Here is a 57,671-nt window from a genome sequence, read left to right as displayed (position 1 = left end):
AGGTACCTACTTGACCGAAAGTGAATCAGGAGATAATGACATGACAGCCATGATACCGATATTGACCAGACCCGAAGGGTCGATGAAAGATAGCATTCCACATGCGAATATAGCAAGTACATTTACAAGCATTGATCTTGTCCCAGATCAGGACAGCGATGCTTTTTATTTTCGTTCATTAGAGAAGCGCAACATTAAACTCAATGAGCTTCAGATTGCGGCCGTGCGCCATGTCGGAGGAGCAGCCTTGATTGTTGCAGGTGCAGGTAGTGGGAAGACTTCTGTACTCACTTCAAGGGCAGGTTATCTCATCGCCATGGGGCATGTTCAGCCGCACAATCTATTACTGGTCACCTTTACGAGTAAAGCAGCCGAAGAGATGAAGCAGCGTATCTCGTTATTACCCGGGCTAACTGTACGAATGGCGCGAGAAGTGGTGACAGGAACGTTTCATTCAATTTTCTATCGGATACTGCGTAGCGAAGGATTCGATCAGAAGATCATGAGTAGTGAGAATCACAGACAGACGATTATTAAGATTATTTTACGCAAAATGAACCTCCATGACGCCTATGAACCGGAGACGCTATTATCCTTACTTTCTTCCTATAAGAGCAATATGATGTCGATTGATGACTTGCCGAATAAATCACCAGCTGAGAAAGAGCAGCGAGAAGTGTTCCGACAATATGAAGCTTGGAAGCGAGATAACCACTACATGGATTTCGATGATATGTTGCTGGAAGCGTATATGCTACTCCAGCGATCCCCGAACATGCTGTGGAAGCTTCAAGAACGTTTTCAATATGTGATGGTCGATGAATGGCAAGACACGAACCCGATCCAGTATGAACTCATTAAGATGCTCACAGGAAATCGGCAGAACTTGTTCGTCGTTGGGGATGATGACCAGACGATCTTTACCTTTAACGGAGCGGACAGTTCCATCATTCTGAACTTCGATCAAGTATTTCCGAAGGCGAAAGTGATCTTGCTTGATGTGAACTATCGTTCGACGAATAGCATTGTGGGTTTAGGGAATGAAGTGATTCGCTTTAATCAGATGCGTAGATTGAAGACGCTGCAAGCGACTAGATCAGGGGAACATCATCCCTATTTCCTGAGACCGAGTACAACTGATGATGAGGCGATGATGGTCGTAAGCAAGATTAAGCATGAAGTGCAGGCGGGGAGAAGAAACTATCGGGACTTTGCGATCTTGCACCGAACGATCAGCAGCTCTCGTGCGATGTTCGAGCAACTGGTGATGGATGGGGTTCCATTTATGTCCTTCTCTATGGGGGTTAGTTTCTATGAACAGTCCATTGTGAGGCCAGTCATTGATTACTTGCGATTATCATTGAATCCAAAGCTTCAATCCGCTATGGAGGGCATCATTCCATCTTTATACTTAAATAGAGAGAAATCACTTACTTTTATTTATACACATGAATTGAAAGAGCCTCTAGAGAAGCCGCTCCAACATTTACTCAAGCTTCCAGACTTAAAGTCATTCCAATTGCAACAGCTTGGTGAGCGCTTGCGGATGGTGGACAAGCTTAAAGATATGAAGCCGCAGCTTGCGATTCAAGAGATAAGGCGTACGTACGATGCGTTCTTGGATGCGAACGAGCGTCAACAGTTAACGCTTCATAAGGAAATGGTGAAAGAAACCTTATCTGAGATCGAAGCCTCAGCAAAGCGTTTTGATAAAGTAGCCGAATACGTGGACTTTATTGATCATGTCATCCAGAAAAATTCCGAGATGGAGCAGTTGCGCAAAGATCCGACTTCGGATGCACTGTCTCTACTTACCATTCATAAGGCTAAAGGCTTGGAGTTCCCTGTCGTCTATGTGATCGGAGCGTCAGAGTCGATCTTACCGCATAGCTCAGCGCTGGATGCAGATGGGCGTAAAGATATGATCTCAGATAAAAAGGGACCTGAGAAAGTGGCAGCTGCGATTGAAGAAGAGCGCCGCCTTGCGTACGTTGCGGTTACAAGAGCGATGCAGGAAGTGTACATTAGCTCTCCGTCGTATTATCGAGGGGATCAAGTGGAAGTGTCGCGCTTCTTCATGGAGCCGTACGGGAATAAGAAGAAGGACCCTGCTGCTAAGCAGCAAAGTGCGCAGAAGGAAGAGACATTCCCAACGTGGGAATGCACGAAGACTGGTTGTCGTGGCTGGATGCGAATTACTTCGGTTAAGCATGCACCGAAGGAGAAGGTCTGTCCGCTCTGCAATGAGAAGATGAAGCGTTCGAAGCGGACGGTAGTGGTATAAGAGTAACCCCCTATATAGAAGACATTGGGTAAGCAACTGTAATCGTGTATATTTTATGGGTTCAAGCAAAACAAAAAACGCCTAAATTCCTTAATCGTAAGGGATTTCAGGCGTTTTTCTATTCGGTCAATACTATGCTTTGATGTCAATGTTACCACCAAGATTAGGCTGGACGCTTTGCTCTAACATTTTGACAAAATCCTGACTAACCTGTGTAGCTTGATCATTAGTCATCTTTAATAGTCTGACATTAACAGCTTGAGATAAACTGCTTTGTTTCATTGCAATTGACAGTGCGGCAATGTCCATGATGATAAGCCTCCTAGTAATTGATACTTATTTATCGGCAAGATGCTATTTATTTATAAATCAGAACAGCGTGTGAAAAATTTGTGCAAAATGTATCGTTTCTATTGTATTTTTACCAGTTGAATTGAAAAATAAAAAATGGCTGAAACCTTAACAATAAAGGGTTCAGCCATTTTTCTATGTAGATCAATTTGATCTATTAACGTCCCAGGAGGGATTCGAACCCCCGACCGTACGCTTAGAAGGCGTATGCTCTATCCAACTGAGCTACTGAGACATGTAATCTTCACGTTTAAGCTTGTGCGGCGTTCCTGTGAAGCGAGATTAATAATAGCATGTAAAACGAATAGAAGTCAACACTATTATCGTGGTAAAATAATACAGTCCGTTTTGCTTTCCTAGCTATGATCCGTTACACTTGTCAGCAAGTAGGTTGGATAGTGGGGTGTAAAGGATGACAAAGCAAGATGAGCTGGTGCATGACAATGTCGTAATGCTGCCTCAGACGGTGAAGTATTATGAAGACCAGCTAGCCTCTTATTTTAAAGTGGAGAGGTATGAACAAGCGGCAGGACTGCTTGCACACCTGCTTCAGTTCTCTAATGTTGACCCGGCGAAGCGGGATGAATGGGAAATGCTGCTCGTATGGCTGCAGACGATGTTTCCGGAAGTGATGTTCGCTCCGCTGGATTCTAGTAATCTGGAGCGAAATGGAGAGTTTGAAGAGATGGAAGAAGATGAACCATCGGAAGAAGAATTGCGCCGACAGGCAATCGATACCCGCGTTCAGCAAGAACAGGGATATATCGACAATTTACTCCAGGTGTTTAAAGAAGAATCCTACTCACCGCAGGAACAGCTCATTGCATTAGAGAAGCTTGCGTTTGTGCATCATTCCGATGCACCGAATATATTGATGCACTGGCTAACTGCTGAAGTGCGACATCCATTGCTGCAATTTAGAGCGCTGCAGGCGCTTAAGATATGGGAACTGCAAGGTGAGATACGTGTTCCTAAGCTTGGTGGCGATGTTCACCTTCGTATAGAAGATACACCACTTGGTTCAGAGGAGATGCCAGCGTCTATCCGCGATATTTTTCAGCAATTGCGTGTTTCTAGTGAAGAGAAGTATCCGGATCTTGCGCAATTCTCGACACAGATCGAGCGTGAATTCGCGGCTTTCGCATATGGAACAGAATTGTATGAAGAGATGGCACAAGTTTCAGCAGATCGTACTCAGCTATGGGCGAGTGCATTGCAAGATGTGCTGCAGGAGTTGATCTTCAAAATGCCAGTCGTATCGATGGATATTTATGATCAAGGGCTTCACGAACAGGATGAAAAGGAATGGGAGCGGATTAGAAGCTTGCTCGGACAATTTTTCACCGAACAATTTCCACCTCACTCCTAATCGTTTGCCTTGAAAAGAAGATGTTTTATGTTATAATAAGGTGGTTATAATGGCGGATAAAAGATATATTTAGTGTTTTTTGCCTGCCTGAACGTGAAAATACAAGTCTAACTGTACATTTTTGGAGGGGAAAGCATAAAATGAAAGCAAGCTGGGAAAAAATAGAGAAGAACGTTGGCGTTCTTGAAGTTGAAGTTAACGAGGATCGCGTATCCGAAGCATTGGACAAAGCATTTAAGAAAGTAGTAGCTAAAGTAAACGTACCTGGTTTCCGTAAAGGAAAAGTGCCTCGTGCAATGTTCGAAAAGAAATTCGGAATCGAGAGCCTATACCAAGACGCTTTAGACTTCATCTTGCCTGAAGCTTATGTACAAGCTGTTCAAGAAGCAGGAATTACGCCTGTTGATCGTCCAGAAGTTGACGTTGAGCAATTCGGTAAAGGTCAAACATTGAAATTCAAAGCTACTGTAACGGTTAAGCCAGAAGTTGCTTTGGGTGAATACAAAGGTCTTGAAATCGAAGCTGCAGACGTAAACGTAACTGACGAAGAAATTCAAGATGAGCTTGATCGTCAACAACAACGTCATGCTGAGCTAGCTGTAGTAGAAGAAGGCGCTGCTGAGAACGGTGACATCACAGTTATCGATTTCGAAGGTTTCGTTAATGGCGAAGCATTCGAAGGCGGAAAAGCTGAGAAGTACTCCCTAGAGCTTGGTTCCAATTCCTTCATTCCAGGATTCGAAGATCAAGTAGTAGGTATGGCTATCGGTGAAACAAAAGACGTTAACGTGACGTTCCCTGAAGAATACCAAGCAGAAGAACTTAAAGGACAAGCTGCTGTATTCAAAGTAACTCTTCATGAGCTTAAGCGTAAAAACTTACCTGCTCTTGATGATGAGTTCGCGAAAGACGTAAGTGAGTTCGATACTCTTGATGAGTACAAAGCTGACATCAAAACTCGTCTTGAAGAGAAAAAAGCTAAAGACGCAGAAGTGAAAAAAGAAGTAGACGTAGTAGCGAAAGCATCTGCTAACGCAGAAGTTGAAATTCCAGCTGCAATGGTCGAAACTGAGCTTGCTCAAATGATTAAAGAATTCGAAAGACGCCTTAGCGGACAAGGTTTGAACTTGGAGCTTTACTACCAATTCTCCGGTCAAAACGAAGCGGCTTTGAAAGAGCAAATGAAAGACGACGCTAATACTCGCGTTCGTAACAACTTGGTTCTTGAAGCAATCGCTGCTGCTGAGAAAATCGAAGCATCCGACGCTGATGTTGATGCAGAGATCGCTAAAGTAGCTGAGCAATTCAAGAAAACGACTGAAGAAGTTCGTGAAATCTTCGAAGCTAACGGTTCTTTAGAAGGTATGAAAGAAGATCTAGCACTACGCAAAACTGTTGAGTTCTTACTAAGCAACAGCAAGTAATGCTTAAATAGGTATCAGAGGCACGTAGATTTATGAAGCGTGCCTTTGTTTTACCCAAAAAAGCATGATTTAGCTTAAAAATGCGGACATCCGTTCGTTTTATGACGAATATGACTTTAGTTCGCAAACGTGTTAAAATAAACTTGCATGTTGATTAAAGAACAAAAATTTGTAAGCTGAGGAGTTGATACCATGAATCTTATCCCAATGGTTGTTGAGCAAGAAGCGCGTGGAGAAAGGTCGTATGACATTTATTCGCGTCTGCTGAAAGACCGAATTGTTTTCATCGGAAGTGAAATTGATGATGATGTAGCGAACCTGGTCATCGCCCAGCTTCTCTTTTTGCAAGCACAGGATTCAGAGAAGGATATTCATTTATATATCAACTCTCCGGGTGGTTCTGTTACGGCGGGACTCGGCATATACGATACAATGCAGTTCATCAAACCCGATGTATCCACGATTTGTGTAGGAATGGCAGCAAGTATGGGTTCACTGTTACTTACGGCAGGGGCAAAAGGTAAGCGTTTTGCACTACCGAATGCAGAAGTGATGATTCATCAGCCGCTAGGCGGTGTTCGCGGGCAAGCGACAGATATCAAGATCCACGCAGATTGGATTTTGTATACGAAGAAGAAATTGAACGAAATCTATGTTCACCATACTGGTCAAACCTACGATAAAATCGAGCGCGATACGGATCGAGATAATTTTATGAGTGCTGAAGAGGCTAAGGCTTATGGCTTAATCGATGAAGTTATCACTCGAGGCGACCTTAGATAAAAAGGAGTGATAGAATGTTTAAATTTAACGATGAAAAAGGACAACTCAAATGTTCCTTTTGCGGTAAATCACAAGAACAAGTGCGCAAACTTGTAGCAGGTCCAGGCGTCTACATATGTGACGAGTGTATTGAATTGTGCACGGAAATTGTAGAAGAAGAACTCGGACATGAAGAAGAACTTGATCTGAAGGATATTCCGAAGCCGAAAGAAATTTGCGATATTCTTGGTCAATACGTTATTGGTCAAGATCAAGCGAAGAAATCGCTTTCTGTTGCGGTCTATAACCATTACAAACGGATCAATTCCCATCAGAATAAGTCAGAAGAAGTGGAACTTCAGAAGAGTAATATTATGCTCGTAGGTCCTACGGGTAGTGGTAAGACACTTCTTGCGCAAACACTTGCGAAAATTTTGAACGTTCCGTTTGCGATTGCAGACGCTACTTCCTTAACTGAAGCAGGTTACGTAGGGGAAGATGTGGAGAACATCTTGCTAAAATTGATCCAAGCAGCGGATTACGATGTGGAGAAGGCGGAGCGCGGTATTATTTATATCGATGAGATCGATAAAGTAGCTCGTAAATCCGAGAACCCATCCATTACACGTGACGTGTCTGGTGAAGGCGTACAGCAAGCATTGCTTAAAATTCTTGAAGGTACAGTTGCTTCTGTTCCGCCACAAGGTGGACGTAAGCACCCGCATCAAGAGTTTATTCAAATCGATACAACGAACATCTTATTCATTTGCGGTGGGGCATTTGATGGCCTAGAGCAAATTATTAAGCGTCGTATTGGTAAAAAAGTGATTGGTTTCTCAACAGATGGTATGAAAGTTGACTTGAAACCAGGCGAATACTTATCCATGGTATTGCCAGAGGATCTACTTAAATTCGGTCTAATTCCGGAATTCGTAGGTCGTCTACCGGTAATTTCCTCCCTTGAGCCGCTTGATGAAGCTGCACTTGTTCGTATTCTTTCGGAACCGAAGAATGCGCTAGTGAAGCAATATCAGAAGCTGCTTGAGATGGATAATGTGAAGCTTGATTTCAATCAAGAAGCACTTGAAGCCATCGCGAAGGAAGCGATCAAGCGTAATACGGGAGCAAGGGGTCTTCGTGCGATTATTGAGAGCATTATGCTCGATGTGATGTTCGATGTGCCGTCACGTACTGACGTATCCACGTGTACCGTTACACAAGACGCTGTTCAGAACAAGCTTGCACCTGTACTGACGACAAAAGAAGGTAAAACTTCGAAGAAAAAAGAAGAAAGCGCATAAACGCGAGTTGATGTGCATCTAATAAATTCACACAAACAGCCTCCAATCTGGATCTAACCGGAGCGGAGGATGTTTGACGTATGGGAGAGAGCTGCGCTATGTTCCATAGAAAAGATACCCGTCCTGTCAAAGTGGGGAACTTGACGATCGGCGGGAGCAACGAAGTGATAATGCAAAGTATGTGTACGACGAAGACAGCTGATGTGAAAGCGACTGTAGCGGAAATTCACCGCTTGGAAGAAGCAGGTTGTCAAATTGTTCGTGTCACTGTAAATAATAAAGAAGCGGCTGAAGCAATCAAGGAAATCAAGAAACAGATTTCCATTCCGCTTGTTGCCGATATTCACTTTGACTATCGTCTAGCACTTGCTGCGATTGAGAACGGGATTGATAAAGTTCGTATCAATCCGGGGAATATCGGTCGCCGCGAGAAGGTAGAAGCCGTAGTTAAAGCGTGTAAAGAGCGCGGCATTCCGATTCGTATCGGTGTAAACGCAGGCTCCTTAGAGAATCACTTGCTTGAGAAGTATGGGTACCCAACTGCTGACGCGATGGTGGAGAGTGCTTTATTCCACATTGGAATCCTAGAAGAGCTTGATTTCCATGATATTATCGTGTCGCTTAAAGCGTCCGATGTACCTATGGCGATTGAAGCTTATTCCAAGGCTGCTAAAGCTTTTAATTATCCACTACACTTAGGCATTACAGAGGCAGGAACGCTGTTTACAGGCGCTGTGAAGAGTGCGGCAGGTATTGGCGCATTGCTTAACATGGGCATCGGAAATACACTTCGTATTTCGCTTAGTGCGGACCCCGTTGAAGAGATTAAAGTTGCGCGTGAGCTTCTCAAAACATTCGGTTTGATTACGAACGCAGCGACGTTAGTATCTTGTCCAACTTGCGGACGCCTTGATATTGACCTGTTCTCGATTGCCAATGAAGTCGAAGAGTATATCTCTAAGATTAAGGTGCCAATCAAAGTTTCCGTTCTTGGCTGTGCCGTTAACGGTCCTGGTGAAGCGCGTGAAGCGGATATTGGAATCGCGGGTGCGCGTGGCGAAGGCATGTTATTCCGTTATGGGGAAATGATCCGTAAAGTGCCTGAAGCGGAACTTCTGCAAGAGCTGAAGAAAGAAATTGATATTATCGTGAAAGTTTACGAAGAAACTGGACAAATCCCAGGTCGTAAACATTAAGCGAGCGTGTTTAAAAAGTTAAACGAGAGAGAAAAAAGCAACTGGAGGAGCGTAGCGTTCGCCTTTGAAATCGTGAAAATACAATCAAATCAATTCAAAATTCACGATTGAGACTCACAGGCTTTCCGAAGGAAGGCCACATCGTAAGCATAAAGTGCTTTTTTCTCTGTAGTGGCCCTACTTTTTGAACACGTTCTAATGGTATATGTAAAAAAATAAAGCCGGCGAGCTAATTAGCTTCGTCGGCTTTTTGGTATGTTTCGAGCATGGCGAGAAACTCCATGATACCCTCTGATATTGACTTCGTAATGGCATCTTGCCCTTTCGTTGTGGTAAGGCGATTTCGATCCTCGATGTTTGAAATATACCCCATTTCCACGATTACTGTTGGACAAGTAGTGTGGTTTAGCAAGTAAAATGGTTTACCGTGAATCGCAAGCTTACGCGTATTAAACAGTCGGTTCATCGAGTTCTGAATCATTTCCGCTAAGAAAACACTTAGCTCCGTGTTCTGGTGCATAACAAGTGGTCCGCGGTGGATTGGACGCTTGGACCAGTTCACATGCAGCGATACCATAAGCTTAGGGTGTAATTCATTAGCAAGCTGTTTGCGCTGAGCAAGGTCACGCCTGTGGCGGGATGGATTCTTGAGCCACTGATTATGATCACTTAGCGCATGATCGCCTGTCCGATCCACAATAACCGCAAGCCCCTGACGGGTCAGCTCTTTATACAGCTTATTTGCGATAATAAGGTTAATATCTTTTTCGTATAAAGTGCCGAATGTTGTACCTCCATCAATCCCGCCATGCCCGACATCAATGATGACATCCGTGTCCGTCGCTAGTGGGACTGCAAGCGCAGGTCGTATTGGAATACAGAGATGGGTAAGCAAGAGGCATAGTACAGCTACCCGAACCCAATGTATTTTCTTTATCCATGAATGCACAATCCATATGTTCAAAATGAGCTTCCGTCCTCCCATTGAGTAGTTGGTAAATCAGCGGCCATTCGCTATTCACATTCCCTCTTATCCTCACACAATCTTGCCCATAACATGCATTTGTCGAACTAGAATATGTTTGCCTGATTATTCATTCGTTTCCAGGGCAATACTACCGAGTATTAGATTTTTTTCAAAAAGCATCCTTGGGAGGTAAGTTATGAGTAACGGATTAAGTGTATTGGTTATGCTGGTGCAGTTCTTTTTTGCGATCATCATAGGTCTTTATTTTTGGAATATGCTGCGCAATCAACAGACGAATCGAACAGCAGTCGATCGAGAATCGAAGAAAGAGATGGATAAGCTGCGCAAGATGCGTTCCATTACCCTCACTAAGCCATTAGCAGAGAAGACAAGACCCCAAACGATGAATGATATTGTTGGGCAAAAAGAAGGCTTACGTGCGCTTAAAGCAGCATTATGCGGAGCGAATCCACAGCATGTCATTATTTATGGACCTCCGGGAGTCGGTAAAACAGCAGCAGCAAGGGTTGTGCTGGAGGAAGCGAAGAAAAATGCACTGTCACCTTTTGGGGCAGAAGCGAAGTTTACAGAGATTGATGCGACAACAGCACGATTTGATGAGCGCGGTATTGCGGACCCATTAATTGGCTCTGTCCATGACCCGATTTATCAAGGAGCAGGCGCGATGGGCGCCGCTGGAATCCCGCAACCAAAGCCAGGTGCAGTTACTAAAGCACATGGTGGCATCTTGTTCATCGATGAAATAGGCGAATTACATCCGATCCAGATGAATAAGTTATTAAAAGTGCTGGAAGACCGCAAAGTATTTTTGGAAAGTGCTTATTACAATTCGGAGGATATGAATATCCCGAATTACATACATGATATTTTCCAAAATGGATTACCTGCCGATTTCCGTCTAGTGGGTGCGACAACAAGAATGTCTACAGAAATTCCACCTGCGATTCGCTCGCGTTGTATGGAAATTTTCTTCCGTCCACTGCTACCAGAGGAAATTGGAGAAATTGCGGAGAATGCGCTTCGTAAAATCGGTCTACCCGAAACCCCTGCAGCTATTGAAGTCATTAAGAAATATGCAACAAACGGCCGTGAAGCCGTTAATATTGTGCAGCTTGCTGCAGGTATCGCACTCACAGAAGGTCAAGCCAGCATCTCAGCAGCCGATGTAGAGTGGGTTGTAAACTCTTCACAAATTCCACCAAGACCAGAGAAGAAAGTACCGCTTGTCCCTCAAATTGGCTTTGTAAATGGTCTGGCTGTATATGGGCCGAATCAAGGCACATTGCTTGAAATTGAAGTTACCGCAGTTCCTGTCCCTGTGGGTCATGTAGGAAAGTTCACCACTACAGGTGTTGTGGATGAAGAAGAAATGGGTGGTGGCTCTAGAACGATTCGTCGTAAGAGTATGGCGCGGGGTTCTGTTGAGAATGTATTAACCGTATTGAGACGATTTGGATATGATGCAAGCGGGTATGACTTGCACATTAATTTTCCAGGTGGAGTTCCTATTGATGGTCCATCAGCTGGTATCTCGATGGCAACAGCAATCGTATCTGCGATGCTAAAAATTCCTGTCGATAACCATCTTGCAATGACCGGTGAGGTCAGTATTCACGGTAAAGTAAAGCCGATTGGCGGCGTTGTGGCTAAAGTAGAAGCAGCCTTACAAGCTGGTGTGACGAAAGTGCTTATCCCGCGTGAAAATTGGCAGGAGATGTTTACAGATTTACCAGGTGCGAAAGTCATTCCTGTTGATTCTGTAGAGGATGTTCTTAAAGAAGCACTCGGGATCGAGAATGTTGAACTCGCGGGCAATCTCGCACTTACGGATACACAAGATAGTCAAATGCCGCTACCAAACTTGCTGCAAACAGATTTTCCACTTCAATTTGAGTCTTAATGCACCTGTAAATTGGAGTTTTGTGGTTGATTTTGATACAATGTTAGCTACAGTAGGTGGGAAAGACAGTGGAGGTGCGTCAATGATGGGGGCTAACAAAAGTAAGCTACGTCGGTTGCCCTTGTTGCCTTTGCGGGGACTGTTAGTATATCCCAGCATGGTGCTGCATTTGGATGTCGGCCGTGAGAAATCGATCAAAGCATTAGAGCAAGCAATGATTGAGGATGGCATGATCTTGCTATGTTCACAATCGGAACTAAGTATTGAGGAGCCGACGAGGGAAGATATTTATCGAATTGGTACCATTTCCAAGATCAGACAGATGCTTAAGCTTCCAAACGGAACGATTCGCGTTCTAGTGGAAGGTGTGCTTCGTGCTGAAATTTTGGAATATGTAGGCAATGAAGAGTTTTATGAAGTATCTGCCAAGGAGCTACCAGAGCAGGAGATTAACGACCCTGAGATGGATGCACTCATGCGCACGATTCTGACTCAGTTTGAGCATTACATTAATTTATCGAAAAAGGTTACGCCAGAGACGCTTGCAGCTGTGTCAGACATTCATGAACCAGGTCGTCTCGCGGACGTAATCTGCTCTCATTTATCGTTAAAAATAAAAGATAAGCAAGACATTCTTGAAACGATCGATGTGCGTCTGCGTCTGGAAAAGCTGCTTGAAATCCTGAATAACGAGCGCGAAGTGCTGGAGTTAGAGCGGAAAATCAATCAGCGTGTCAAGAAGCAGATGGAGAAAACGCAGAAGGAATACTATCTTCGTGAGCAGATGAAGGCGATTCAGAAGGAGCTTGGCGAGAAAGAAGGTCGAGCTGGTGAAGTTGAAGAGCTGCGCTCTCAACTTGCGGAGAAAGATGTTCCGGATAACGTTCAAGAAAAGATTGAGAAAGAAATCGATCGTCTAGAGAAGATGCCTATTACGTCTGCGGAAGGCAGCGTTATTCGTAATTATATTGATTGGCTCTTGTCTGTTCCTTGGAGCGATAAGACGGAAGATGATCTCGATATCGTCAAAGCTGAACAGATCTTAAACGATGAGCACTATGGTCTGGAGAAGCCGAAGGAGCGCGTACTCGAATACTTGGCGGTTCAGAAATTAGTGAACAAGCTTAAAGGACCGATTCTATGTCTTGTTGGGCCACCGGGGGTAGGTAAAACATCGATTGCTAAATCCATTGCCAAATCAATGGGGCGCGAATTCGTTCGCATGTCTCTTGGAGGCGTACGTGATGAAGCAGAGATTCGTGGTCATAGACGTACTTACGTGGGAGCTATGCCAGGACGTGTCATTCAGGGAATGAAAACCGCTGGTGTTAGCAATCCTGTGTTCTTACTTGATGAAATCGACAAGATGGCTATGGACTTCCGCGGTGATCCGGGTGCTGCATTACTTGAAGTTCTAGATCCGGAGCAGAATAACACGTTCAGTGATCACTATCTTGAATTGCCATTTGATCTATCGAACGTCATGTTCATTACGACAGCAAACGTTGTGCACAACATTCCACGTCCACTTCTTGATCGGATGGAAATGCTGCATATCCCAGGCTATACGGAGCTTGAGAAGGAGCAAATTGCACGTAAATATTTGCTGCCGAAGCAGATGAGAGACCATGGTTTGCAAGAGCATCAATTAATCGTTGATGATGAGGCTTTATTCAAAGTCATTCGTGAATATACGCGTGAAGCGGGTGTTCGTAACTTGGAGCAACAGCTAGCAGCGTTATGCCGCAAAGCAGCCAAGCAGATCGTAACCGATCCAGCGCAAATTGTACATGTACAGACAAGCAACCTCAAAGACTTGCTTGGTCCACTTAGATATCGTTACCGTCAAGCAGATGAGGAAGATCAAGTCGGCGCTGTGACAGGCCTTGCTTGGACAGAAGTCGGCGGTGACACACTAGTGATTGAAGTGTCTGTAATGCCAGGTAACGGTAAGTTAACCCTTACAGGTCAACTGGGCGATGTGATGAAAGAATCCGCACAAGCGGCATTCTCATACGCTAGATCGCGTGCCGAACACTTTGGCATTCCGACTGATTTCCATGAGAAGAATGATATTCATATTCATATCCCAGAAGGTGCGATTCCGAAGGATGGTCCTTCGGCGGGCATTACGATGGCAACTGCACTAATCTCAGCGCTTGCTGATATTCCGGCATCAAGTACAGTTGCAATGACAGGTGAGATTACGCTTCGCGGAAGAGTGCTTCCAATTGGCGGTCTGAAGGAGAAGTCACTTGCTGCACATCGTGCAGGATTTACGAAAGTGATTATCCCAAAAGACAACGAGAAAGATTTAGAGGACGTTCCAGAGAGTGTGCGTCAAGCCTTGACGTTCGTTCCTGTTGCTCATGTGGATGAAGTGCTTAAGCATGCACTGACCAAATCCTTTGTCATTCCAAATGAAGCGGCGTCTCATACAGATAACGAATCCTCGCACATCCATCACTAGGGGTACAAGGGTTCAAACAAAAGGAAGCGAGTAAATTATGAAAGTTAATACATCAGAATTTGTTATTTCAGCTGTTCAACCTAGCCAATATCCAGAGGACGCTTTGCCAGAGATTGCTCTGGCAGGGCGTTCAAATGTCGGAAAATCGTCACTTATTAATAAGATGATTAACCGTAAAAATTTGGCTCGGACAAGTTCCCAACCGGGAAAGACACAGACGCTCAACTACTATCGCATTAATCAAGATTTATATTTTGTTGACCTTCCGGGCTATGGTTATGCCAAAGTATCGAAGACAGAGCGTGAGCGCTGGGGTCGATTCATTGAGCAATATTTAGCACAGCGTGAAGAGTTGAAACTTGTGCTGCAACTTGTGGATTTACGTCATCCGCCATCTAAAGAGGATCAAGCAATGTTCCAGTGGCTGCAGCATTTTGACAAGCCGATGCTTGTTGTTGCGACGAAAGCGGATAAGATTCCGAAGAGTCAGTGGCAGAAGCACGCGAAGATCGTTCGAGAGACACTTGGGATGACGCCAAGTCAAGGTCCTCTTCTCTTCTCTTCAGAGCTTGGACTAGGTAAAGATGAATTATGGAGCATTATCGAGCCATTCCTTGTCAAACCAGAACTGGAAGAGCAGTTGGAAGAGTCAGTTGAGGAGCCGCTTGAAGGGTCTTCAGAACAATAATTATAGTCACTTCACACGTCGCTTAAAGAGGCCTATTACAGCCAATTTGAGCGACGTGTTTTTGCTTTCAGCAGGGATTCCCATAACATTGAGTCAGAAACCGTGTTTTTGTAGGGAAAAAGCGTAAATTAACCGTCTTAGAGCGATTTTTCCTTATTTTAGCCTGATTTTACTAGCGGATGACACAGGAATATTACCTTTTGTTGTAGTATAATAATAATCAAGGTTACAAACATTGCTTGAACAAAAAGAATTGAGGGATTTTCCATGGCGATAAGGTTAGCGACTGAATATGTCAAAGCCTGCCTGCATGTAACGGAAGTCGAACTGTCAAAGTTAGTAAGTGCGTTTGCGGAGCAAGGTGTGAAGTTTCATGTGCATGTGCTCGATAACGGTAATCAAGAAGTTGGATTTGAAGACGGTAACGGGCAAGAAATCCTGCTTTCATTTGAGAAAAAAGCGGGAGTTTACGAGTGCCAAGGTACACCGATCATTTATGATGTGCGGCTTGCCAATGTCATGCGTAAAGTCATTTGCCAGTTCAAAGGAGATGCAATTGTAAATCGAATCTACACAGGATATACGATGGTATATCACTATGAACGTGGTTCGGTTGTTAAAATTGAGGAAGTAAAAAATGGAATTCACAAATTAATTTACGAGCACAAAGACACGCTTGGTCAATTGGAACAGCTGTTTAATCAGCAGTCGATTGAGGAAGAAATTACGATGATTCACAGCCAAATTAATCACTTGCTTGAAATGCGATTTGATATGAAAGATCCTGTTATTCAGCACGAGATTGATGGACGTTTGAAACGACTGACCAACCGTTTGTTTGTACTTGAAGCATAAATGAAGACAGATAAGATAGAGAGCGCTCCGATGGGGCGCTCTTATTTTTTTCTTTTGAAATTCATAAAGTTTGGGTAATCACGCATTAGCACCAAGGGATAAGTGCTTACATATCGTATGTACTGGGGTAGCCAAAAAAAACTGTTGCATTTATACCCAAGAGATGTTATTTTTATTGTCGTTGACAACAATATAGGAACCAGGATTCACTCAGGACATGTAATGTTGCGAGAGATTACTCCCTCGAAGAGAAGTGAATGACGTAGGTCCTAGCGGATGAAATTTTTTCAAACATTTTATTCCTAGGAAGGGGGAACCGGAAGATGGAATACTCAACTTTCGGAAGACACGTTGCTGTAGATACTTGGGGTGTAGACTTTGAGCTTCTTAACAGCGCGGAATGGCTACAAGCACAAATGGTGGAGGCTGCTGAAGCATGCGGTGCAACCGTATTGTCTGTACAGTCGAAGCAATTCGAACCACAAGGAGCGACAGTACTAGTACTGTTATCGGAGAGCCATCTCTCGATTCACACGTATCCTGAAAGAGGCTTTGCGGCACTAGATTGCTACACATGTGGCGAGACAGTTGATCCACAAGTTGCTATTGATTACATGGTATCCGTATTAAAACCAGAAACCGTACATGCGAAGAAGCTAGTACGCGGTATGGGTGAATTGAAAGTCGAAACGCCTGTTATGAAACAAGCTGAGCTTGTGCGTTAAGACGTAATGTGATTGTACACAATTAAAGAATGAAGATAAGATAACCACGAACATTGTTCGTGGTTATTTGTTTGTTAAGCCCCCCATACAATGAAAAGAGTAGACAAACATTGACAAGGGGGCATCCATTAACAATGCGTTTTCGAGCATTTCGATTAAATGGCAGTGTGCTGTATATCGTGCTGGCTATTGTACTAATTTGGCCAACTGTGCAATTATTGCGAGGCAGTGGAGGCAATGCTGAACATCATGGAAACGCAGAAAAGCTGCTATATGAGGTAAGCTTGTTTCAACTAGAGATGTTAGGCTCACAGCTTAGCAACTTGAATCCAATGACCCAGACGAGTGCGCTGGATGGTGTGAAAAGCGCGGTATACTCTGTTTCTTTTACCCATGAACGAGTACGATCTGCACTTGGAGAAGACGTGATTACAGATCTCGATGGGATGCCGCAGTTGCTGCAATATGTGATGCGGCTGCAACTAGGGGCATCAAGACCGCTAAAGAGTGAAGAGGTTGAGGTGTTCAGAGAAGCTTCTAAACTTCTAGGTGAGATGTATGCTGCCTACGAAAAGCTGCTAACTACAAAAGAAGAAATAGTACCTACGCAAAATAAGATTCTCTCAGACAGTAATAGCAAGCTGCGAAAGTTACTACAAAACAAATAAATGACGTGATGCCGCATCCACATTCTCAGTTCGTAATAGTGCGATTGAGGAATGGTTACAATAAGGGGACGTCCCAGATTATGGGTAAGTAACCTGAAAGGTAGCGGTTAACATGATGAAGAAAATCACCGTGATGATGCTTAGTGTGTGTCTGATTGCAAGTGGTTGTGCTCCTATTAAGAAAGATGCAAGACCGAATAGCGATTCTAACCAATTACACATTCAAAATAAAAAACAGGCAGGCAATTCAGAAGAATATGCCAATTATGTGCAGCTGATGTCGAGTAAGGTTTGGCCGTACATGTCGGTTATTTGGCCTAATGTGAACTTCTCGCGCTTTCATATGCTGCTAACTGACGGTAAGTGTGTGTGGGATGTGTACCCCAAAGGTTTGCGGGAACTGCCTCTGGAGGAAGTGCTCCGATCATTTGAGATGCCAAGCAATATTGAGGGTATACCAGGTGGTTATTCAGCGGGTAAATGGCAAAGGCAAGCAAGTGTACTTGTCTATATGAACCAAGAAGAGATTATGAATCACCTCAAAACATACATGACTTCTGATCAATTCGGTATGTCCTATGGAACTCCTTTTGCTTTCCCTCTTGGGACTCATGTCCTATTTCATGACATTGTTCAATCTTCGAAATGGAATGAAAACTTACCCGCTCAATCGAAGGATCGTTCGCTTTCCTATCCGATAGATATAGGTCCGAGAACGTATCGCCTTGCTATGATTGATAAGCTTTATGAAGCTTATCTGGATAAAGAAAATCGGGAGAAACATCTCACGCATGCAGCGTATATGTATCAAATGTGGAAGTGGGAGTTCCCAGAGGATGAAGAGCGTGTAAGACGCTTAGATGTAGTGGAAGGGACAGCACATTACGTCGATACGATGGCAGACGCGTATGGTAAGCTTGGTATGAAGGCGAACACGGCGAAGCTGCGGACGTACTTGGTTCGACGGTTGAAAGAGACGACTCGTGAAGATGTGACGACGATAAGGCAGGAAAGCGCTGAATTAGTGAAGCTTGCGGGTCTGATTGCCGATGAATCAGATTTGCGTTGGAAGAAGAAAGCAGAGCAAGGCGTAACGCCGGTTGAACTGCTGTTCGAAGGAATTAACCCACTTAAGATCGAGAAGTGGGCAGATGTAATGGACAATTATCGAAATATTGCACAGAAGAATAGTCGCAAGACAGATCAAGCAATTAGCAGCTTTTTAAGTGATTATGATAACAAGGAAATTCCGCTTCTTGTGATTGCGAGTCGCAATCGTAATGAAGGACTGAATATACGCATAGATGGACAATTTCATCTTGATGCAGTAGCGATTGACTTGCTGACGAATGTGGTTGGTAAATTTGGTGGTGTGCATATACAGGCAAATCAGAAGACGATCGGCATACGCTATAAAGCTGGAAGCAAGGCGGAATACATCATTCCGATCAAAGAAACGGATATACGGATTCAGAATAATCATGCTGTAGTTAATACAACAGAACTTAAAGGCGAATTTGACGTACAGGTCGATGAAGATTCGGGTGGTAGGAAGATTTACCTAGCGCAAGTAATTCATAGATAGTTCAAACTTGGCTAAGGATTAGGACTTTCGCTTGTGATATAATGTACTATGGCATATAATCCGGGCGAAGAAGGAAGTGAGACACATGCATATTGTTGTCGTCGGCTTAAACCATCGTACAGCTCCAGTAGAAGTACGTGAGAAATTTACATTCGCACAAGGCGACTTGCCACAAGCATTGCAAGAACTGAAGAATACAAAAAGCGTGCTTGAGTGTGTCGTTGTAGCCACATGTAATCGTACGGAAATTTACGCGGTGGTGGATAAGCTTCCTCGCTATTCCCATTACATCCGTGGTTTTATTGAAAAATGGTTCAATGTTCCTAGGGAGCAATTCCGGGATTACTTATATAGCTATGAAGAAGACAAGGCAATTCGTCATTTATTTAAAGTGACAGCAGGACTCAATTCAATGATTATTGGCGAGACGCAAATTTTGGGACAAGTGAAAGATGCTTTCTTCCTTGCTCAGCAAAATCAAGCAACAGGCACGATGTTCAACGAATTGTTCAAACAAGCGATTACAACGGCTAAGCGCGCACATTACGAGACTTCGATTGCAGAAAACGCGGTATCCGTATCGTATGCAGCAGTCGAGCTTGGCAAACGTATATTTGGTTCTTATGCGAATAAGAAAGTACTAATCGTCGGTGCTGGCAAAATGGGAGAGCTTACACTCAAACACTTACGCGTTAGCGGACTGAAACAGCTTTACGTCGTGAATCGAACATTCAGCAAGGCACTTGAGCTTGCCGAGTCGGCAGGGGGCACAGCGTGTCAATTTGAGCGTCTAGCAGAGCTGCTGACTGAAGTGGATGTCGTCATTACCTCTACAGGTGCGACAGAGTTTGTCTTAACGCACAAAATGCTGCAAACGGTTGTGGCGCAGCGTAAATCGCGTCCACTCTTTATGATGGATATCGCAGTACCACGTGATGCAGATCCGAAAATCGGCGAGCTTGCGAACGTCTTTTTGTACGATATCGATGATTTGGAAGCACTTGTTGAAAGCAACATGGAAGAACGCCAAAAAGAAGCAGCCAAAATTGAGCTGATGATTGATAACGAGATGATTGCCTTTGAGATGTGGCAGCGTACACTCGGTGTAGCTCCTCTCATTCAAGCGCTTCATCAAAAAGCGAGCAGTGTTCACGAAGAGACGATGGACAGCTTGCTTAAGAAACTGCCTGAGCTAGATGAGCGGCAGATCAAAGTGATTCGTAAGCTGACGAAGAGCATTGTGAATCAGATGCTACGTGATCCCATTGTTCGAATTAAGGAAATGTCCGCACAGCGTCATGGTGATGAAGCACTGGATTATTTTACACAAATATTCGCACTAGAAGAGATATTGGCTGAGCAGCATATGGAATCCGATGAGAAGCAGCACAATCCCAGTAAAGAAAATGAGCAGTCATCAACTACCGTGCAAGGATGGCAGCGTGAGATGACGACGCTTGCTCTTCCATAGAGGAACCTATGATTACTCACAGTGTGTTTTATGATGCGATTCTCTATATCTATGCCCTGAGCCTTCTGTTTTATTTCTCCGATTTTGCCCGGGCAAGCCGGAGTGCTAAGCGGATGGGTGCGGGGCTGCTTTTGTTTGTATGGGTGCTTCAGACCGTGTATCTGGTAACATCCGCACTCAAACATTTGAATAATGTTTCAATGTTTGAGACGTTATTATTATTTTCATGGCTCATTATTACCGTTTCATTTATCGTCAGTCGGTTTGTTCGAATTGAATTGTTCGTGTTCCTCGTTAATGTCGTTGGGTTTGGGATCTTAGCGATTAACTTCTTTAGTAATCCAGCAGTAAAGCCTTCTCTTGCGAATTGGAAAATGAGTGATGAGCTGCTGTTCATGCATATTACACTCGCGCTTGCAAGTTACGTGGCGTTTACAGCTAGTGCCGTATTCTCGGGCATGTATATATTTGTTCACCGCAAGCTTAAGACGAAAGATTGGTCGGCAACGATGAAGCGGATGCCTGCTTTGTATAATGCAGAGAAGTATATGCATAAGTGTGTGATTATTGGATTTCCGTTGTTATTGTTAGCATTAGCACTTGGAATTGCTTGGATAACGATTGAAGGGGACGCGACTTTATTCTATGATGTGAAGGTCATCTTCTCGTTATCATTGCTGCTCGTATATGCGGGGTACTTGTTCTTGAATTATGGAATTAAACTGCCTGGTATTCGGCTTGCGAAATGGAATTTAGCTGCGTTTGCTATCGTGGTCTTAAATTTTGTGGTGACAAACGGTATATCAACCTTTCACGGCTGGAAGTGATAAGCATGGGTTATCCCTATCCGATTATGATCAATCTCGTGAATCAGACTTGTTTAGTCGTCGGTGGCGGACAAGTAGCTGAACGTAAAGTAAGCGGCTTGTTAGAAGCCGGAGCAATCGTACATCTTCTCTCGCCTCATGTCACGGATCGATTGAAAGATTTAATTGATGATAGTCTGGTAGTGTGGTTGGAAGGCAATTATACGAGTGATACAAAGGACATTTTTCAGAAGTATCCGTATCGACTTGTATTCACAGCTACTTCAGAGCAAGCGATAAATGAGCAAGTTGCTCGTGATGCAGCTGAGTCTCATGCTCTTGTGTGTCGAGTCGATCATGCGCAGTTCGGTGACTTCACTGTACCTGCTGTGTTGCGAAGGGGCGACCTTAACATCACGATCTCAACAGGTGGCGCAAGTCCAGCACTCGCTGCTGGGATTAAGCGAGAACTCGAAGAGCGATATGGGGAAGAATACGAGATTTATCTGGAATTTTTGCAAGAACTTCGCGTGAAGTTGAAAGATTGGGTACAATTAAGAGAAGAGCGGAAGGAATTGTTCCGTGGTATTCTGAAGTTGGAGTTATTACCGCTTATTCGACAAGGGAAATCCGTATGGTTGCCGATAAAAGAGCTTATTTGGCTTGAGCTCGAGCTGCAGCCGAATCTAGCAACATTAAATAGATTGAATAATAGAGTGCAGTTGTGGGAGGAGAGATTCGATGCGTAAGATTGTGGTGGGAACAAGACAAAGTGCTCTTGCATTGACACAGACGGGACAAGTTGTCGATCAATTGAAGCAATTGTGTGAGCAGCATGGCATCGCATGTGAATTTGAGATCAAGAAAATTGTAACCAAGGGTGACCGGATCCTCGACGTGACATTATCGAAAGTCGGTGGTAAGGGCTTGTTCGTAAAAGAGATCGAACAGGCGCTATTTGACGGTGAAATTGATATGGCCGTTCACTCGATGAAAGATATGCCATTTGAATTGCCAGAAGGTCTAGTGATTGGAGCGATTCCAGAGCGTGAAGATGCAAGAGATTGCTTAATCTCTGGAAAAGGATACACGCTCGACGATCTGCCGCAAGGCGCACTCGTCGGCACAAGCTCGCTGCGCCGCGCAAGCCAGCTGCAGCATAGACGTCCGGATCTGCGCATCGCATCGATCCGTGGTAATATCGATTCGAGGCTGCGCAAGCTCGAATCCGAAGGCTTTGATGCGATCGTGCTCGCATCCGCCGGTATGCGGCGGATGGGCTGGGCGGATCGCACGGAGCACTTGCTGCCGCCGGAGCACTGTGTACCTGCCGTTGGGCAGGGGGCACTGTGCATCGAATGTCGCGGCGGCGATGGCTTTGTCCTGGAACTGCTCGGCAGGTTCCAGCATGAACCAACCGCGCTCGCTGTGCGAGCGGAGCGCGCGTTCCTGGGCAGCCTCAACGGCGGCTGCCAAGTACCTCTGGGCGCCTACGCAGTCGTGGCGCCTGATACAGGCAGCGGGGCGGAGCCGCTGCTTACGATCTCTGCCATCGTGGGTACGCCCGATGGCAAGACGCTCCTTCGCGAAGAGCTCTCCGGTACGAATCCGGAAGAGCTCGGACTTGCAGTCGCTGCGAAGCTCAAGGCTCGCGGCGCAGATCGTATTTTAGCTGAGGTGAGGGAGGAAGTTCAGTGAATCATGGGAAAGTGTATCTCGTAGGGGCTGGCCCCGGGGATCCCAAACTCATCACGATTCGTGGACTTGAAGCGATTCAAAAGGCGGACGTTATCGTCTATGACAGACTCGCTTCACCGCGCCTACTTAAGCACCGTAAAACGGGATCTAGGCTCATATTTGTCGGTAAACTGCCAGACAAACATATGATGAAACAACATGAAATCAATCAACTTTTAGTTGATTTAGCAATAGAAGGTCATGTCGTCACTCGCCTGAAAGGCGGCGATCCGACTGTATTTGGTCGGGTTGGCGAGGAAGCAGAAACGTTAGCTAATAACAATATTGCGTTTGAAATCGTGCCAGGTGTCACTTCGGCTATCGCCGTACCTGCTTATGCAGGAATTCCGGTTACGTATCGCGATTTAACGTCTTCCTTTGCAGTCGTTACTGGGCATGAATATCCGAATAAGACATACTCTAGGTTAGAATGGGAACATTTGGCGAAGGCTGTTGGCACCATGGTGTTTTTGATGGGTGTTGCCAACTTGGAGCAAATCTGTTCGAGATTGATTGATAACGGCAAGCCGTTAAGTACGCCTGTAGCCATTATTCGTTGGGGAACTTGGATGGAGCAGCGTACGCTTGTCGGCACACTTGAGACGATCGTCGATCAAGTACGGGAAGCAAACTTCCAATCACCAGCTGTCATTATTATCGGTGAGGTGGTCAGCTTGCGTGAGAAGCTTGCATGGTTTGAGAAGAAGCCGTTATTCGGTCAGCGTATTCTAGTGACACGGGCGAGAAGCCAAGCAAGCGAGCTTGCAGAAGCGATTGATGAACTCGGGGGCGAAGCAATTGAATTCCCTGTCATCTCCATTCAAGCACCGACTTCACCGGAAGTGTTAGCGACACTAGATCACGCACTTCATAACCTTGCTGCGTATGAATGGGTATTTTTCACGAGTAGTAACGGGGTGGATTACTTCTTCCGCCGTTTGCGTGAGCTTGGACTCGATATACGTGCACTTACTGGTGCGAAGATTGCGGCAGTTGGTCCGAAAACAGCAGAAGCATTAAGTGAGCGAGGCATTGTAGTCGATATTTATCCAGAGAAATTTCAAGCGGAAGATTTGCTAGAAGCGGTTCGTACGCATCTCAAACAAGGCGATAAGGTGCTTATTCCAACCAATCGATTGGCACGAGGCTTTTTGACTGAGGAGCTTTCGTTACTAGGTATTGAAGTCTCGAAAGTGGAAGCTTATGAGAATATCCCTTGTACGGAAGACAGCGATGAAGTTGTTCGATTGTTAGAAGAACGTGCAATTGGTGTCGTTACGTTTACAAGTTCGTCTACTGTACGCAATTTGTTTGAGGCTCTTGCAGCTAGCGGTGTGAAAGAGCCAATTGAACTCCTTGCAGGTGTTCGAGTAGCTTGTATCGGTCCCAAGACAGCAGAGACGGCAAGAGAATTTGGTCTGGATGTGTCGATACTTGCCGAAGAAGCTACGATTCAAGGTCTTATTGACGCGCTTATTACATCACGAGATTAACGAGATTCAGAGGGGAGAGGAATGTTATGGCATTTCCTACAGTACGTCATCGTCGTTTGCGCAGCTCAGCTGCTATGCGTAATTTAGTTCGTGAAACCACACTTACGGTTCATGATCTTATTCAACCTTTATTCGTTACACATGATACGAATGTGAAGGAAGAGATTCCATCGATGCCGGGTGTTTATCATTTTTCATTAGATCGTATGGATGAAGAAGTGCATCAGATTGCTGAACTTGGCATTCAAGGCATTCTATTGTTCGGTGTACCGGATCACAAGGATGAAGTCGGTTCATCTGCTTATGATGAGCAAGGGATCGTTCAACAGGCGACTCGCCGCATTAAAGCGTTGTATCCTGAATTGCTTGTCATTGCAGACACTTGCTTGTGCCAGTTCACGAATACAGGTCATTGCGGTGTTATCCATCATGATCCAACAACAGGTCGTGCGGATGTAACGAATGATGAGTCTTTAGCGTTACTTACACGCACTGCCGTATCCCAAGCGCGAGCAGGTGCTGATATTATTGCACCATCCAATATGATGGACGGCTTTGTTGCGGCAATTCGTGAAGGTTTAGATGAAGCAGGATTGTCTCATATTCCAATCATGTCTTATTCCGTTAAATATTCTTCTGCTTTCTATGGCCCATTCCGTGATGCTGCTCATTCTGCTCCTCAATTCGGAGATCGCAAGACGTATCAGATGGATCCAGCCAATAGTATGGAAGCACTTCGTGAAGCGGAGAGTGATGTCATTGAAGGTGCGGACTTCTTAATGGTGAAACCTGCCCTTGCATACATGGACGTCATTCGTAGACTGAAGGACAATTTTGATTTGCCGATTGTAGCTTATAACGTATCTGCTGAGTACTCTATGGTGAAAGCAGCAGCAGCGAATGGTTGGATCGATGAGCGTGCGATTGTGCTAGAAACTTTAACAGGATTTAAGCGTGCAGGTGCTGATATTATCCTGACTTATTTTGCAAAAGATGCGGCAAGCTGGCTTCGCCAAAATTAATTGATGTTGCGAGTGAAATAGATCATTGGCAAGCGCGCCATATGTTGTTATTAGAACCATGTTTCTCTTGATGAAACATGGTTCTTTGTCATATATTTGTCGGAAAATCCGGCAGTAGCTCGGTTGTGACCCATAGGCCTTTAGGGCATAATAATAGGTAGCAGTGAAAAAAGTTTCAAAGAGGTGTCTGATGACTTACAACGATAACTTTATACGTGCTTGCAGGAAACAAGAGATTGACACGCTACCCGTATGGTATATGCGCCAAGCTGGACGTTACGATCCTGATTATCGAAAAATAAAAGAGAAGTATTCTTTACTAGAAATTTGTGCACAACCTGAGCTTGCTGCAGAGGTTACGTTAATGCCTGTTCAGAAGCTAGGCGTTGATGCTGCTATTTTATATTCAGATATTATGAATCCGGTTGCTTCGATCGGTATTGATTTTGATATAGTTGCGAACGTTGGTCCTGTGATTGACAATCCGATTCGCACAAAAGCCGATGTGGAGCGTCTTCGTCCTATAGATGTAGAAGGAGATCTTGGGCATGTGCTTGAGACAATTCGCATCTTGGATCGTGAATTAACGGTTCCTCTTATTACGTTTGCAGGTGCACCATTTACGATTGCATCCTATTTAATCGAAGGTCGCCCTTCCAAGAGCTATATTCGTACGAAAGAGATGATGTACGGGAATCCGGAAGTGTGGTTTGCGCTGATGGATAAGCTTGGTGATATGGTGACGACTTATTTGCGTGCTCAAATTGCAAATGGCGCGAAAGCGATTCAGCTATTTGATTCTTGGGTAGGTGCACTTAAACCGTCTGACTTTGAAAGATATGTGTTGCCGACGATTAAGCGAATTTTCGAAGGAATTGCAGACTTGCCACAAGTGAAAATTTATTTCCCAGGTGTCGCATCGGGTGAATTGCTCCCGAGTTTACATGATATTAAAGCAGATGTAATCGGACTTGACTGGCGCATCGGTATTAATGAAGGACGTAAACGTCTAGATCATCGCTTTGCCGTTCAAGGGAACTTGGACCCTTACGTACTCACAGCTCCGATGTCTGTGATTGAAGAACATGCGAAGCAAATTATTGATGAAGGGCTTACGCAGCCAGGATTTATTTTTAATCTTGGACACGGATTGTTCCCTGAGGCATCACTAGATAAGCTTCGTGAACTCACAAGCTATATTCATACGTACTCTCGTTCTTGCTTAACAAAATCATAAATCACCCAGATAAGAGGCAGACTTTATATAGAAAGAAGTGGGTATAAGTGGAAAGAGAACATATTGGTGTACTGGTGATGTCCTATGGCACACCGGAGAGCATGGATCATATCGAACAATACTATACACACATTCGCAGAGGTCATGCTCCAAGCGTTGAGCAGCTCGCTGAATTGACAGAGCGTTACGAAGCGATTGTAGGCGGGGTCTTCCCACTTCGCCAACATACGAATGATCAGGTAACAACACTTGAAGCAACACTCAACCAAGCGCATCCAGATAAACGCTTTAGCTGTTATCAAGGACTCAAGCATGCATCCCCTTACATTGAAGATGGTGTTGAGCAGATGGTGAAAGCAGGCGTATCACGCGGTGTTGGTATTGTGCTTGCTCCACATTATTCGACAATGAGTGTAGGTGCTTATATCAAGCGCGCACAAGAGAAAGCAGACGAGCTTGGTCTTGCAATGACCTTTGTAGAAAGCTATCATTTACATCCTAAGCTGGTTCAAGCATTGACAGAGCGTGTACGAACAAGTTTATTGGGATTTGATGGAGAGCCTGTTCGTGTGTTATTCTCAGCACACAGCTTGCCAGAGAAAATTGTGGAAATGGGAGATCCATATCCAACCCAATTACTAGAGACATCCCGTGCTGTAGCGGAAGCTGCAGGTGTCGCTGACTGGCAGTTTGCATGGCAAAGTGCAGGACGTACATCCGTGCCATGGCTGGGTCCAGACATTCTTGATGTCGTACAGACAATTAAGCAAGAAGAGTCGATTCGAAATGTACTCGTATGTCCGCTAGGATTCGTATCCGATCATTTGGAAGTTCTTTATGATCTGGATATTGAAGCAAAAGAGGTAGCAGCTGAACTCGGAATGAAGCTTACACGTACAGCTTCACTCAATTCAGACCCGCTTTATATGCAAACCTTAAGTGATGCTGTATATGCGAAGCTTAGCGAGTAAACTCGCTTATGAAAGGTTAGATCCCGATGGAACTTCAAACAAAGAAAATTGCAGTCATAGGTGGCGGCATAACAGGATTAAGTGCCGCTTATTATGTGCATAAACAACTAGAGAAACAAGGTCTTGAAGCTGAAATTCAAGTGTATGAGGCTTCACCGCACTTTGGCGGTAAGATTCATACGAAACAGCGCGAGGGTATTCTTTTTGAAAAAGGACCGGATTCATTCTTGTCCCGTAAATTGCCAATCATTGAACTTACGAAGGAGCTTGGTTTAGAAGGGGAGTTAACAGGCACTAATCCAGATGCGAAGAAGACATATATTTTGCATCGTGGAGAGTTGCATCCGATGCCAGATGGGCTTGTGCTGGGCATTCCGTCCAAAATTTCACCTTTTATCGGAACATCGTTAATTTCACCTGCAGGCAAACTTCGGGCATTAATGGATCTTATCCTTCCGCGAAGAGATGATATAGCGGATGAGTCATTGGGTGACTTTCTTGAACGGCGACTTGGAAGTGAAGTACTAGACCGCATTGCAGAACCACTACTTGCAGGCATTTATGCAGGGGATACGCATGAGCTTTCTTTACAAGCGACATTCCCTCAATTTGCAAATATGGAACGTAAATATAGAAGTTTAATATTAGGTACAATGCGTGCGAAAAAGGCGCCTCAGCCTAATTTACCCAGTATACCATCAGCAGCTGGTAAATCGATGTTCATGACGTATCGTAAGGGACTCAAGACGCTAGTCGATGGTTTACTCGGTGCGCTGCAGGATCATGCAGATTTGTACAATAATATCGTTGTTGATCGCATTGTTAAACAAGTGGGACAAGACAGCTATGAACTGTTCCTATCAGACGGTACCAAAGAGATTGTTCATTACGTGATCATTGCGTTACCTGCTTATCAGACAGCGAAATTGCTGGCCGATATTGCAAGTTCAGCCGTTCTTGATAAATTGGAGTATGTGTCGGTAGCCAATGTTGTTCTCGCTTACAAACGCGATGAACTGAATTACAATTTTGATGGATCAGGATTTGTTATTCCGCGTAGTGAAAAACGCTTTATAACGGCATGTACCTTTACTTCGGAAAAATGGCTGCATACCGCGCCTAAAGATAAAGTGCTCATTCGCTGTTACGTAGGACGTTCGGGTCAGCAGGAATGGACGCAATTGACTGAAGAGCAGATGGTTCAGCGCGTACGCCAAGACTTGCAAGAAATCATGGGAATACAAGCAGAACCATTGTTTACAGAAGTTACACCACTTCATCGCTCGATGCCGCAATATGGTGTTGGGCATCTGGATCGGATTGAAACATTGCGTAACGATTTGAAGCAAGTAATGCCGCACGTATGGGCTACAGGCGCTTGTTTCCATGGGGTAGGGTTGCCGGATTGTATTCGACAAGGTCGTGAAGCTGCCGAATACATTGTTGGGCATATGAAAGAAACAATGAAGTAGGATGGGGGCTAGGGTAATGACGAATACAACTAGAAAAGATACACGTTCTGCTGCGGCATTTGCTGAAGCGAAGCAATATATACCTGGAGGCGTTAACTCCCCGGTTCGGGCGTTTCGCTCTGTAGGATTAACACCTGTCTATATGGATCGTGGTCAAGGCTCACGCGTATATGATATTGATGGCAATACATTCATCGATTATGTATGCTCATGGGGTCCGCTCATTATGGGACATGCACATCCTGAAGTGGTTGAGGCGGTAACACAGACTGCGCTTAAGGGTATGAGCTTTGGAGCACCGACACTAATTGAGACAGAGATGGCGAAGCTTGTTACATCTCGCATTCCATCGATGGAGATTGTACGTATGGTGAACTCGGGCACAGAGGCAACGATGAGTGCGATTCGTCTTGCACGCGGCTATACGAAGCGCAACAAGATCTTGAAGTTCGAAGGTAGCTATCATGGTCATGCAGATTCCTTGCTCATTAAAGCAGGTTCAGGCGTTGCGACACTCGGTCTTCCGGATTCGCCCGGTGTACCGGAAAGCGTTGCAAGTAATACAATTACGGTCCCATATAACGATCTAGCAACTGTGGAGCTTGTGTTTGAGCGCTTTGGTGAAGACATTGCAGCGATCATTGTTGAACCAATCGCAGGTAATATGGGGGTTGTTCCACCGCTTCCAGGCTTCTTGGAGGGACTTCGCCGTGTAACGAAAGAGTACGGCGCATTGCTTATTTTTGATGAAGTCATGACAGGTTTCCGTGTGGGCTTACATTCTGCTCAAGGTTTGTTAGGTATCGACCCGGATATTACGTGCCTAGGTAAAGTCATTGGTGGTGGACTGCCAGTTGGCGCTTACGGTGGTAAACGTGAAATTCTTGAGCAAATTGCACCGAGTGGTCCGATTTATCAAGCGGGTACGTTGTCAGGTAACCCACTTGCAATGGCTGCTGGTTATACGACACTTAAGCTTCTTGGTGAACCAGGTGTATATGAGGATCTTGAGCGCAAAGCGGCACGTCTTGAAGAGGGCTTTACGCGTAATGCGCAGGAGCTTGGTATTCCTTGTACGATTAACCGTGTAGGTTCGATGGTATGTCCGTTCTTCATCGATCAGAAAGTGACGAATTACGATATCGCAAAACAGTCTAATTTGGAGATGTTTAAAGCGTACTTCTCTAATATGCTGGATCAAGGCATTTCGATCGCGCCATCCCAGTTTGAGGGTATGTTCGTATCGGCAGCACATACGGATGAAGATATCGAGATTACGATTACTGCGAACCGCCGTGCGTTAGAAAAACTCGCTAAATAGACAACACAGCATATAAATGAAGAGCACGAACCGAGTTATCAATGTAACTCGGTTCGTGCTCTTTTCTGTGAATCGTATGTATTAAGGTGTTTGAGAAGGTACAACTTCATTATTGTTATTGTTCGCTGGAGCATGCTGTGTTTCATTCTGCTCCTTAGATTCTGTAGCAGGTGATTGCTCTGATTTTGTCGTTGGTTTGGTACTTGATTCTTGATTAGAAGACTCAGTAGATGAATTTTTATTGTTGCCAGAGGGAGGAGATCCCTCTGGCTTTTTGGTAGGACTATTTTGTTTGTTGTTGTTGTTGTTGCTGTTTTGATTTTTCTTGGCTTTATCTTGCTGCTCTTTAATGTAATCCGGGTGGTCATAACTGCCGCCTGGATCAATATTCGTTAAGCCATCCCATACGCCGTCAACTTTAATGGATTCAGGATTTTCAAATACTAAGAAACCAGTTGGTAATCGACGCTCACCGTAACGAGAAGATGGACTCGTAAGCAGTTCATTATTAAATACCATCTCAGAAGAAGCACCGCCATCTAAGAATCCAGCATTAATACAGCCTTCTTCTAAAAGTAAATCTTGAACTTCGCGAAGTGTAGCGCCGACACTGTGTGCTTGACGCCCATCAATTACGATAAAGATAACTGTTCCATCTGCACGTTGTCCAACTGCTGTACGCGGAGCACGACCCCAACCGCCATCACCTTTCGTAATAAGTGGGTTACCGTTAGCAATAACACGTGGATAGAACGATACAGCTTCAGTTACACCTAGTTTTCGTAATTCATTAACGGAATATTTACCGATAATAAGTGTTCCGTCTTTGGTAAATCCTACGATATGTTGACCAACATCATCGCCTGTATCTGTAAATAGAAGTTTGCCGCCAGACATAATCGCACCAATTGCGGCAAATCCATTACCTAAACCTTCTGGATCACTGAAACCACCGCCGTTTACACCACCGATAGCTCCAGTACGTTCCACCATCGAAGTAATGCGTTCTCCCTCCCCTTGTTTATGTGGGACAACGACACGAATTGCATGTGGATCGTACACGTACATTTTTTTACCAACCCATGTATCACCTTTAATATCAACGACTTCAGCAAGTTTACCTTCGTGCTTACGACGTGTAACAGCGCCTAAGTCTTGTTTTTCTTCTGCATTATCATCACTCATTCGCTGCATAGCAGCAACCATTTCATCACGTTTTTCACTACCGACGAAGATCCATGCCCAATCTCGATGCTGGGTTGTAATAACGGTTTCGGCTAGGAACATCCGAATTTTACTTCCTGGTCCTGTGAAATATAAGAAGGATGAGGAAAAAAAGATAGCTAGTGTAACTAATAATAGAGCTCGCTTAAAAGTGCCCCAATTGCCAATACTGCTAAATAAACCTTGCTTATTCAATTGTTCTCACACTCCTAAGATCCTCAGCTTGGGATCTTTTTTATTTATTAAATTACACATATAATAGTTGTAGTCGGTGTAGATATATGTCGATTTTTGTAAAAAAACAGTACGAAAGCCTCTCCTATTCTATCATAGAAAAGGATGTTAATATAATGGTAATTGTTAAAGTTTATAATCATGTTTTGGAAATTAGGTGACTAAATGTTTGGTAAACGTTATTTTTTCTTTGGTTTTCCGTTTGAACTGATCGTTCTATGCATTGGTTTCGGCGTATTGTTAGTAGGCATTTTACTCTATATGTACATGGGGCGCAAGCGATGAGGGGTTTGATACGTAAGGGAGAATGGCTGTCAATTCCACTTTCTGGAGATGAAGCATCTTCCTATGAAGAGGTCAATCGCCAAATACAAGTCCCACTTAAATATTGGAATCGACTGAAGAGCCGCGGTGACATCAAGTCACAGGGCGGACGTCTATTACTTCGTCTTTTTCCGGAACAATCTGGGCCTTTCGTCTCACAGTGGGGTGATGTTGATATTGTTTACGAGGATGATTGGTGCCTTGTTGTCAATAAACCTGCAGGGATTGCGGTTCATCCGGCTTCCCCAGATCAAGTAGGGACACTCGGCAATCAGTTAGCCTCTTATTACGAAATGACGGGACAAGCGTGTCGTGTACGGCATATACATCGCTTAGATGCGGATACAACGGGACTTGTTTTGTATGCAAAAAATGAACTTGCCCAGCTTCACCTTGATGAAGCGATGCGTCAAAAGACAATTAACCGCACGTATTTGGCGATTGCAGAAGGTCATTTTACAAAAGTTCAAGGGACTATTGATGCACCGATTGGTAAGGATCGACACACAACAGGAAAGCGGCGAGTATCGACTAATGGTGATGCAGCCCTAACGCACTATCGAGTAATCGAACAAATGAAAGATGCAGCGCTTGTTGAGGTTGAACTAGAGACAGGTCGGACACATCAGATCCGCGTTCATATAAGCTACTTGGGTCATCCCTTAATTGGGGATCGTTTATATGGAGGTAATCAAGAACTGCTGCCTAGACAAGCGCTTCACGGATATAAACTAAGTTTCGAGCATCCTATTACATCAGAAGCAATTGAACTGGAGTGTCCGATCCCATCCGATTTGCAGGAGTTGTACGAAGGGTTAAGTGCCTCCGGAAAAATGTAGGCATGCTCGGCTCCCTCCCACAATATAATCGTAGAGACGATGATATCGGTTGATTGGGAAGGGAGGACGATTATTGTGGCTGATAAAGGGAAAGGCTTACGATTCGATATTTATGAACGCGTTCATCTAGCGGATGAATCGATAGGCATTCAAGAACTAACTGAAGTTGAACTAGTTCCACATATTCAAGTCGTTGTACAACAAGAACAAGCGGTTCTCAAAGGAAATTTACTGCTTTCTGGGCAGTATGTTGGTGATATCGATGCGGATAAGCGAACATTGGAACATCTTATACCCGTTGAAATTACGCTGCCCATGAGTCGAATTAACAAGATTGAGGATATTATGGTGGAGATTGAAAATTTCGATGTAGAACTGCTCTCTACACGAAATTTGAATGTGACAGGGGTGTTGTCGCTACATGGTGTTGAAGTGACATCGATCCAACCCGCAGAACCGTCCTGGATGCAAGAGGAGATGTCATTCAAGCATGAAATGAATGCTCCTCGTTGGGATCAAGCAGACGAAGATGAAGTAGAGAAACAAGTGTCGGGAGTTGCTTCACTCGATGAACCATGGACATCAGCTGAACCTATCCAGACCTATCAGCCGTGGCATTCCCCTCCTCCTGATTATCGGGAGGATGAAGTGAAGTCCGAATGGCATGCGCCTGCTATTGAACCATCCGTTACTAGTTCGGATGCAGAAGCGAAAGCGGATGCTTATGTACCGATTACTGAGCCGGATCAAGTGCGTCCAATTGTTGAGGATCAGGTGCATGAGCTAGCACAAACTCATGTGCTAGCTCAGTCGCAAGAAGATGAGTCACATGCGGATGCGTATTCAAACTTTCAGGCACCGTTTGATCTAAATGCTAACTTTCAACATCAACCAGCGGATCATGCAGTTGCTGCTTATGAAGTTCCAATCTCGAACATCGTCATGGAAGAACCCAAGGAGTTAAAAGTTGCTTTTGCGAGTAAGCAATCTGTTGACAGTCATACGCAAGAGCCGCATGAGCAACCGATAAGCAAGCCTTACGGAATTCAATCGCTCATTAAGCCAAGCGGTTCTAATGATACGAGAGTAGATAGTGTTCCGGCTGTAACAGAATCAGATTCTTCACGGATGAATGGATTGGAATGGCGTCGTTTATTCCTTCGGGAAGATTCGGACAACAATAAATTTAAGAGTGTTAAATTGTGCATTGTACAAAAAGAAGACAATATCGAAAATATCGCACGTAAGTACAGTGTGAATCAACGTGAGCTGTTGCATTACAATGCAAAAAGCGCGGAGGAAGTACAAGTCGGTCAAATTTTGTACATTCCGAGATAATCAAATATATGTTTTAGAAAAAAATCCTCCTATTCTTCGGAAAAGAAGGATTTTTTTGCTTTTGTAACTAATTTGTAACTCGATCATGGTTTACTACAAATACACGATACAAGGTGGGTGGAGATAGTCATGAAAGAGATCGTTATCGCAAGCGCCGTACGTACTCCAATTGGTTCATTTCTTGGAGGACTTCAAGATGTATCCGCTGTTGAACTAGGAGCACATGTCATCCAAGAAGCGTTAAAACGAGCGAATGTTCCTGGAGAAGCAGTAGATGAGGTGCTAATGGGCAATGTATTGCAAGCTGGACTTGGACAGAATCCAGCACGGCAGGCACAGATGAAGGCAGGGATTCCCTATACGGCTAATGCCACAACGATTAATATCGTGTGCGGATCAGGACTAAAGGCTGTGATGCAGGCAGTGCAAACGATACGAAGCGGCGAAGCCCAATTAATGGTTGCAGGTGGTATGGAAAATATGAGCCAGGCACCTTATATACTGAAGAAAGCTCGTACGGGTTACCGGATGGGTGACGGACAGCTGGTAGATGTAATGATGAACGACGGATTAGCTTGTGCAATCCTAGATATAGGTATGGGAATTACTGCAGAGTCCATTGCAGCTAAGTACGGGATTACGCGTGAGGAGCAGGATGCTTTTGCTTTGTCTAGTCAGCAGAAAGTAGAGCAAGCTCGTTTAACAGGTATGTTTGATGAAGAACTAACACCTGTTACTTATTTCGATAAAAAAGGAAAACCGGTATCTATTGTAGCCGATGAACACCCACGAGCTGGCATGACAATCGATATGCTGGCGAAGCTCAAGCCTTCTTTTCAAAGGGATGGGAGTGTAACAGCCGGAAACAGTTCAGGCATTAATGATGGTGCCGCGGCGGTTGTCGTATGCTCGAAAGAGCGAGCAATGGAACTAGATTTACAACCACTTGCTAAAATTCGCTCGTTCGCGGCAGCGGGTGTAGATCCAGCTTATATGGGACTTGGACCTGTTCCTGCCGTCCGCCTCGCATTGCAATCGGCTGGATTAACAATGAACGACATTGGACTTGTGGAACTAAATGAAGCATTCTCGGTGCAATCTCTTGCTGTGATGCGAGACTTAGAACTTGATCCATCCATTGTTAATCCATATGGTGGTGCGATTGCACTAGGTCACCCAATTGGTGCTAGTGGTGCGCGTGTCCTAACAACTCTGCTGCATGGGATGAAGCGAAGATCGGTGGAATTGGGGCTAGTATCCCTTTGCGTAGGTGGCGGGCAAGGTGTAGCCATGGTTGTGGAACAGCTATAAGGTAGATGAGTTAAGGGAGTGTCGAATGTGCTTTTGGAGGTTGAAACAGCGATGAATTCTGTGATCAATTGGATGGAGAGCAGATGTTTACTATCAGCTGAACATCGAGCTGTAATCGACAGTGAAACAGGTGAGAGTTGGACGTACAGTCAATTGTGGCAGGGTATTAACAACATGGCTCATTATTTAACGATTGTTGGCATTCAGCCAGGCGATAGAGTTGCATTGTTAGCTCCGAATCATCGGGTATACGTTGATTTGTTGTTTGCTTGCGGCAGAATAGGAGCGGTACTTGTTCCGCTGAATTGGAAGCTAGCAACTCAAGAGATGAATTACATATTGGAAGACTGCACCCCTAAGCTAATCGTCGTACATCCTGATTTATCGGATGTGGCAGCTCCGCTTAAGTCTGAGTCATGGAACTTTCTACATATGGACAGTGAAGCTTATCGCTTGTTAATGCAGCCCTTGTCCGGTAATGGGCCTATTAAGCAAGTATCGATTGAACTGACGCATCCCTTAGCGATCATTTATACGGGCGGTACAACGGGTCATCCCAAAGGGGTTGTCCTTAGTCATCAGTCGATATTCTGGAATGCCACCAATACGATTGCGAGTTGGAATTTAACAGAGTCCGATGTTACACCGACTTATTTGCCCATGTTTCATACAGGTGGTCTGAATGCATTGTCCATTCCAGTGCTGATGGCTGGGGGAAGCGTGATTATTGCACGGCAATTTGATCCGATTCAGTCGATGGAACTGTTGATCCAAGCGCGCTGCACAATCGTACTTATGGTACCGACGATGTATCACATGCTTATCCAATCACCGGAATTTGATCGCTTTCATTTTCCGAAAAGTTTGACATTTCTATCAGGTGGAGCACCTTGTCCACTAACGATCTATGAGGCATTTGCGGCAAAAGGATTAGCGTTTAAAGAAGGCTATGGAGGGACGGAAACGGGACCAAACAATTTCTGTGTTCATCCTGATCAAGCAAGACGCAAGCCAGGGACAGTTGGGAAGTCCATGCTATTCGGGGATGTTAGGCTTGTAGATGACAAGGGTAGCAATGTCTCAATTGGCGAAATAGGCGAGCTTGTGCTCAAAGGCGGCCATTTGTTTGAATCCTACTGGAGACAACCTGACCTCACACGCCATGTGAAGCGGGATGGTTGGTTCTACACCGGTGATTTATGTAGGCAGGATGAAGATGGCGATTATTATATCGTTGGGCGTAAGAAGGATATGATTATTACCGGCGGGGAGAATGTGTATCCGCTTGAAGTGGAACAGTTTCTGCACAGACATCCTGACATCGAGGATGCAGCGGTAGTTGGTGTGCCTGATGCGAAATGGGGAGAAATTGTTGCCGCACTTGTTGTGTTAAAAGAAGGCATAACGCTCACAGAAGAGGAACTGCGTCAGTATTGCTCGCAAGCGATTGCAAAATATAAAGTGCCGAAGTACATTCGCTTCGTTGAACATTTACCGAAAACAACCGTAGGTAAATTGGATAAAAAAAGGATTGTACAGAGCTTTCAATAATACTTGGTACCCGCCAAGTATTTTTCTGTTGTAGAATAGAGTTATATATCTGAATATTAAATTATTTTCCAGCTAGGGGGTTGGAAATGAAGACCGAGAATATGATTCTAATGACCAAATTAGCAGCTCCTCATTTGAAAAAGCATATGCTCAGACGCTCAATTTTGACTAAAAAGTTGAAGTGTATCGAGGAATACCCGGTAACACTCGTTCATTCAGGTCCGGGTTATGGGAAAAGCACGGCTTTATCAGCTTTTGTCCATACAGAGAACATTACATATTGCTGGTACAGTGCATCGGCTCAAGACGATGATCTAGTACCGTTTCTTCATTATGTTATTTATGCGATTCGCAAGCAATTTAATGAGTTTGGTTCCGATTTGTTAACGCGCATGCGTCTTGGTGAACAATTTACTCAGGAAAAAGAAATTCATACGCTGTGCGAAGCCTTTATTAATGAATTATTAACGATCAAGCAAGAGCTTGTATTCATTATTGATGATCTTCATTTCATCATGCATTCAACTGCAATTAATCGATTTATGCATAAATGGCTAAGTCACATGCCAAGCAATTTCCATCTAGTATTGTCGAGCCGAACACTTCCGAAATGGGATCTTCTTACTTCAATGGCGATTCGAGGCGATCTGCTTGAAATCAGGGAGAAAGACTTTGCATTCTCAGAAGAAGAAATTGAAGTGCTGTTCACGGACAATTATGAGTTCGCCTTGCGACCAGATGAAGCACGACGCATTTATCAGAAAACAGAGGGCTGGGTTATTGCAATTCAGCTTATATGGCAACGACTACTGCTTACAGGAGGTAGTGTTCAAGCGGTACTCGGTGCAAGTACAGAGACGATGGAAGGTTTATTTCGCTTCTTGGCGCTGGAAGTGTTTCAGAAGCTGTCCCCAGAGATGAATCAATTCATGTTAGAGACAAGCATTCTGGAAGAACTGACAGGTGAGCTATGTGATCAGATTTTTGATCGAAGTGAGTCCCATGCGTTATTGAATCAGGTCAGCAGTCAAAATTTATTCTTAGTGTCGTTAGGAAATGGACAATTCCGTTATCATGCATTGTTTAAAGAGTTTTTGCATGATGAACTGCGCAAGCATAAACAGGAATACATCGAGCTTCACCGTGTTGCGGCTAGATACTATGAACGAAATGGCAAGCAGGATCAAGCGATTTACCATTTGGATGCCATTGGTGATGACTATGCACTAGCACAAGTGCTGCAAACCTATGGTCGGCAGATGATTGATCATGGTCAATTAGAAAGTTTGCTACAGCGGGTCAAGAATATCCCTGAACGATTGAAGACCCAGTTCTATATGCTATGGATTTATGAAGGGGAGATTCATCGGTATCGCTGTGCGTTCGAGCAATCGCTCACCTGTTATTGCAAAGGGGAGGAAGTTGCAGCCAAGTATAGCGATTCCTTCGTTCGCAGTCTTGCATTAGAAGGGCAAGCACGTATTTACCTAGATACGATTCAGCCGGGAAAAGCAGAGGCATTGCTTGAGAAGTCCATATCAATATTAGAACAAGAAGATCAGCCTATGCATGAACATTTGCTGCGTTTATATGGCTTGATGGCAGAAAATCTCGTGAATTCAGGTCGTGCGGCTCAAGCAGAGCTATGGTATGCGCGTTGTCGAGAGTTAAATTCCAATTTTCAAGATGAACAGTTGGAAGCACGTATGCATCTAAGGACAGGACGTTTACGGCAAGCGAAAAAGGTGCTCGAACGCATCAGTCGCTTGGAATTACAATTAGGCAAGAAACAGTTATCTCGCTCACATCGGGAAATCAATCTGCTTCTTGCGCTTGTCGAAGCGATGGTTGGCGATGCCGAAGCAGCAAAGCAGCTTGCTGAATCAGGAATGATGCAAGGTATAGAGCTGAAAGCACCGTTCGTAGAAGCTTGTGGATGGATGCGAATGGGGCATGCCGCACAATTGATGCCGAAATATACATTTTCAATAGCACATAATTGCTATCGAACATCGCAGGATATGATGGAGCAGCTTGATGTGTCCAGAGGAAAAGCAGAACCGCTCATGGGACTGTGTTTGCTGTTCGGTCGAGAAGGGTTGATGGAGCAAGCGCTGCAATATGGTAAAGAAGCTTTAGTTGAGACGATGAAAGTGAATGATGATTGGTTGTCTGCCCTTATTCGGACATCACTTGGTGTTTCTTTGTTCTACGCTCGCAAATTATCGGAAGCGCTTGCAATGTTCCAAGAATGCCAAGAACAATTCGTTCGTGTTGGCGACAGCTATGGGGTAACCGTATCTTTGTTGTGGCAATCGATGATTGCTTATCAAATGGAATCTTCCACCGAATCATTTGGCAAAGTGATGGGAGCGTTCTTGCGGATGATGCAGGCAGGTGAATATGATTTTCTAATCGAAAAGCGTACATTGTTCGGACCTACCGATATCCAGCAGATCGTTCCGCTCCTTATCGAAGCCCAGCGGCTTGATATTCAAAGTCATTATGTGTCCTATTTGTTTAATCAATTGGGGCTTGAACATATGACCTATCACCCTGGATATACACTGCGGATCGATACACTCGGGCAATTCCGAGTATGGCTTGGCGATCGGGAACTTATCGAGAAAGATTGGCAGCGTGGCAAGGCCAAAGAGTTGTTTCAACTGCTCTTGATCAAGCGTCAGCGCCTAGTGACGAAGGATGAGATCTTGTCATTGCTTTTTTCCAATATGGATGAGAAATCTGCCAACCGAGATTTTAAAGTAGCGCTTAATGCGCTTAACACGGCGCTAGAGCCGAATCGGCAGGCGCGGGTGAATCCTTTTTTCATCCAAAGACAAGCTTCTTCCTATGGGTTGAATATCGCTGCTGGCTTGATACTAGATTCCGTTGATTTTGAAAATTTAATGAAGGCAGGTTTGGAAGAGCAGCGAGATGATCGAGCTATTCGTTATTTGGAAAAAGGACTTGAGTTATATCTCGGCGACTTTCTGCCTGATCGTAGATTTGAGGATTGGTGCATTGAGGAGCGGGAACGACTATTAGTCTTTTTCCTAAGAGGTGCGGAGCGATTGGCTAAGTTACTTGTCAAGATCAGGCAGTATGATCGTGCGATTCATTGGTGTGAGCAGATGCTGCTCAAAGATAGTTGCTGGGAAGAGGCTTATCGCTTGCTCATGCAGTGCCATTACCAGATGAATAATCGTAATCAAGCAATGAAGTGGTATCACAAATGTTGTCAAGTATTGGGGGATGAGCTTGGAATCGAGCCGATGCCCATAACGAAGCAATTGTACCTACTCCTTATGCAGACAGATGTAACTCATTTGTAACTCGCTGCCTATACGATGAGAGTAATACAAGGTAAGGGGGATTTGCTCAATGTTTGTCCATCAATTAGCACGTAAAGGAAGTCTACTTTTAGTCGGTGCAGCTTTGTTGTTATCCGCATGTGGAAGTAATCAAGCCAGTGGTGGAAATTCAAGCGCGGCATCTAGCAGCCCGAGTGCTACATCAACAGTAAGTACACCAGCTGCATCAGGTAAACCGATTAAGATCGGGGTTCTTGCTTCACTCACAGGTGCATTAGAAAGCTATGGCAAGCAGACGACTAAAGGGTTCGAGCTCGGCATCGATTATGCGACAAAAGGAACTCGAAACATTGCAGGGCACCCTATCGAATTCATTATTGAAGATACAGAAACAAAATCGGATGTTGCAGTAAAAAAAGCAACGAAGCTGCTTGATCAAGATAAGGTTGATTTCCTTGTCGGATCGTCCAGTTCTGGTGATACCTTAGCTGTGTTGCCGCTTGCTCAAGAATACAAGAAAGTGATGGTCGTAGAACCGGCAGTTGCAGACAGCATCACAGGACAATTCTGGAATAAATATGTATTCCGCACAGCACGTAATTCTTCACAAGATGCGGCAGCAGGTGCAGCAGCCATTGCGAAGCAAGGAACGAAGATTGCAACCTTCGCTCCAGACAGCGCTTTTGGACGGGATGGAATTAATGCATTTAAGGAATCTGCACAAAAACTAGGAGCCCAAATTGTATCGGAACAATATGCGGATGCAGCTGCAACGGATTTTACAGCTAATATCCAGAAGATCTTAAGTTCAAAGCCGGATTACTTGTTCGTGGTATGGGCAGGCGCGAATACGCCTTGGAAGCAGTTGCAGGATATGAAGGTGCAGCAGCAGGGCATTAAGATTTCGACAGGTGCACCGGATATTGCAGCTTTGAAAACGATGAATGATTTGATCGGAATGGAAGGCTTCTCGGTTTATTACAATGAGCTTCCGAAGACAGACACGAATAAATGGCTTGTGGATGAGCATAAGAAACGGTTTAACGGCGAAGTGCCGGATCTGTTCACAGCAGGTGGAATGAGTGCAGCGATTGCGGTTGTCGAGGCGATCAAGAAAACGAATGGTGATGTCGACGCAGAGAAGCTAATCAAGGCGATGGAAGGCATGTCTTTTGAGACGCCAAAAGGTACGATGACATTCCGTCCGGAAGATCATCAAGCGCTCCAACCTTTGTATGCCATTAAGCTTGAGAAAAAAGAAGGCGTTGCGTATCCAGTTCCTGTGTTAATGCGTGAATTGACGAAAGAAGAGACGACACCACCGATTCGAAATAAGAAATAAACGCAATAAAAAGTAATCGCAATAAAAAAGTAATGAGGTGCTGAATATTGGATGCAATCTTGGAAACGCGAGATTTAACCATTGCTTTTGGCGGACATATTGCGGTGAGTGGGGTTAGTCTGTGCATACCCAATCATCATTTTAAATCGATTATTGGGCCAAATGGCGCAGGCAAGACCACTTTTTTCAATCTATTAAGTGGTCAGTTAAAACCAACGAAGGGTCAAGTATGGTTTAAGGGAGCAGATGTCACGCATCTGCCTCCTCCTCTTCGTACAAGGCTAGGCATGGGGCGTTCTTTTCAGATTACGAATGTGTTTCCGAATTTAACAGTTTTTGAGAATGTTCGCCTGGCTGTTCAATCTGCTGCTGGTGTAAGGTTTGATCTGTTCTCTCATTTCTCCAAATATAAAGCATTCGAGCAAGAAACACTGCAGCTACTGGATACGGTATTTCTCGGTAGTAAGGCGGGTGCACTTGCCAAAAATTTAGCGCATGGTGAAAAGCGAAAGTTAGAGATTGCCATGCTGCTGGCATTAAAGTCAGAGCTTCTATTACTTGATGAACCGACAGCAGGTATTTCGCTGGAAGAAGTGCCGGCTATTTTGGAAGTGATTCGTAGTATTAAAGAGCGTCGCGATCGGGCGATTGTGCTCATTGAGCATAAGATGGAGATGGTGCTGGATTTGTCCGATAGCATTACGGTGCTATTCAATGGACGCTTGCTGGCAGATGGAACACCAGAGTCGATTATGCAAAATGAGCTTGTGCAATCAGCCTACTTAGGAGGGCTGTACGATGACGCTTCTTAAGCTGGATGCGATAGAAACTTATATTGAGCAATACCACATTCTGCAAGGTGTATCACTTGAAGTAACCCCAGGTGACATCACGGTGCTGTTCGGACGTAACGGGGCAGGCAAGACAACGACACTGCGTACGATTATGGGCCTGAACCCAGCTGCCAAAGGCTCCATTATATTCAAAGGGGAACCAATCCATGCGATGCCGACTCACTTGATTTCACGCAAAGGAATTGGGTATGTACCTGAAGATCAAGGCATGTTCTACGACTTGACCGTGGAAGAGAATATGCAGCTTGCCATTCGCAAGCAAGACAAAGAAACACTTGAGAAGCAAGAGTGGGTGCTTGATCTGTTTCCAGATTTACGTACATTCTGGAAAAAGAAGAGTGGACTGCTCAGTGGGGGTCAGAAGCAAATGCTTGCGATTGCTCGCGCTTATGTTAACGATAACGAATTGCTCTTAATCGATGAACCGAGTAAGGGTCTGGCACCGATTATGGTAGAGAAGGTGATGCAAGCCATTGAGCAGATGAAGACGAAGACGACGGTGCTGCTTGTGGAGCAGAACTTTATGATGGCTAGCATGATCGGCAATCGATTCTATATCATGGATGAGGGCAGGATTGTTCACCAAGGGCACATGCAGGAACTGAGAGACGATCAAGGCGCTCGTAAAAAGTACTTAGGTATTGCGTGATTCAGCTATAAAGGAGAATTACCTTATGGATACACTTACAAGTCTGCTCGTGAATGGACTGGCGACAGGCATGCTGCTGTTCTTACTGGCGTCGGGTTTAACGCTTATCTTCGGTTTAATGAGTGTCCTTAATTTCAGTCATGGTGGCTTATTCGCTTGGGGAGCTTATTCAGGCGTCTGGATTTACCAAATGACGGATAGCTTCATCATAGCCGTTCTCGGTGCTGTTCTAATTGGTATGCTGCTGGGTTTCCTTATAGAGCGGATCGTTATTCGTCCTGTTTATAACAATCACGTGTCGCAAATATTGGTGACGCTTGGGCTAATGCTCGTACTTAGTGAATTGTTAAAAGTGTTCTGGTCACCGAATCCACTGAATGCGGTTGCGCCCGCTTTTCTGCAAGGCAGTTATGAAATCGGTGGAGTCATTCTGATCAAATACCGTTTGTTTATTATTGCAGTAGGCATTGTTGTATTAGCGGGATTGCACTATATGCTCAGTCGGACGAAGCTAGGGTTAATCGTACGAGCTGGAGTGATGAATAAAGAGATGGTGCAAGCTCTAGGCATCCCGATTCAGCGGGTGTTTACGTTTGTGTTTATGTTAGGAGCGGGTTTAGCCGCACTCGGAGGCGCACTTCTTGCGCCGTATTCTGGGGTTATTTTTGCTGAGATGGGCATGCAGTTTGCTATTCAAGCTTTTATAGTCGTTGTCATTGGCGGGATGGGCAGCATTAAAGGATCGGCGCTCGCTTCTATTCTAGTGGGATTGTCAGGCGCGTTCATGGCTTACTATGTACCCGATTTATCACTTGCTGTGAATATGTTGTTAATGGTCATTGTTCTGCTTGTTAAGCCATCTGGATTATTCGGAGCAAAGGGGTGAGAAGCGCATGCTGATCAATAAAACGTGGACGAAATCGAATGCTGCGCTGCTAATCATAGCCGTCGTACTTGCCTTGTTTCCATTTGTTAATGATTCTCGAATGATGCTGATCTTGATGTCGCAAATTTTTATATTTGGCATTTATGCGATGAGTTACGACATTCTACTCGGCTATGTGGGTATTGTCTCGTTCGGTCATTGTATGTTCTTCGGGATTGGGGCGTATGCAGTCGGTACGTTTATGAAAATATTCGGGCCATCCATTGGCATGCTGCTGCTCGCGTTCCTCGTAGGGATCGTACTGGCAGCAATCTTAAGTTATGTCGTAGGCATCTTATCTCTTCGGCTAAAAAGTCATTTCTATGCCATGCTGACGCTGGCGGTTTCAGGACTGGTACTTGTTGTTGCGGAAAAATGGCGTTCACTCACGAATGGCAGTGAGGGGTTTGCGTTTCCAATACCAGAGCTATTAATGGATCGTCAAACTTTTTATTTCATTTGTCTAGTCGCACTAATTATTGCGTACTTACTACTTCGCAGATTTACGGTATCTCCACTTGGCAAGGTGCTACAAGCGATTCGTGAGAATGAGCAGCGCACGGAGTCGCTTGGTTATGAAACCGTTCATTATAAAGTAATTGCAAGTGTGGTTGCGGGTGTTGCTGCTGCTTGCAGCGGAGGACTCTATGTCATCATGTTGCGATTTGTCAGTAGTTCGGTGCTGGCTGTAGATGTGACGCTTAACGCGCTGCTGATGACAATTATCGGTGGGGTTGGGACACTGGTGGGGGCTGTACTTGGATCGGCGATCATTGAGTTTGCACACCACTGGTTAACGGAGCTTGCTAAGATTCATCCAATCTTTGAGCGGTGGGTCATTTTCTTCGGCCTTTTGTATATCATTGTTGTCCTTGTATTTCCACGTGGTATTGTCGGTACGATTGCGCTATGGCGATCGAATCGGAAGACGAAAGTTCAAGGAAAGAAGGTTGATTCCTCATGGCAGAATTCCAGTCCCAAGTAGTGTCGTCATTCGTGTTGCGCTTTAGTCAGCTTGGAACTGAAGGCATTCAGGAACGACCTTGGAGAATTCGTGTGACACATGTGCAAAGTCAAGAGGAAGTCACGGTCGGGACGCTTGACGATGCGATGAAATATATTGATGATGCGCTTAAGAAAGGAACATCCCTTCTATGAAGCAGACATCAGCGATTAGGATTCGCAGCATTGCCACCTATATCCCAGATACGTTCATGACGAGTACGGAAATTGCTGCTCAGTCTGGAATTCCAGTCGATATTATTGAACGCAAAATGGGCCTTACACGTAAGCCAATCCCAACGGCGCATGAGCATAGTTGTGAGATGGGAATACGTGCAGCTCGTAAAGCGATTGCTCAAGCAGAAATCGACCCCCTTTCAATTGATTTAGTTCTCTACATAGGTGAAGAACATAAGGAATATCCCATTTGGACAGCAGCAATGAAACTTCAGCAAGAAGTCGGAGCCCTGCATGCATGGGGATTTGACGTGGCACTTCGCTGCTGCACGACGATTATGGCACTGAAAGTAGCCAAGAATATGATGCTGGCAGATGATACGATTCGTACCGTCCTGCTGGCAGGTGGTTATCGCAATTCGGATTTAGTGGATTATACGAATCCTCGCACGCGATTCCTGTTTAACTTATCGGCAGGGGGCGGCGCGATTATTTTACAAAAACAAGAAGTTGGTGAGTCTGGTTCACTTGGGTCTATGGGATTAGCCGAGTTACTAGAGTCTCACGTGATTACAGACGGTTCCTTCTCTGAAGATGTCATTATTCCATATGGCATGACGAAGTTTGATGTGCCGGATCCCGAAGCGATGAAAGAGCGGCTTGAAGCGAAGTCGATGGATCATTTTGTTGAGGCGGTCAGAAAATCGGTTTCTAGCAGTGGGTACTCGATTGCAGATATCGATTACTTGGCTATTTTGCATATGAAAAAGTCTGCTCACGAATATGTACTTGAGCAGCTAGGATTAACCCCGGAACAAACCGTTTATTTGCATGAATACGGGCATATGGGGCAGTTCGATCAAATATTGAGTTTGGAGCTTGGGGCAAGGGAAGGCAAGATCAAAAGTGGAGATCTCGTTGTCCTTGTCTCAGCGGGTATTGGTTATGCATGGGGTGCGACTACGATTAGATGGAGTTGATGAGGATGGTTCAAGTGACACTTCAGACCGTGGATTTATCGAATGGGGAGACGCTGGGGTATCGAGAACGCGATGGCGGTGTGCAGGTTGTTCTGCTTGTGCACGGGAATATGAACTCTTCCCAGCATTGGGATTTAGTCATGGAGCAATTGGATTCGTCTTACAAGGTGTATGCCGTTGATTTACGCGGATTTGGTATTTCCACCTATCATCAGAAGATTACAAGCTTAGCAGACTTCACTTCCGATTTAAAAATGTTCGTCGATGCGCTCGGCTTACAGCATTTCTCCCTCATGGGCTGGTCAACAGGCGGCGGTGTTGTGATGCAGTTTGCGGCAGAGTATCCCGAGATGGTGGAAAAGCTGATCCTGCTCGAGTCCATGTCAACGCGCGGGTATCCTTTTTACGAAACAGATGCGAACTTTGTCTCGGATTACAGCAGACGAATCATGAATCAAGAGCAGATGAATGATACGATTCGTACCCAAGTGGTGAATGGTGCCAATTTACGTCGTGATCGAGAGTTTATGCGGTTTCTATTTAATGCGTCGCTCTACAATCATAATCAACCGGACCCAGAGCGATATGAAGTATATCTCGATGATATTTTGACACAACGAAATTTGCCTGAGGTGTACCACGGGTTAAACAGTTTCAATATTAGCGATATAGATGGCGAAGTATCGAAAGGTTCTGGTGCATCGAAGCACATTATTGCTCCAACTCTTGTTTTATGGGGAGAGCATGATCTTGTTGTTACCAAAGAAATGACAGACGAAATTATGGAAGATTTAGCGCATGTAGCTGAACTTGTTGTATTGAAAGGCTGCGGGCATTCGCCGCTTGTTGATGATATCGATCAACTGATTCGTAACATGGAACACTTTTTGACAGAGAGTGAGGTGCACGTGGATGAGTCGATTAGCAGGTAAAGTTGCGCTTATAACAGGTGGAGCGGGTGGCATTGGACTGGAAACCGTGCGCTTATTTTTGGAAAATGGGGCTTCCGTTGCCATGGCGGACTTCAATAGGAATGCTGGCAAAGCGGCGTGTGAAGAATTGTGCGCTGCTGGTTATCAAGAACATGTGACATTCGTTCAGGTGGATGTATCCAGTGCTGAAAGTGTGCAGTTGATGGTGGAGAATGTGATCTCCCATTTCGTTACGATTGATATCTTGATCAATAATGCAGGAATTACGCAAGATAGTATGCTAAGCAAGATGTCCATCGAGCAGTGGCAGCGTGTGATCGATGTTAACCTGAATGGGGTATTTTACTGCACGAAATTCGTAGCTCCTCATATGGTTAAGGAGGGCTCTGGGAAAATTATCAACACATCTTCCATTGTCGGTGTGCACGGAAATATTGGGCAGACGAACTATGCGGCAACAAAAGCGGGTGTGATCGGCATGACGAAAACATGGGCGAAGGAGCTTGGTTTCAAGGGTATTAACGTGAACGCCGTTGCACCGGGATATGTCGAGACAGCGATGGTCGCCAGTGTACCAGAAAAGGTGCTTGCATCCATGGTCGAGAAAGTGCCGCTTCGCAGGTTGGGGAAACCGTCTGATATCGCACAAGCCTATTTGTACCTCGCTTCTGATGATGCGAATTATGTGAATGGAACGGTGCTTGAGGTAAATGGGGGGCTCGTCATTTAATGTATGGGCAGAAGGTGCCATTACTTACTTCGAATGAGGCAGCTGGGTGGATTGGGGTAGGGCAGACGGTTGCTGTCAGTGGTTTTGTAGGTTGTGCGCATCCCGAAGGGATGACTGCTGCATTGGAACGCAGATTTCTAGAAGAGAATCAGCCTCTTGATTTAACACTGATCTATGCAGCTGGTCAAGGAGACGGGAAGGATCGCGGGCTCAATCACTTAGCGCATACTGGACTTGTTAAGCGAGTCATTGGTGGGCATTTTGGATTGGCACCGAAGCTTGGTAAGCTCGTTCTCGATAATCAGATTGAAGGATATAATTTGCCACAAGGGGTCATCACCCATTTATTCCGAGATATTGCAGCAGGTAAGCCAGGTACTCTTACAACAGTTGGGCTGCACACATTTGTTGATCCTCGCTATGAAGGTGGGAAATTAAATAATCGTTCCATAGATGACTTGGTACAGCTCATGCAGGTGAATGGTGAAGAAGTATTGTTCTATCCTAGCTTCCCTATTCATATCGCGTTATTACGGGGAACAACGGCAGATGAGTATGGCAATATTACGATGGAGAAAGAAGCCGTTACTTTAGAAATGCTTGCTATGGCACAGGCTGCGCGCAATAGTGGCGGCCAAGTGATCGTACAGGTCGAGCGAATTGCCAAAGGTGGATCAATGGATCCACAGAAAGTTGTGATCCCGAGTATCCTTGTAGATGCGGTTGTTGTATGCGAGCCAGCGGAGCATTGGCAGACATTCGCCGAAGTGTACAATGCTTCGTATTCGGGTGAAATTACTGAAGTCGTTGGTCGAATTCAGCCCATGCCGCTTGATGAACGGAAGATTATTGCGCGCAGGGCTGCACAAGAGATTAAGTCTGGAGATGTTATCAATCTCGGTATTGGTCTGCCAGAAGGTGTAGGCTACATTGCAGCCGAAGACGGAGTGCATGACTTTACATTGCTCGTTGAATCGGGTCCAATCGGCGGGGTGCCTGCACGCGGACTCAGCTTTGGTGCATCGACGAATCCGTACGCGATTTTGAGTCAACCTTCTCAATTTGACTACATTGATGGTGGGGGCATTGATATTGCCTTCTTGGGCATGGCGGAAGCAGATCAGTACGGCAATGTGAATGTAAGCAAGTACGGTTCTAAGCTGACGGGCTGCGGTGGTTTCATTAACATCAGTCAGAATGCGAAGAAAATTGTCTTCTGCTCGACGTTTACAGCAGGAGGTTTACTCCTCCAAGTGGGTGAAGGTGATCTTACGATTTTACAAGAAGGCAGGCACCATAAGTTCATTCATCAAGTGGAACAAATCACTTTCAATGCACACTATGCGAGCCAGCGGGGAATTTCAGTGCTCTATGTTACCGAACGTGCTGTCTTTCAATTAGTAGATCATCAATTGGAACTCATTGAAATTGCGCCAGGGATGGATTTGGAACGCGATTTACTCGCTTTGATGGCCTTTCGACCAAGGGTGACTTCTCATTTGAAAATAATGGATAGGCATTTATTTCGATAACAGGTTTACATATTGACTCTCCAAGCAATAATGTTTATCATATGATGTATTATATGAACATACTCAAACCTTGATGGGGAGTAGTAGGCGTAATGCCCTCCAGAGAACGGAATTGGTTTTGCTGAGAAATTCCGTAGTACGCAGCCCGCACGAAGTCGCCCCGGAGTTGTTGACGTGAACGAGTTGATCGAAGTAGCGTTGACCGGCCGCAGCCGTTATCTGTACTTAAGTGTCATATTCCTACTAGAGCGCTATGCTTTAGTGTTATTCAAGTTATGGACAGGAATATGAAATAAAGGTGGTACCACGGAAGCTTATGCCCTTTCGTCCTTTGTGACGATAGGGCTTTTTATTTTGATATTGGTGAAATATCGCTCAAGCTTAGGACCATGTAATATCCGCTGTACGATTGCATCCGTCTTTATGGACGGTCACAAAATAGGAGGTAATCTTATGACAGAGAACAACGAAACACAACCTACCCTCTCCATGCCGACAACTTATGATCCAAAAGGCGCAGAGAAAAAATGGTATGACTTCTGGATGAAGAATGAATTTTTCAAAGCAGGTCAGCGTCAAGACGCGAAGCCTTATACGATCGTGATCCCGCCACCGAACGTAACGGGTATGCTGCATATCGGTCACGCACTGGATAACACACTTCAGGATATTCTTATCCGTACGAAGCGTATGCAGGGATATGATGCACTATGGCTTCCAGGTTCTGACCACGCAGGTATTGCGACACAAACAAAAGTTGAACAGATGCTTCGTGAAGAAGGCGTAACGCGTTATGACCTTGGTCGTGAGAAGTTCTTAGATAAAGTATGGGAATGGAAAGAGCACTATGCAGACACGATTCGTGAGCAATGGGCGAAGATGGGATTCTCGCTTGACTACTCCCGTGAGCGTTTCACACTAGATGAAGGTTTGTCCAAGGCGGTTCGTGAAGTATTCGTAACCCTTTATGAAAAAGGATTGATCTACCGCGGCAACCGTATCATCAACTGGGACCCGGCTGCTCGTACAGCGCTTTCGGATATCGAAGTTGAATACAAAGAAGTACAAGGTGCGCTTTACCACCTTCAATATAAGACAAAAGACGGTAAGCACTCGATCGTTATCGCAACGACTCGTCCAGAGACAATGCTTGGTGATACAGCAGTAGCGGTTCATCCTGAAGATGAGCGTTACAAGCACTTGATCGGTCAAATGCTTGTACTTCCAGTAGTTGGTCGCGAGATACCTATTATCGCTGATGAATATGTAGAGAAAGAATTCGGTTCCGGTGCTGTGAAGATTACACCTGCACACGATCCGAACGACTTTGAAGTAGGTAGTCGTCACGACCTGCCTCAGATCTTAGTCATGGATGAATCCGGTACGATGAATACCAATGCAGGTCCTTATGAAGGCATGGATCGTTTCGAATGCCGTAAGAAGCTTGTTGCTGATATGAAAGAGCAAGGCGTTCTTCTTAAAATTGAAGAGCACGTTCACCAAGTAGGTCACTCCGAGCGCAGTGGTGCAGTTGTTGAGCCTTACTTATCCACACAATGGTTCGTAAGCATGAAACCACTTGCAGAGCGTGCAATTGATGCGCAGAAATCTGGAGACGGCGTAAACTTCGTTCCAGATCGTTTCGAAAGAACGTATTTGAACTGGATTGAAAATGTTCGTGACTGGTGTATTTCCCGTCAATTGTGGTGGGGTCACCGTATTCCAGCTTGGCATTGTGCGGATTGTGGCGAGACAACGGTAGCGCGCGAAGATGCGTCTTGCTGCTCGAAGTGTGGATCTGAGAACGTGAACCAAGACAATGACGTACTTGATACATGGTTCTCCTCTGCACTATGGCCGTTCTCCACACTAGGCTGGCCGGAGAAAACACCTGATCTAGAGCGCTACTACCCAACCAGCGTACTTGTAACAGGTTATGATATTATCTACTTCTGGGTTGCGCGTATGATCTTTACTGGTCTTGAGTTTACAGATCAAGTTCCATTTAAAGATGTACTTATCCATGGACTTGTGCGTGACGCGGACGGTCGTAAGATGTCCAAGTCTCTAGGCAACGGCGTAGATCCACTTGAAGTTATTGAAAAATATGGCGTAGACGCAATGCGTTACATGCTATCGACATCTTCGACTCCAGGTCAAGATTTGCGTTTCCGCTGGGAACGTGTCGAGCAAGCTCGTAACTTTGCGAACAAGATTTGGAACGCTTCTCGTTTCGCACTTATGAACTTGGAAGGATTTGAAGCTTCTGATATTGATCTAAGCGGAAACTTAAGCACAGCTGATCGCTGGATCTTGCACCGCTTGAATGAAACCGTACGCGACGTAACTCGCTTAATCGATGTTTATGAGTTCGGTGAGACAGGTCGCTTACTCTACAACTTCATCTGGGACGATCTATGTGACTGGTATATTGAGTTCAGTAAGCTTAGCCTGTACGGTGAAGATGCAGTTGCGAAGAAAACAACGCAATCTGTTCTTGCTTACGTACTTGATCGCACACAGCGCCTCATTCACCCGTTCATGCCGTTCATTTCCGAGGAAATATGGCAGCACTTGCCACATGAAGGCGCGACAATCACACTTGCTGCGTGGCCGACATATGAAACAGGATTTGAAGCACCAGAAGCAGTTCGTGAGATGGAAATGCTAATGGACATCATCCGCTCTGTTCGTAACATTCGTGCAGAAGTGAACGTGCCAATGAGCAAGAAGATTGAATTGAACATTAAGCCTGCATCTGAACAAGTAGATGCGATTTTGCGTGGCAACATGAACTACATCCAACGCTTCTGTAACACTTCAGCACTTGAGATTGACATGGCTATGGCTGCTCCTGAGAAGTCCATGACTGCTGTAGTAACAGGCGCAGAGTTGTTCTTACCACTTGCAGGATTAATTGATATTACACAAGAGCTTGCTCGTCTTGAAAAAGAAGTAGCTACACTCGACGGTGAAGTTGAGCGTATCGAGAAGAAGCTATCTAACCAAGGTTTCGTATCGAAGGCGCCTGCAAAAGTCATCGAAGAAGAAAAAGCGAAGCTAGCTGACTACGCGGATAAGCGTGAGAAAGTACTAGCTCGTGTAGCTGAACTAAAAGCATAAATAGATCTCGCATTCTAACAAGCAAAGGGATGGGAAACGACGATGGCACAATCTTTCGTTCGATATGAGGATGCTGTAAATTGGATTGTAGGTTTGGTATCGCACGGAATTAAACCGGGACTCAAGCGCATGGAGATGTTCATGGAAAAGCTTGGTCATCCCGAACGTAGACTTAAATTCATTCATGTAGCGGGAACGAATGGCAAAGGTTCAACTTGTGCGTACTTAAGTGAAGTACTGCATAGAGGTGGCTATGATGTGGGGACATTTACGTCCCCTTACATCGAGAAATTCACGAACCGCATGAAATATAATGGCGTAGACATTGAAGAGCAGCAGCTACTTGATCTGGCAAATCGAATTAAACCTGTGTTTGATGAGATTGCAGTATCAGAGCTTGGCTCGCCAACGATGTTTGAAGTTTGTACGGCTGTTTCTTTGTTATATTTCGGTACAGTTACATTCCCGGACTATGTCGTATGGGAGACGGGGCTTGGCGGTCGCTTGGATTCGACGAATATTGTGACGCCAGTTGTATCCATCATTACGAATATTGGGCATGACCACATGGACGTGCTTGGAGATACGATTGAAGCCGTTGCAGCAGAGAAAGCGGGCATTATTAAGTCAGGTGTGCCTGTTGTATGTACAGTTGAAGATCCAGTAGCATTAGAAGTAATCAAGCGCGTGGCTAAAGAGCGCAAGTCAACGATCTATACGCTTCATGAGGAATTCCAATTTGAGGCGATTACGAACGAAGAGAACAGTCAGAAGTTCCGTTTCGAAGGACCATTCCGTAAGCTGCCAGAGCTTGAAATATCGCTTAATGGACCCCATCAGCTGAAGAATGCATCAGCTGCAATGATGACACTTGAAGTGCTTCGTCAATACTATGCGCTGATGGTTGAGGATGATCAATTGCAAGAAGCGTTGAAATGTACACAATGGGCAGGTCGCTTGGAACTAGTGTCCCAAGAGCCGAAGCTTATTCTTGATGGTGCGCACAATCCTGAAGGGGCAGCTGTACTTGCAGAGGCGCTTAAAAGCACCTATACGTATAAAAAGTTACATTTTATGATCGGAATGCTCTCAACAAAGTATCATACAGGCTATTTGAGTCATATACTGCCAATAGTGGATACTTTGATCGTTACGGAAGCGGATTATCATAAAAAAGAAGATGCGGCCAAACTTGCTGATAAAGTATATCAGCAGTTAGCACAGCTCGGTCGCACAGATGTTGAAGTAATAGTAGAAACAGAGTGGAAGTCGGCATTAGAGCTTTTACAAAGCAAAATTGATCCAGGCGATCTAGGGGTTGTGTCAGGAACGCTTTACATGATCTCGGATGTTCGCGCATGGATTTTGCGTAAAGCCGATTCGGAAAAGGGATGGTGAGGAAGGCTTGAATATATCAGAACATGTACATTTTATCGGCATTGGTGGATATGGCATGAGTGCCATCGCCAAAGTAATGCTGGAAATGGGATACCAGGTATCTGGCTCTGATTTGGCACAACAAGAGTTAACTGAGAAATTAAAAGCCAAAGGCGCGCATGTTTTTATTGGACATGAGGCAGACAACGTTAAAGGTGCTGACCTTGTCGTGTATTCGACAGCTCTTTCTAAAGATAATGTGGAGATTCAGGAAGCTGAGAAATTAAGCATTCCAGTCATCCACCGTTCGCAAATGTTAGCAAGACTCATGAACGCTCGTAAAGGGATCGCAGTTGCAGGTGCGCATGGGAAGACAACGACATCTTCGATGATCGCTCTTGTCATGGAAAATTGCGGCGAAGACCCAACGTACATCATTGGCGGCGAGATTATGAACGTAGGTTCGAACGCGAAAGCGGGTAAAGGCGAATATGTCGTAGCAGAAGCGGATGAGAGTGATGGTACATTCTTGCAGTATCATCCAACACTTGCGCTTGTAAACAATATCGAAGCTGATCATTTAGAGAACTATAATGGCGACTTTGAGAATTTGAAAAAAGCATACGCGCAGTTCCTCAGCCAAGTACGTGAGGGCGGTAAAGCGATCATTTGTCTAGATGATGAGTATTTGAGAGCGATGCAAAAAGATATTCACAGCGAAGTGATTACGTATGGTATTCATGAACAAGCGGATTATATTGCGAAGAACATTCAACTGGGCGACCGCAAAGTTTCCTATGATGTCGTGCGTCATGGCGAGTTGTTGGGTCAAATCGAACTTTCGGTGCCAGGGAAACACAATGTGTACAATTCACTTGCGACGGTTATTACTTGCCTAGAGGGAGGTATCTCCTTTGATAAAATCGCAGTTGCGATCAAGGAATTCCGTGGTGCGAAGCGCAGATTCCAAGTGCTTGGCGAAGTGGATGACATTCTTGTTATCGATGACTATGCGCATCACCCGACTGAGATCGAAGCAACGATTGCTGCTGCAAAAGCAACGGGCAAGAATATCGTAGCTGTATTCCAACCGCAGCGCTACACACGTACGTATTACTTGTTCGAGCAGTTCTCACGTGCATTTACTGAAGCAGATGAAGTTATTATTTCCGATATTTACTCCCCTGCTGGTGAGAAGCAGATTGAAGGCATTACTTCTGCTAAGCTCGTTGAACTGATTCGTCAGAACAGCAATCCAAATGTACAACACATCCCAGATCGGGAAGATGTCCTTCATTACTTAAGCAATCATGCGAAAAGTGGTGACTTGGTCATTACGATGGGTGCTGGTGACATCTGGAAAGCATCGCATGGCTTAGCCAAATTGCTACAAGAGCGTGCGAATCAGAAGTAAATGAATAGGATTAGTCAATAATAGAATCGCATTCCGACTGGAAATTGATCTTCCAGTAGGCGTGCGATTCTTTTTTTTACTACAAATTTGGTCATAATTGTTCTCTCTTAAACATAATCTAGTAACAAACACTCGTAAACTATGAAATGTATTGGAGTTAGGAGAGAAGATTATGAATAACGGTAAATATACAATTCGGTTTGATCGCAGTGGCAATCGAGTTGAATCATCTAATAAGGAACAAGCTGAACCTATCATTATTCCCTTGCATGTAGATGAATACCGAGTAGAAACTCGGGTAGAGCCTGTACAAGAGACACAGCAGAAACAGAATACACGGTTCATGGACGACGTAGAATATTTGGATCCGTCCTTACTCAACCAATACACAACCGATTTCGGACCATGGAAGAGTTCATTTGAGACAGAGACAGAGCGTGTGGAACGAATCATAAGAGAGTCACAGCATGAGCAGGATCATAAGCATATGGAACGTGAGGAGCCTGTATATCAACATACATATGCGCAACAAGAGCCGATACGCACGCCATTTCGTAGTCCAGAGCCACAGCCGCCTGTCTTCTATCAGGAGAGCTATGCACCAAGACATGAGCCTGAAATAGATGAGCAGTGGAAGTCAGCAGATTCCTTCTGGCAAGAGAATGATCCGCAGATTCATACCACATACCGCAAGCGTCCACCGATGCAGTGGTGGAAAGTTGCTGGGGCTGTAGCTGGAGCTGTTGTGACTGGTGCAGCATTCGGTTTCTTCATTCTGACGATGTTGATGGGCGATGGATCGAAGACAGACACGAATGGAACGGACGCTATCCCTACAATGGGACAGGTGAGTACCATTACACCGAACCCTGTAACGGTACTGAATCCATCAGACACCGGATCAGGATCACAAGGTGCAGTTAAGGCAGGCGATACAGCTGCAGGAAAAGTCGCTCCACCAGCTTCGAAATCGGGCGTCGCAACAGTACCTGTAAAAATTGATGCTCGATCTTATATGTTAATGCAGCATGGAATATTCTCAAGCAGCGCTTCCCTGCAAGCCGATGTGGATACGTTAAAGGGTAAAGGGTTACTACCAGCTACTGAGGTTGGAGATAAGTCTACGGTATATGCGGGGATTACGATGACGAAGGCGGAGTCACAGCGTCTTTCTAAAGTTTTTAAAGAGAAGAAGATCGATGTATATGCGAAGCCACTCGATCTACCTGCCCTTACACATATGAAATGGACAGGTGCGAAGCCTGATCAAGTAGGTACGATGTTGAATACGGGTAGTAAGCTAATGGCGACGTTATCTGGCATTATTTTGCCGCATATGGAAGAAACACGTCTTACAGCTATTGATCAAGCAACCATTCAAGCACTAAAAAATGCGGAGCAATCGTGGCTAACCGCAGCATCCATGCTCCAAGATGGCGGGAATGCGTCAATGGCTCACATCCAGAATATGACCAAATCGCTCACAGCAGCGGTTACAGCCATAGTAGATTATTCAGCTAAGCCAGGAACAACACAGCTGTGGCAGGCACAATCTGCGATGATGCAATATGTACTTGCTGAGAAAGCGTTCCAACAATCGTTGACGGCAGCTTGATGAATAACAAACACCGACTCATTGTATGCGCAGGATCATACGATTCTTGCGATACATCGAAGTCGGTGTTTTTTTTGATATTAAAAGTTGAAATTTGTAGGTTAAGGTTTAGCTACGTATCGATCGAGCACAACCGCAATTTCAGCGCGAATCATGTTGCGATCAGGCGCAAACGTAGTCGGTGTATATCCGTTAATAATGCCTGCTGCATGAAGCGCATAAATCGCTGGAGCACTCCACAAGTCCCCTGGTACATCCGTAAAGGTGAACCCCTCTTCAGCTTGTTTAGTGGCAGCAGCTGTTTCGTCAGTCTTTGTTGAAGCTTGCATGAGCATATGGAACAGATGCGCTACTTCACCACGCGTAATCGGTGATTCCGGTCGAAGTGTACCATCAGGATAGCCACTTATAGCCCCGAGTTCTACACCTTTCATGATGGAATTGTACGCCCAATGATCTTTTTCAAGGTCAGTAAAGACAGGAGGTTTAATTCCTTCACCTGCTTTAGTTTGCTTGGCTACTCCTGTTTGCGGTGGCAACTTATCGAACTTGAACACACGATCCATTAGAGAAACAAATTCTGCTCTCGTTAGCGCGCGATCTGGATTGAACCGATTATGGTACCCGGTAAGCCAGCCTTTATCGATCATGCGCATGATTGGATCACGTGCCCAATGACCTGTGAGATCCGGGTACTTCTCTTCAGGTAAGTTTCCTGCATACGCCAGAATGCCATTTACGACACCCATGGCCATCTTGCTGCGCATCTCCTCGTCTTTCAGCAATTC

The 57,671-nt window shown here is 44.9% G+C and carries 46 protein-coding genes, 1 tRNA gene and 1 other annotated feature (1 of these 48 running past the window's edge); of the genes, 42 read left to right on the top strand and 5 right to left on the bottom strand.

The window, feature by feature from the left end; translation table 11 throughout:
* Positions 1–40 precede the first annotated feature (40 nt).
* Complete coding sequence (locus NV379_RS16210; RefSeq protein ID WP_258208365.1) at positions 41–2,284, top strand: UvrD-helicase domain-containing protein; 2,244 nt, start codon at positions 41–43, stop codon at positions 2,282–2,284.
* Positions 2,285–2,416: 132 nt separating this feature from the next.
* Here the strand turns inward: NV379_RS16210 and NV379_RS16205 are convergent, their stop codons facing one another.
* Positions 2,417–2,593, bottom strand: coding sequence for a YjfB family protein (locus tag NV379_RS16205; RefSeq protein WP_258208364.1), 177 nt, complete (start codon positions 2,591–2,593; stop codon positions 2,417–2,419).
* A 203-nt stretch (positions 2,594–2,796) separates the two neighbouring features.
* A tRNA-Arg gene (locus NV379_RS16200) sits at positions 2,797–2,870 on the bottom strand.
* A gap of 177 nt (positions 2,871–3,047) precedes the next feature.
* Between NV379_RS16200 and NV379_RS16195 the strand changes: the two genes are divergently transcribed.
* The 5 genes from NV379_RS16195 to ispG all read left to right on the top strand — a co-directional run bounded on the left by NV379_RS16195 (position 3,048) and on the right by ispG (position 8,687).
* Positions 3,048–4,004, top strand: a complete 957-nt coding sequence (locus NV379_RS16195) for a hypothetical protein (protein WP_258208363.1) — start codon at positions 3,048–3,050, stop codon at positions 4,002–4,004.
* A 140-nt stretch (positions 4,005–4,144) separates the two neighbouring features.
* Entirely contained in the window at positions 4,145–5,428 is a 1,284-nt protein-coding gene (gene tig, locus NV379_RS16190; protein WP_258208362.1) for a trigger factor, read from the top strand.
* Between the two features lie 192 nt (positions 5,429–5,620).
* A complete protein-coding gene (gene clpP, locus NV379_RS16185) occupies positions 5,621–6,211 on the top strand; it encodes an ATP-dependent Clp endopeptidase proteolytic subunit ClpP (RefSeq protein ID WP_258208361.1) in 591 nt (196 codons plus the stop codon).
* Between the two features lie 14 nt (positions 6,212–6,225).
* Positions 6,226–7,491, top strand: a complete 1,266-nt coding sequence (clpX, locus tag NV379_RS16180) for an ATP-dependent protease ATP-binding subunit ClpX (protein ID WP_258208360.1) — start codon at positions 6,226–6,228, stop codon at positions 7,489–7,491.
* A gap of 98 nt (positions 7,492–7,589) precedes the next feature.
* Positions 7,590–8,687, top strand: a complete 1,098-nt coding sequence (gene ispG / locus NV379_RS16175; RefSeq protein ID WP_258208359.1) for a flavodoxin-dependent (E)-4-hydroxy-3-methylbut-2-enyl-diphosphate synthase — start codon at positions 7,590–7,592, stop codon at positions 8,685–8,687.
* 229 nt (positions 8,688–8,916) lie between these two features.
* Here the strand turns inward: ispG and NV379_RS16170 are convergent, their stop codons facing one another.
* Positions 8,917–9,636: an N-acetylmuramoyl-L-alanine amidase gene (locus tag NV379_RS16170; RefSeq protein ID WP_258208358.1), complete on the bottom strand. Its 720-nt coding sequence runs from the start codon at positions 9,634–9,636 to the stop codon at positions 8,917–8,919.
* A gap of 214 nt (positions 9,637–9,850) precedes the next feature.
* Between NV379_RS16170 and lonB the strand changes: the two genes are divergently transcribed.
* The 17 genes from lonB (at position 9,851) to hemL (ending at position 30,096) form a co-directional block, all read left to right on the top strand.
* The gene (lonB, locus tag NV379_RS16165; RefSeq protein ID WP_258208357.1) at positions 9,851–11,575 is read left to right on the top strand and encodes an ATP-dependent protease LonB; all 1,725 of its coding nucleotides are present in this window, start codon (positions 9,851–9,853) and stop codon (positions 11,573–11,575) included.
* Positions 11,576–11,660: 85 nt separating this feature from the next.
* Positions 11,661–14,045, top strand: coding sequence for an endopeptidase La (gene lon, locus NV379_RS16160; RefSeq protein ID WP_258208356.1), 2,385 nt, complete (start codon positions 11,661–11,663; stop codon positions 14,043–14,045).
* A gap of 37 nt (positions 14,046–14,082) precedes the next feature.
* On the top strand, positions 14,083–14,733 hold the full coding sequence (gene yihA / locus NV379_RS16155) for a ribosome biogenesis GTP-binding protein YihA/YsxC (RefSeq protein WP_258208355.1): 651 nt from the start codon (positions 14,083–14,085) through the stop codon (positions 14,731–14,733).
* Positions 14,734–15,000: 267 nt separating this feature from the next.
* Entirely contained in the window at positions 15,001–15,588 is a 588-nt protein-coding gene (locus tag NV379_RS16150; RefSeq protein WP_258208354.1) for a non-ribosomal peptide synthetase module, read from the top strand.
* 323 nt (positions 15,589–15,911) lie between these two features.
* Positions 15,912–16,313, top strand: a complete 402-nt coding sequence (gene speD / locus NV379_RS16145) for an adenosylmethionine decarboxylase (RefSeq protein WP_258208353.1) — start codon at positions 15,912–15,914, stop codon at positions 16,311–16,313.
* A 134-nt stretch (positions 16,314–16,447) separates the two neighbouring features.
* Complete coding sequence (locus NV379_RS16140; RefSeq protein WP_258208352.1) at positions 16,448–16,981, top strand: S-adenosylmethionine decarboxylase; 534 nt, start codon at positions 16,448–16,450, stop codon at positions 16,979–16,981.
* A 112-nt stretch (positions 16,982–17,093) separates the two neighbouring features.
* On the top strand, positions 17,094–18,566 hold the full coding sequence (locus NV379_RS16135; protein WP_258208351.1) for a hypothetical protein: 1,473 nt from the start codon (positions 17,094–17,096) through the stop codon (positions 18,564–18,566).
* 85 nt (positions 18,567–18,651) lie between these two features.
* Complete coding sequence (hemA, locus tag NV379_RS16130) at positions 18,652–20,037, top strand: glutamyl-tRNA reductase (RefSeq protein ID WP_258208350.1); 1,386 nt, start codon at positions 18,652–18,654, stop codon at positions 20,035–20,037.
* Between the two features lie 8 nt (positions 20,038–20,045).
* Positions 20,046–20,864, top strand: a complete 819-nt coding sequence (locus NV379_RS16125) for a cytochrome C assembly family protein (protein WP_258208349.1) — start codon at positions 20,046–20,048, stop codon at positions 20,862–20,864.
* A gap of 5 nt (positions 20,865–20,869) precedes the next feature.
* Positions 20,870–21,592 (top strand): precorrin-2 dehydrogenase/sirohydrochlorin ferrochelatase family protein, encoded by a 723-nt coding sequence (locus NV379_RS16120; protein WP_258208348.1) that lies wholly within the window; start codon positions 20,870–20,872, stop codon positions 21,590–21,592.
* Positions 21,585–22,541 (top strand): hydroxymethylbilane synthase, encoded by a 957-nt coding sequence (gene hemC, locus NV379_RS16115; RefSeq protein WP_258208347.1) that lies wholly within the window; start codon positions 21,585–21,587, stop codon positions 22,539–22,541. The genes NV379_RS16120 and hemC overlap by 8 nt, the downstream gene beginning before the upstream one ends.
* On the top strand, positions 22,538–24,073 hold the full coding sequence (cobA, locus tag NV379_RS16110; protein ID WP_258208346.1) for a uroporphyrinogen-III C-methyltransferase: 1,536 nt from the start codon (positions 22,538–22,540) through the stop codon (positions 24,071–24,073). The genes hemC and cobA overlap by 4 nt, the downstream gene beginning before the upstream one ends.
* A 26-nt stretch (positions 24,074–24,099) precedes the next feature.
* Positions 24,100–25,095 (top strand): porphobilinogen synthase, encoded by a 996-nt coding sequence (gene hemB / locus NV379_RS16105; RefSeq protein WP_258208345.1) that lies wholly within the window; start codon positions 24,100–24,102, stop codon positions 25,093–25,095.
* A gap of 190 nt (positions 25,096–25,285) precedes the next feature.
* Positions 25,286–26,332 (top strand): uroporphyrinogen decarboxylase, encoded by a 1,047-nt coding sequence (gene hemE, locus NV379_RS16100; protein ID WP_258208344.1) that lies wholly within the window; start codon positions 25,286–25,288, stop codon positions 26,330–26,332.
* A gap of 47 nt (positions 26,333–26,379) precedes the next feature.
* Complete coding sequence (hemH, locus tag NV379_RS16095) at positions 26,380–27,303, top strand: ferrochelatase (RefSeq protein ID WP_258208343.1); 924 nt, start codon at positions 26,380–26,382, stop codon at positions 27,301–27,303.
* Positions 27,304–27,329: 26 nt separating this feature from the next.
* Positions 27,330–28,775, top strand: coding sequence for a protoporphyrinogen oxidase (hemG, locus tag NV379_RS16090; RefSeq protein WP_258208342.1), 1,446 nt, complete (start codon positions 27,330–27,332; stop codon positions 28,773–28,775).
* Between the two features lie 16 nt (positions 28,776–28,791).
* The gene (gene hemL, locus NV379_RS16085) at positions 28,792–30,096 is read left to right on the top strand and encodes a glutamate-1-semialdehyde 2,1-aminomutase (RefSeq protein WP_258208341.1); all 1,305 of its coding nucleotides are present in this window, start codon (positions 28,792–28,794) and stop codon (positions 30,094–30,096) included.
* 81 nt (positions 30,097–30,177) lie between these two features.
* Here hemL and NV379_RS16080 read toward each other — a convergent pair whose 3' ends face one another.
* Positions 30,178–31,515, bottom strand: coding sequence for a phosphodiester glycosidase family protein (locus NV379_RS16080; protein WP_258208340.1), 1,338 nt, complete (start codon positions 31,513–31,515; stop codon positions 30,178–30,180).
* A gap of 320 nt (positions 31,516–31,835) precedes the next feature.
* Between NV379_RS16080 and NV379_RS16075 the strand changes: the two genes are divergently transcribed.
* The 19 genes from NV379_RS16075 to NV379_RS15985 all read left to right on the top strand — a co-directional run bounded on the left by NV379_RS16075 (position 31,836) and on the right by NV379_RS15985 (position 56,883).
* On the top strand, positions 31,836–32,717 hold the full coding sequence (locus tag NV379_RS16075) for an RluA family pseudouridine synthase (RefSeq protein WP_258208339.1): 882 nt from the start codon (positions 31,836–31,838) through the stop codon (positions 32,715–32,717).
* A gap of 75 nt (positions 32,718–32,792) precedes the next feature.
* A complete protein-coding gene (locus NV379_RS16070) occupies positions 32,793–34,055 on the top strand; it encodes a LysM peptidoglycan-binding domain-containing protein (protein WP_258208338.1) in 1,263 nt (420 codons plus the stop codon).
* A gap of 129 nt (positions 34,056–34,184) precedes the next feature.
* Positions 34,185–35,366: an acetyl-CoA C-acetyltransferase gene (locus NV379_RS16065; RefSeq protein WP_258208337.1), complete on the top strand. Its 1,182-nt coding sequence runs from the start codon at positions 34,185–34,187 to the stop codon at positions 35,364–35,366.
* A gap of 51 nt (positions 35,367–35,417) precedes the next feature.
* Positions 35,418–36,917: a class I adenylate-forming enzyme family protein gene (locus NV379_RS16060; protein WP_258208336.1), complete on the top strand. Its 1,500-nt coding sequence runs from the start codon at positions 35,418–35,420 to the stop codon at positions 36,915–36,917.
* An 86-nt stretch (positions 36,918–37,003) separates the two neighbouring features.
* Entirely contained in the window at positions 37,004–40,252 is a 3,249-nt protein-coding gene (locus tag NV379_RS16055) for an AfsR/SARP family transcriptional regulator (RefSeq protein ID WP_258208335.1), read from the top strand.
* Between the two features lie 49 nt (positions 40,253–40,301).
* Positions 40,302–41,573 carry a substrate-binding domain-containing protein gene (locus NV379_RS16050; protein ID WP_258208334.1) on the top strand — a complete coding sequence of 424 codons (1,272 nt, stop codon included), beginning with the start codon at positions 40,302–40,304 and terminating at the stop codon, positions 41,571–41,573.
* 47 nt (positions 41,574–41,620) lie between these two features.
* Positions 41,621–42,385, top strand: a complete 765-nt coding sequence (locus NV379_RS16045; RefSeq protein ID WP_258208333.1) for an ABC transporter ATP-binding protein — start codon at positions 41,621–41,623, stop codon at positions 42,383–42,385.
* A complete protein-coding gene (locus tag NV379_RS16040) occupies positions 42,372–43,076 on the top strand; it encodes an ABC transporter ATP-binding protein (protein WP_258208332.1) in 705 nt (234 codons plus the stop codon). The genes NV379_RS16045 and NV379_RS16040 overlap by 14 nt, the downstream gene beginning before the upstream one ends.
* 25 nt (positions 43,077–43,101) lie before the next feature.
* Positions 43,102–43,962, top strand: a complete 861-nt coding sequence (locus tag NV379_RS16035; RefSeq protein ID WP_258208331.1) for a branched-chain amino acid ABC transporter permease — start codon at positions 43,102–43,104, stop codon at positions 43,960–43,962.
* Positions 43,963–43,969: 7 nt separating this feature from the next.
* Positions 43,970–44,986, top strand: a complete 1,017-nt coding sequence (locus tag NV379_RS16030) for a branched-chain amino acid ABC transporter permease (RefSeq protein ID WP_258208330.1) — start codon at positions 43,970–43,972, stop codon at positions 44,984–44,986.
* Positions 44,962–45,159: a hypothetical protein gene (locus tag NV379_RS16025; RefSeq protein WP_258208329.1), complete on the top strand. Its 198-nt coding sequence runs from the start codon at positions 44,962–44,964 to the stop codon at positions 45,157–45,159. The genes NV379_RS16030 and NV379_RS16025 overlap by 25 nt, the downstream gene beginning before the upstream one ends.
* The gene (locus NV379_RS16020; protein ID WP_258208328.1) at positions 45,156–46,160 is read left to right on the top strand and encodes a 3-oxoacyl-ACP synthase; all 1,005 of its coding nucleotides are present in this window, start codon (positions 45,156–45,158) and stop codon (positions 46,158–46,160) included. The genes NV379_RS16025 and NV379_RS16020 overlap by 4 nt, the downstream gene beginning before the upstream one ends.
* A 5-nt stretch (positions 46,161–46,165) precedes the next feature.
* Complete coding sequence (gene phaZ, locus NV379_RS16015; protein WP_258208327.1) at positions 46,166–47,092, top strand: intracellular short-chain-length polyhydroxyalkanoate depolymerase; 927 nt, start codon at positions 46,166–46,168, stop codon at positions 47,090–47,092.
* Positions 47,073–47,822 (top strand): 3-oxoacyl-ACP reductase FabG, encoded by a 750-nt coding sequence (fabG, locus tag NV379_RS16010; RefSeq protein WP_258208326.1) that lies wholly within the window; start codon positions 47,073–47,075, stop codon positions 47,820–47,822. The genes phaZ and fabG overlap by 20 nt, the downstream gene beginning before the upstream one ends.
* Complete coding sequence (locus tag NV379_RS16005) at positions 47,822–49,354, top strand: acyl CoA:acetate/3-ketoacid CoA transferase (RefSeq protein ID WP_258208325.1); 1,533 nt, start codon at positions 47,822–47,824, stop codon at positions 49,352–49,354. The genes fabG and NV379_RS16005 overlap by 1 nt, the downstream gene beginning before the upstream one ends.
* A 61-nt stretch (positions 49,355–49,415) precedes the next feature.
* Positions 49,416–49,689: a binding site (T-box leader), on the top strand.
* Positions 49,690–49,807: 118 nt separating this feature from the next.
* Positions 49,808–52,477 (top strand): valine--tRNA ligase, encoded by a 2,670-nt coding sequence (locus NV379_RS16000; RefSeq protein ID WP_258208324.1) that lies wholly within the window; start codon positions 49,808–49,810, stop codon positions 52,475–52,477.
* 42 nt (positions 52,478–52,519) lie between these two features.
* Positions 52,520–53,875, top strand: coding sequence for a bifunctional folylpolyglutamate synthase/dihydrofolate synthase (locus NV379_RS15995; protein WP_258208323.1), 1,356 nt, complete (start codon positions 52,520–52,522; stop codon positions 53,873–53,875).
* A 7-nt stretch (positions 53,876–53,882) separates the two neighbouring features.
* Positions 53,883–55,268: a UDP-N-acetylmuramate--L-alanine ligase gene (murC, locus tag NV379_RS15990; RefSeq protein ID WP_258208322.1), complete on the top strand. Its 1,386-nt coding sequence runs from the start codon at positions 53,883–53,885 to the stop codon at positions 55,266–55,268.
* 172 nt (positions 55,269–55,440) lie between these two features.
* Positions 55,441–56,883 (top strand): hypothetical protein, encoded by a 1,443-nt coding sequence (locus NV379_RS15985; RefSeq protein WP_258208321.1) that lies wholly within the window; start codon positions 55,441–55,443, stop codon positions 56,881–56,883.
* Between the two features lie 101 nt (positions 56,884–56,984).
* Here NV379_RS15985 and NV379_RS15980 read toward each other — a convergent pair whose 3' ends face one another.
* Positions 56,985–57,671, bottom strand: partial view of an N-acetylmuramoyl-L-alanine amidase gene (locus tag NV379_RS15980; RefSeq protein ID WP_258208320.1) — the 3' portion only. It continues 573 nt past the right edge of the window; 687 of the gene's 1,260 nt are visible here — the last part of the coding sequence; its start codon lies off the right edge, out of view — the gene reads right to left on this strand; the stop codon is at positions 56,985–56,987.

The sequence above is a fragment of the Paenibacillus radicibacter genome, assembly GCF_024721995.1.
GTDB classification, from domain to species: Bacteria; Bacillota; Bacilli; order Paenibacillales; family NBRC-103111; genus Paenibacillus_AM; species Paenibacillus_AM radicibacter.
This window is presented reverse-complemented; position numbering and strand designations above follow the sequence as displayed.

Coding starts and splice junctions, on each gene's coding strand:
- NV379_RS16050 (WP_258208334.1), top strand. CDS start 40,302: ATGTTTGTCCATCAATTAGCACGTAAAGGAAGTCTACTTTTAGTCGGT.
- NV379_RS16025 (WP_258208329.1), top strand. CDS start 44,962: ATGGCAGAATTCCAGTCCCAAGTAGTGTCGTCATTCGTGTTGCGCTTT.
- lon (WP_258208356.1), top strand. CDS start 11,661: ATGGGGGCTAACAAAAGTAAGCTACGTCGGTTGCCCTTGTTGCCTTTG.
- tig (WP_258208362.1), top strand. CDS start 4,145: ATGAAAGCAAGCTGGGAAAAAATAGAGAAGAACGTTGGCGTTCTTGAA.
- hemE (WP_258208344.1), top strand. CDS start 25,286: ATGACTTACAACGATAACTTTATACGTGCTTGCAGGAAACAAGAGATT.
- ispG (WP_258208359.1), top strand. CDS start 7,590: ATGTTCCATAGAAAAGATACCCGTCCTGTCAAAGTGGGGAACTTGACG.
- lonB (WP_258208357.1), top strand. CDS start 9,851: ATGAGTAACGGATTAAGTGTATTGGTTATGCTGGTGCAGTTCTTTTTT.
- NV379_RS16135 (WP_258208351.1), top strand. CDS start 17,094: ATGATGAAGAAAATCACCGTGATGATGCTTAGTGTGTGTCTGATTGCA.
- NV379_RS16020 (WP_258208328.1), top strand. CDS start 45,156: ATGAAGCAGACATCAGCGATTAGGATTCGCAGCATTGCCACCTATATC.
- clpX (WP_258208360.1), top strand. CDS start 6,226: ATGTTTAAATTTAACGATGAAAAAGGACAACTCAAATGTTCCTTTTGC.
- NV379_RS16005 (WP_258208325.1), top strand. CDS start 47,822: ATGTATGGGCAGAAGGTGCCATTACTTACTTCGAATGAGGCAGCTGGG.
- NV379_RS16030 (WP_258208330.1), top strand. CDS start 43,970: ATGCTGATCAATAAAACGTGGACGAAATCGAATGCTGCGCTGCTAATC.
- NV379_RS16040 (WP_258208332.1), top strand. CDS start 42,372: ATGACGCTTCTTAAGCTGGATGCGATAGAAACTTATATTGAGCAATAC.
- NV379_RS16195 (WP_258208363.1), top strand. CDS start 3,048: ATGACAAAGCAAGATGAGCTGGTGCATGACAATGTCGTAATGCTGCCT.
- NV379_RS15995 (WP_258208323.1), top strand. CDS start 52,520: ATGGCACAATCTTTCGTTCGATATGAGGATGCTGTAAATTGGATTGTA.
- phaZ (WP_258208327.1), top strand. CDS start 46,166: ATGGTTCAAGTGACACTTCAGACCGTGGATTTATCGAATGGGGAGACG.
- hemG (WP_258208342.1), top strand. CDS start 27,330: ATGGAACTTCAAACAAAGAAAATTGCAGTCATAGGTGGCGGCATAACA.
- NV379_RS16150 (WP_258208354.1), top strand. CDS start 15,001: ATGGCGATAAGGTTAGCGACTGAATATGTCAAAGCCTGCCTGCATGTA.
- hemL (WP_258208341.1), top strand. CDS start 28,792: ATGACGAATACAACTAGAAAAGATACACGTTCTGCTGCGGCATTTGCT.
- NV379_RS16055 (WP_258208335.1), top strand. CDS start 37,004: ATGAAGACCGAGAATATGATTCTAATGACCAAATTAGCAGCTCCTCAT.
- NV379_RS16140 (WP_258208352.1), top strand. CDS start 16,448: ATGCGTTTTCGAGCATTTCGATTAAATGGCAGTGTGCTGTATATCGTG.
- NV379_RS16120 (WP_258208348.1), top strand. CDS start 20,870: ATGGGTTATCCCTATCCGATTATGATCAATCTCGTGAATCAGACTTGT.
- NV379_RS16035 (WP_258208331.1), top strand. CDS start 43,102: ATGGATACACTTACAAGTCTGCTCGTGAATGGACTGGCGACAGGCATG.
- hemA (WP_258208350.1), top strand. CDS start 18,652: ATGCATATTGTTGTCGTCGGCTTAAACCATCGTACAGCTCCAGTAGAA.
- NV379_RS15985 (WP_258208321.1), top strand. CDS start 55,441: ATGAATAACGGTAAATATACAATTCGGTTTGATCGCAGTGGCAATCGA.
- hemC (WP_258208347.1), top strand. CDS start 21,585: ATGCGTAAGATTGTGGTGGGAACAAGACAAAGTGCTCTTGCATTGACA.
- NV379_RS16065 (WP_258208337.1), top strand. CDS start 34,185: ATGAAAGAGATCGTTATCGCAAGCGCCGTACGTACTCCAATTGGTTCA.
- fabG (WP_258208326.1), top strand. CDS start 47,073: ATGAGTCGATTAGCAGGTAAAGTTGCGCTTATAACAGGTGGAGCGGGT.
- NV379_RS16000 (WP_258208324.1), top strand. CDS start 49,808: ATGACAGAGAACAACGAAACACAACCTACCCTCTCCATGCCGACAACT.
- NV379_RS16205 (WP_258208364.1), bottom strand. CDS start 2,593: ATGGACATTGCCGCACTGTCAATTGCAATGAAACAAAGCAGTTTATCT.
- hemB (WP_258208345.1), top strand. CDS start 24,100: ATGGCATTTCCTACAGTACGTCATCGTCGTTTGCGCAGCTCAGCTGCT.
- NV379_RS16060 (WP_258208336.1), top strand. CDS start 35,418: ATGAATTCTGTGATCAATTGGATGGAGAGCAGATGTTTACTATCAGCT.
- NV379_RS16125 (WP_258208349.1), top strand. CDS start 20,046: ATGATTACTCACAGTGTGTTTTATGATGCGATTCTCTATATCTATGCC.
- yihA (WP_258208355.1), top strand. CDS start 14,083: ATGAAAGTTAATACATCAGAATTTGTTATTTCAGCTGTTCAACCTAGC.
- NV379_RS16075 (WP_258208339.1), top strand. CDS start 31,836: ATGAGGGGTTTGATACGTAAGGGAGAATGGCTGTCAATTCCACTTTCT.
- clpP (WP_258208361.1), top strand. CDS start 5,621: ATGAATCTTATCCCAATGGTTGTTGAGCAAGAAGCGCGTGGAGAAAGG.
- NV379_RS16210 (WP_258208365.1), top strand. CDS start 41: ATGACAGCCATGATACCGATATTGACCAGACCCGAAGGGTCGATGAAA.
- speD (WP_258208353.1), top strand. CDS start 15,912: ATGGAATACTCAACTTTCGGAAGACACGTTGCTGTAGATACTTGGGGT.